Source organism: Flavobacterium sp., from assembly GCF_027531705.1.
GTDB lineage: Bacteria > Bacteroidota > Bacteroidia > Flavobacteriales > Flavobacteriaceae > Flavobacterium.
Map to the genome: position 1 here is coordinate 1 of NZ_JAPZSP010000033.1, position 52,824 is coordinate 52,824.

Consider the following 52,824-nt stretch of genomic DNA (forward strand, 5'->3'; position numbering starts at 1 on the left):
TACCAGTAGAAAATATTATTGATTTGGTATTATTGGCATTTGCTAGATATAAATCTTGACCGCTTCCAACAAAGGAAACATCATTTCCTCCTCCAATATTATATGCCGTTGGATAGTTAAATGCTGAGTTATTAATTCCCATCCAAGCAAAACCTGTTGTAGCACTACCATTATTAGCCGTTGCGCTATAGCCACTTTGAGCTTGTGTTCCTGTAGATGTATTTTGAACGTTAAATTGTAAAAAGTCGTTAATATTTCCCGTTGCATTCACTACAGTATTGGTTGTAGTTGTGCCTGCAGCAACATCTAATTTGGTTGCTGGAGTTAAAGTACCTATTCCAACATTTCCAGCATTAGTAATTCGCATCCTTTCAAGATTATTTGTTCCGAATGCCATTGCATAATTTCCTGTTTTCATTAATGTTAAATCAGAGTCTGCAGTAGTAGATGCAACATTATATTGAAATTTATTAAATGATAAAAAATTAGGAATTGTTCTCCATTGATTAGCATTAATACTTGCAACTGTATTTCCTCTAAAAAAGGCTTCTTGATCGGTTAGTAAAAATTGTGAATAATAACCATTTGATATTGATTGAATTCCAGTATTAAACCAAGCTCCTAAACCATCAGGTTTGTTTGTTGAATTAGCTAAAACATCTGTTGTGATAATGGATGTTCCTTTAGTAACAACCCAATCATTTAAATCTCTTGTTGCAGTTGTTGCTGAATTAACACCATTTGCTGTATATGGTAGGAAGGATTTTGTCCAAGTCGCCGTTCCTGTTGCATCAGAAGCCAAAACATAGCCATTTATTGCGCCAGATGACATTTGGAAATTAGTTGTTTTAATTTTACCTGCCACATCTAATTTCTCAGATGGTGTTAAAGTACCAATTCCAACATTACCATTATTAAAATTTGTATTTCCTGTACCTGAAAATGTCAAATTATTTGTGCCTTGGTTAACTGTTCTATTTCCTGAAAGAGATCCATCTGTATTAAACAAATTATGCCCTCCAGCGATAGTTCCTCCAAAAGTTGATTTCCAAGAACTATCGGTATAAATAAATTCAACCGATTGCGAGTTAGGAATGGTTGTTCCATAAAATGTAGCATCAAAACCTCCATCAGTATTATTATATATGATTAATCTATAACCATTAATTAAAGGCGTCAATGCTGTTATTGAAACAATTCCCGTAGCTGTTCCTGTAATATTTGCAAAAGAAGTTTCTGCATTGATGTCTACAGCATTTCCAGAAATTGCAAAACTTGTTTCTCTATTTGTTATTGCTCCATTTACATCCAATGTTGTTTTTGGATCTGTTGTATTTATCCCCACTTGAGAATGAGCGTAAAATCCAACAGTTAAAATTAATAATAAAATGTAATTTTTTTTCATAGTTTATCATATTTTAGTTTGGGTATATCAAAAATAGATGTTTTTTTTGAAAAATAGTTTAAATGCATTAAATAACCGATGAAATGCATTTTTAAATTTAAAATTTAAGTTTTATCTTATATTTAAAATTTAAACTGACTATAAAAAAAATGCCTCACAAAACTGCGAGGCATTTTCATATAATTTTTTAAAAAAATTACTTCAAAGCATCAACTTTAGCTTTCACTTCTGCTTCAGTTCCTTCAATAACTTCAGAAGTTGAAACACCATTAACTGATTTAGTAACAGTAGCTTTAACTTTTCCGTCTTTATTTTCCATCACTACTTTTGTAGAAACTTCTTGTTTAACTTCTTCTTGCTTAACTTCACCAATGAATTTTCCATCAGCATCATACATTGCCATACATTTTGCTTTTTGTTCAGCAGAACAACCATTTTTGTCGCACATTGCTGCACATTCATCTTTGGTCATTGTAGCACATTTGCTCATATCACATTTACCCATTTCAGAACCACAAGACATTTCAGTTTTATCGCCAGCACAACAAGAAGCTTTTGCATCATCTGAATGTCCACTTCCTAAAATTGGAGCGATTACTAAACCAATTAAACAAGTTAATTTGATTAAGATATTCATAGATGGACCTGAAGTGTCTTTAAATGGATCTCCAACAGTATCTCCAGTTACAGCAGCTTTGTGAGCATCAGAACCTTTGAAAGTCATTTCTCCGTTGATTTCAACACCAGCTTCGAATGATTTTTTAGCATTATCCCAAGCACCACCAGCATTGTTTTGGAACACAGCCCAAAGTACACCAGAAACAGTAACACCAGCCATATATCCACCTAACATTTCAGCGATTAATTGGTTGTTATCTCCGTAAACTAATTTACCTAATAATACAATTGCAATTGGGAAACCAATAGTCATAACACCTGGCAACATCATTTCACGTAATGCAGCTTTAGTAGAAATTTCAACACATTTACCATATTCTGGTTTACCAGTTCCTTCCATAATTCCTGGAATTTCTTTGAACTGACGACGTACTTCATATACCATATCCATTGCAGCTTTTCCAACAGAGTTCATTGCCAAGGCAGAGAACACTACAGGAATCATACCCCCAACAAATAACATTGCTAATACTGGCGCTTTGAAGATGTTGATACCATCAATTCCTGTAAAAGTTACATAAGCAGCAAATAAAGCTAACGATGTCAATGCAGCAGAAGCGATTGCGAAACCTTTTCCAGTTGCAGCAGTTGTGTTACCAACTGAATCTAAAATATCTGTTCTTGTACGAACTTCTTTTGGTAATTCACTCATTTCAGCTATACCACCAGCGTTATCAGAAATTGGTCCGAAAGCATCAATTGCTAATTGCATTGCAGTAGTAGCCATCATTGCAGAAGCAGCAAGAGCAACACCGTAGAAACCAGCTAAAGCATAAGTTGACCAGATTGCTCCAGCAAACAATAATACAGTTGGGAATGTAGAAATCATACCCGTAGCTAAACCAGCGATTACATTAGTTCCTGCACCAGTTGAAGATTTTTGTACAATTGCCAAAACTGGTTTTGTACCTAAACCTGTATAATATTCAGTTACTGATGAAATAGCACCACCAACAAATAATCCGATTAATGAAGCATAGAAAACTCTCATTGAAGAAATATCTTGTAATCCTTCACCAAAGAATGTCATTTTCATAGTATCTGGCAACATCATGTCAATTAAGAAATAACAAGCTACAGCTGTTAATGCAATAGAAACCCAGTTTCCGATGTTTAATGCTTTTTGAACTTGAGCTTCTTTAGCATCGTCGCTAGAGATTTTTACTAACATAGTACCGATGATAGAGAATAAAATTCCGAAACCAGCGATAGCCATTGGTAATAAAATTGGACCGATTCCACCAAAAGCGTCTTCGATTTTACCACCCATATCTTTAATTACATAATTACCTAAAACCATTGCAGCAAGAACTGTAGCTACATAAGAACCAAATAAATCGGCACCCATACCAGCAACGTCACCAACATTATCCCCAACGTTATCTGCAATTGTAGCAGGATTTCTTGGATCATCTTCTGGAATACCAGCTTCAACTTTACCTACTAAGTCAGCACCTACGTCAGCAGCTTTTGTATAAATACCACCACCAACACGAGCAAACAATGCGATAGATTCAGCTCCAAGAGAAAAACCAGCAAGCGTTTCAAGAACTACTGTCATGTCTTCGGTATTTGTCCAAACACCACCAGGCATGAAATATCTAAACAATATAATAAAGAATCCTGTTAAACCTAAAACTGCTAAACCAGCAACTCCAAGTCCCATTACAGTACCACCACCAAAAGAAACTTTTAATGCTTGTGGTAAACTTGTACGAGCAGCTTGCGTTGTTCTTACGTTAGTTTTAGTTGCGATTTTCATACCCATGTTTCCAGCTAAAGCCGAAAAGAAAGCACCGAAAATAAACGCGATAACAATTAATAAATGTGTTTTAACTCCAGGTAAGAATGTAATACCTGCTAAAACTACACTCGCAATAATAACGAATACAGCTAATAAACGGTATTCTGCTTTTAGGAAAGCTAATGCACCCTCATAGATGTAATCTGAAATTTCTTTCATTTTTCCATCTCCAGCGTCTTGTTTTAATACCCAAGATCTTTTGATTGCCATAAAAGCTAATCCTATTAATGCCATAACTATTGGCACATAAATCATAAATTCATTCATAATAAACTAATTAGATAGGTTGTTAATGTTTGTTACTATTTATTAATGTTAACAAACATATAAAAAAAAAGACAATTTAAATTTATCTAAATTGTCTTTTATTAATAATGTTATTAACTTTTTATGCTGAATAATCCTTTTGGTCTATCAGGAATTGCTTCAAAACGATCTACACATTCTCTAATGATTCTGTAGGCTTCAGTAACATCACCCCAACCTTCAACGTCTACTTGTTTGTTTTCTAAATCTTTATATACTTGAAAGAAATGTTCAATTTCCTTTAATAAGTGTGGATTGATATCAGACAAATTTTCTAATGTATTCCATATTGGATCGGAAACAGGAACACAAATTATTTTCTCATCTGGACCTTTATCATCAGCCATATGGAAAACTCCGATTGGTTTTACCTCGATTACACAACCTGGAAAAGTTGGCTCATTGATTAAAACTAATACATCTAACGGGTCGCCGTCTAATGCTAATGTTTGAGGAATAAAGCCATAATCTGCCGGATACATCATTGATGAAAATAACATTCTATCAAAACGCATTCTTTTTATAGCAAAATCATACTCATATTTATTTCTACTTCCTCTTGGAATTTCGATTAAAACATCGAATGTTTTCAATTTATCTGCAGTCATTTTTTCTTTCATTTTTTAAAGGGTCGCAAAGGTAAGTATTTAAAGAAAAAAGTGAAAGAAATGTATAGTAAATTTACAATTTAATTTTATTTCTTTTAACTAGATAATAATGCCAAATAACAAATGATGCAAAGGTTCGATAAGGTTTCCAATGATTAGAAACTTGTTCCATTTCTTCTTGGGTTTGGCAATCGTATAATTCTTTTAAGGTGTTTTTGATGGCAATGTCGCCAAGTGGAACAATATCTGGTGATTGCAGACAGAACATTAGGTAAACTTCTATTGACCAATTGCCTACTCCTTTTATAGTGATTAATTCGGAGCGGATTTGTTGTTCGGTTTTGGATGAAAAGGTTTCAAATTGAATTTCCTTAGCTATTACTTTGGCTGCTAAATCTTTTAGGTAAATAGTTTTTTGACGTGAAACACCGCAATTTCTTAATTCTTCGTCTTTGCTATTGTAAAGTATTGTTGGTGTTATTTCACCAAAATAATCATTTATTTTTTTGTAACAGGCAAAAGCTGATGCAATAGAAACTTGTTGTTCTAAAATAATATGACACATGGAAGCGAATCCTTCTTCGCGTTTTTGGATGATTGGATGTCCGAAATTATCGAGGATATATTGGATAGTTGTATCTTTTTGTGATAGAAAATCGATTGCTTGTTGCATAGTACAGTCGTGTTATAGCCCTGATGGAAATGAAAAGCCCGGAGCTAGAAAAAGTAGTTTTTCTTGGCTTAAAAAAGCGACCAACGGAAGCTCTTTTTAAGGTGTAGAAAAACACTTTTTGTAGTGAGGACTTGTAACGTACAGCAGGAAATAGCTTCTAGAAATAAAACCCAAAAGAACCCTTTACTGTAAAATTATTAGCTTCGGGAACGTCTTTGTAATTGCCTCGCCATGAACAATCGATGCGGAAAACTTTGAAAATATTTCCAATCCCAGCGCTGTATTCCCAATAAGGAGTTGTTGGTGCTAGATAAACTTGATCAGATGCATTGACATCTCTATTTGCTTGTGATATGGTCCCGTATGCACCGCGAACGCCAACAATTTCTCTCCAATTAAGTTTTTTCATGAACGGAATTCGAGAGAATAATCGTCCTTGAAAATTGTGTTCCCATTGTAAGGTTGTATACTCGTCGGAAATGAATTCGTAAAAATTTAGATTGGCAAAAGTGTTTTCGATTTGAAAATATGATTGGTTACCTGGAATAATACTCATTAATCCAAGTGGAATTGTACCAAATGTTTTCCCTGCTTCTAGCGTAAGATTTGTTCTTCCTAATGGCCCAATAACAATAGGTTGTTTGTAATAAAGTTGCAATTTGGAATAGTCAAAATCGCTATTGAAAGCTCCTTTTATACCTTGACTAAAATTGATAAATATTCTGCTATATGGACTATCAACTGCAAGTCTTTCGACACCATATCCAACATTTTTTTTCTTAGGTGTATATTCTAATTGCAGATTGACTTCTGATTGTTTTACTTCTGATTTTGTTGCCGTTTTAGTGGCATCGGTAAAGTAATTTAGACTAAAAACATTGGAAGCAGATTCGAGCGTTCTGTATGAAAAACCAGTTCCGATAACAAAGTTTTTAGAGGGTTCCATTTCGATAGCAAGATTGGTCAAATTGATATTGGTAAGTTTGCCATTATTACCCGATGCAAAAAGACTTGACGAAGCAAAACTTCTTCCTAAAACATCATTTGTAGTAGTTAAACTTGCGCCTATTTGTTCTACATCTCTTCGGTTTCCACCAGAAATTATGATACGCTTTTTCTTGTCTATCATCCACTTACCCGACATACCGTACTTGAACTTATTATCGCCAAAACCATAGGCTGTATAACCTTGTAAACGCCATTTATCATTTGGTCCGAAATAAGTTCTTCCGCCAACTCTTACTCTAATTCGCTCTACATCATTATAACCAAATGTTGAAAAAATAGGGCCATAATCAAAATTTCCTTTCTGAATATATCCACTTCCTAAAATAGTAACGAGATTATACATCTGCTTAAACTTTTTGACGGTTTTAAGCGTATCAAGCATTTTGTAAATTCCAATTTCGTCTTTGTTTAATTTTTCAAAACGATTTTCTTCCCAAAATTCATCAGATTTAGTATAAACTTCATTGTCTATAAAATTGACTTCTTCTTTGTAGAACTTTTCAGGTTTTTCGATATTAAATTTATGATTATCAAATAAGGTTGTTCGTTTGCCATAAACGCCTTTTGATTTTTCTTTTTTATTTAAAGCAAAATCAGACATCATATAATCACGAGTAAGCAAGAAAACAGAATCGTTTAGCACATCAAATTCTTGTTCGATATAAATTTCTTTAACCCAGTTTATATTGGCACTTTTAGAAACTTCCATATTGATAGTCTTGATAGCAAAAGTGGTGTCGTTTACCCAGAAATCACCTTTGAATGTCAATTCGTTTTTTCTTCTTGGATAGAAAACGATGTTGTAACACCATTTTTTATTTACAAAAGCACTGTCTCTCAAAACATAATTGTACACATCTATTCCGGTTTTAGACAATGGACTTGTGAAACTTTTATCGAAAAAATTTAGGTGATTATTATAAATGTCATATTGAGAATATAAATCACTTATAAATGTGTTCACACCATCGCCATTGCTCAATCCAGAGTTTTTATTTGCTTTTATGACTTCTTTGGTTTTGCCTAATAAATTATCCCCATTTACCTCATATAAAGATTCATTAATAAAAATTGGTAAATACGTTTTACCAGTAACTCTTGAAGTATCAACTTTATCAAAAATAAATTCAACACCTTTAAAAAGTTTGTTTTTCATAAAAGCACTATCAATGCTATTCATGTCAAATTCAATTTTTTCGTATTTATCATACTGATATTGATTGAACATTTTAAGACCGTTTTTCCTTTTTCGTTCCCAAATTTTGCGAAGAATATCTAAAGCAGGATTGTTTTTTTTGGAAGTTTTTCCGGCATAAACCACCACTTCTTTTAAGGCTTCACCATCGCTTAGAGTCACTTTAAAATTATAATTTACTGCTTTTGGTAATGGAACTTCTTTGGTTTCGTAACCCATAAACGAAACTATAACCGCAGTAAACGTTTGGTCGGATTCTATATAAAATTTCCCGTTTTCATCTGTTACCACTCCAATTTTAGAATCTTTAAAAATAACATTCGCATACGGAACGGGTTGGTTTGTATTATCGATAACATAACCACTAACTTTGGTTTGTGCCAAAGCAGTATTTACAAACGAAATAATAAACACAAGGCTAAGAAGAAATCTTTTTGTCATACTATTTTATAAAAAAAAGGCTTCATCAAATTTTCTCTGATGAAGCCCCAAATATACTAGTTTATATTATTTGTACATTACTTTTTTGACAGCTTTAACAACATCAGTTGCATTTGGCAACCATTCTTTCAACAAAGTTGGTGAATACGGTGCTGGTGTATCGGCCGTTGTGATTCTTTGAACTGGCGCATCTAGGAAATCGAATGCTTTATCTTGAACCATATAAGTGATTTCAGAAGCTACACTTGCAAACGGCCAAGCTTCTTCTAGAACTACCAAACGATTTGTTTTCTTTACAGAATTGATAATCGCATCATAATCCAATGGGCGAACGGTTCTTAAGTCGATAATTTCACATGAAATTCCTTCTTTAGCTAATTCGTCAGCTGCAATAAAAGCTTCTTTTATAATTTTTCCAAAAGAAACGATTGTTACATCTGTTCCTTCTCTTTTTATATCGGCAACACCAAGAGGAATAACGTATTCTCCTTCTGGCACTTCGCCTTTATCGCCATACATTTGTTCTGATTCCATGAAAATAACTGGATCATTATCACGGATTGCAGCTTTTAGCAAACCTTTTGCATCATAAACTGTTGATGGAACTACTACTTTTAAACCTGGTGTATTAGCAAACCAGTTTTCGAATGCTTGTGAGTGTGTTGCTCCTAATTGCCCAGCTGAAGCTGTTGGCCCACGAAAAACCATCGGCATTGGGAATTGTCCAGCCGACATTTGACGCATTTTGGCAGCGTTATTTATAATCTGGTCAATACCCACTAATGAAAAGTTGAATGTCATGTATTCTACAATAGGACGGCAACCGTTCATGGCAGAACCAACTGCTATTCCTGCAAAACCTAATTCAGCAATAGGAGTATCAATAACTCTTTTTGGTCCGAATTCTTCTAACATTCCTTTAGATGCTTTGTAGGCACCGTTATATTCGGCAACTTCTTCACCCATTAAATATACCGATTCGTCGCGACGCATTTCTTCACTCATTGCTTCGGCAATCGCTTCTCTAAATTGTATAGTTCTCATATATAAATTACTTTGTATCTATTTTGGATAGCAAAAGTAAAAATTAAAAATGATAAATGTATTTTATTCCTCAGATTTTATGTTTTGTTTTTAACGAAATCGTTGTAACTACTATGAAAAAATGATTAATCTATTTAGTATTTCAATATAATATTTATTTGCATAAAGAGGTTTTTCTAATCTCAAGTTACCTTGTTCTTATTTATTCACCACATATTTATTTATAATATAATCTGTTATGTGTTTTAAAGGTTTTTGGTTTATGGGATGAAAACCATGGATATTGTAAAACTCGATACTATCATTATTTATTTTATAATACCAGATTATTGGTTTTCCGTTTTTGAAAAACTCTGTGTTTTTATCTACTTTAATTTTTCTCAATGTAACTTCTTTGGAATCAATTGGTTTTATTTCATTCTGCGTTATAAACCCTTCTATTTCGCATTTACAATCTACTAATTCGTAATGATCGTTTTGCCATTGCATGCATTCTTTTGCTGGAAACAAAACATCTTTGACAACATATCCTGTACAGAACAACCCTACTAGGGTAAGAATAAAAATTAGTATTCCTTTTTTATTTCTGTTTTGTTTTTCGTCTTGTTTATTCTCACCGATTTCTTGTAAAGTTTCTTCGGTTGGTTTTACTAAATGCAATGGTTGTGATACTTCTTTATTGTCTTCTGTCGGAGTATAATTACTTAAGAAATTAGCATACGGTCTTGGATGGTAATTTACCAAAATGGCTGCTAATTCTATTCTTGTTGGATTGTCTGAATCTTTTTCACCTTTTAAAAATGAAATGACGGGTTTAAATTTATCTGTGTTGCAATTGTCTATCGACCTTTTTAAAGTTTCATTTGGTTTTGTTTCAAAAAAGAACTTGAAAACACCTTCGTCAGCCTTGCTTATTTGGTTGTCGCAAATAATGGAACATAAATTCCTCATTTGAGCAGGAGTTGGACTGTTGAGTATTCCAGAAACATCTTCCTTTTTAGCAATTTCATATTGCTTTTTTATTTCGTCTTTGTATTCCTTAAAAGTAATTTTCTTCATAAAAAACTGTCTGTTTTTCGGAATTAGTTGGAATTCATCGGAATTATCGGAACTATCGGAATTCCTTATAAACCGATGGTTCAAAACACTATTCCTTTGCTTCAGAATTAGTTCTTGTTCTATTTCGCGATAAGAACAAATGTACAAAACTAGTTCTAGAAAAGTGATGCTATACAGAACAGAATTTTTATTCGGGAAGCATAATTAGATGGTTCTGTTGTAGCTCACTGCCTTCCCAAAAATTAAAATCAATAGTAAAACGCTAACAAAAATAGCTGTTAGCAAATGCTTTCGAGAAAGTCTCGAACAGCCCAACCTATATCAATTTTTAAATTTTAATTATCATGAAAAAATTACTTTTATTTTCGTTTTTTATAGTGGCTATTGCCTCAATGACATCTTGCACCGCCGATGATGTAACAGATTCTAAAGAAACTAACCTTGCTGATATTGGTGGTGGAAATAATGGGCAACTGCCTCCGCCTCCGCCTCCAAAACCATAATTTATTGGAAATAGTTTCAAAGTTAAATTAAAATCAATAATTTCGGGAAATGAATTCTATACTAGAACGTTTCCCGATTTTTTTATGCATAACCAGCTGGTTATTTCTATTTTCATGCAATAGGCAAAATGAAACAACGGATGATTATTCAAAGATGGTTGAAAAAGCGGTAGCTTTCAATGGCAAACAAGAATATGATAGTGCTTTTTTCTATTTCAATAAAGCCAAGTTAGTATGTAAGCCAAACGAAACAGAAAGAAAAATATACACTTTGTTTTTAATGGCAGAAATTCAACAGATCCAAAATGATTTTTCTGGCAGCGAAGAAACCGTTACCGAAGCCATTAAATTGGATGCTAAAACAATGTATTTGCCTAATTTATACAATCAACTAGGAATTGCTTATATTGAACTACATGACCCTACTAATGCTATCAGTTATTATAAAAAGGCTTCTAGTTTGACATCAGATGAATTATATCAATTAATTCTTAAAAATAATATTGCTGTTGTATATGCCGAGAATAATCAATTTCAAAAAGCTATTGCTATTCTTGAACCATTGTTACCAAATCCTCTTTTAAAAGATAATCCTCTAGAAAAAGCACGAGTACTAAATAATTTGGGATATGCTTATTTTAGAAAAAATAGCGCAAACGGAATTTCTGAATTAGACCAAGCCTTTCAAATTAGACAGCAAAAAGAAGCGCATTACGACATTATTTCGAGCTGTTTTTACCTGTATGAATTTCATAGAAATAAAGATAAAAACCTTGCTCAAAAATATGCTTATATGTCCTATCAAAAAGCCACAATGAATAATAGCGTTAATGATAGATTAAAGGCTTTAAAATATTTGATAGATGTTAGCGATAGTAATCAATCAAAAATATATGCCCTAAAGCACATTCAACTAAGTGATAGTATCGGAATGGTTCGTCAAAAATTTAAAAACCAATTTTCCAAAATCAAATACGATTCCAGACTAGCTATTGAAGAAAGTGAAAAACAAAAAAAAGAAAAGATAGTGGCATTGATAATTGCCGGATTTATACTTGCGATTGGTCTTGTAGTTCTTTTTTATATTAGAAGAAAGAACCAACAAAAAATAAAAGCGGTAACTTATGAAACCGAAACTAGAATTTCTAAAAGACTGCATGATGAATTAGCCAATGATGTGTATAACGCTATCACTTATGCTGAAACGCAAGACTTGAATGACGAGTATAAGAAAGAAAATTTGTTAGAAAGTTTAGATCAAATTTATTCTAGAACTCGTAATATTTCTAAAGAAAATAGCACCGTTGCAACTGGCGTAGCATTTGAAGACCAATTGAAAGAGATGCTTTCGAGTTACAATTCTACTAAAACCAATGTGATTATTAACAATCTTCCAACTGTAGATTGGAGCAAAATTAAGAAAGAACCCAAAATTGCTATTTACCGTGTGTTGCAAGAGTTGCTGGTTAACATGAAAAAACACAGTGAAAGCAGTCATGTTTTGATTCGATTTGAAAATCAAAAAAAAACACTACACATTAAGTATTCTGACAACGGAAAAGGATGTTCGGATTTGTTAAAAAATAAAAAAGGTTTGCAAAATGCGGAAAACCGTATTCTAGCTATAAATGGAACGCTTACTTTTGAAACTGAAACTGGAAAAGGATTCAAAGTAGAAATGATTGTTCCTAACTAATAGCCTACATTATGTTTAGAAAAGTTTTAATAGCCGAAGACATTGACAGCATCAATATTGCTGTTATACAAGCCATGAAAGACTTGGGAATTACCCAAATAGAGCACGCTAAATATTGTGATGATGCCTTATTGAAAATAAAAAAAGCCCTTTTGGACAATGAGCCTTTTGAAGTTTTGATAAGTGATTTGTCTTTTAAAACCGACCATAGAGCCGTAACTTTACAAAGTGGCGACGAATTAATTGCAGCCGTAAAAACACTTCAACCTGATATAAAAATAATAGCTTATTCGATAGAAGATAAAAGTTTTCGCATAAAATCACTTTTTGAGAGTCAAGGCATTAATGCCTATATTCACAAAGGGAGACAAAGTATTGCGCAGCTCAAAACAGCAATTGGTTGTTTGCTACAAAACGAAAACTATATATCGCCCGAAATGGCTTACCTGTTACAAGACCAAACTGTACAGGAAATTGACGATTATGATATTTTGCTGATTAAGCAACTGTCTATTGGTGTACCACAAGAAAAAATGGTTGAAACACTCAAAGCTATGGGCGTTTCACCCAACAGCAAAAGCACTATCGAAAAAAGAATTGGCAAACTAAAAGACTACTTTAAAGCCAACAATCCTACTCATTTGATTGCTATAGCTAAGGACTTGGGCATTATCTAAAAACTAATTTACCTCTTTTTTTGCCTCTTTACGGTTTTCCGTAAGGAATGGAAATTTATTGGTTTTAAGTTTGACCAACCAAAAACACAAACAAGTTTAGAGGTTTGCAATCACTTAAAAATTTGTTATACAAAATGAAGACTATTTATTTACTATGTGCCATACTTGCTCTCATTGCTTGTTTCAATTTACCGATTGGCTATTATACTTTTTTGAGAATAGCACTAACTCTAGGAGCATTAACGGTTTTGTATAACGAAGTACAAAAAGATGTCAATCTACTAGGCATTAGCTTTATAGCAATAGCCATCCTTTTTAATCCAATACTTCCTGTTTACCTGTATCAAAAATCGCTTTGGATAGCCATTGATATTATCACAGCTATCTTATTTCTGGTGTATTGGTTGTCACAACAGTTAAAAAAATAAATACTTCCATGTACCGATATCCTGTAAACAGAAGTCCTAACATCATTTCTATAGGATATGATGAAATATTAGAAATATTAGAAATCGAATTTAAACTCGAAGTAATTCACCACTATTTTAATGTACCACTAGATGTGTTTGTGGCTCTTATGAAAGACGATGAACCCGAAAACTATTTTTTTAAATATATTTATTGTAGGTATCATTTTGATGCTATGTGATTTTTTTTGCCTCTTTACGGTTTTCCGTAAGGAATTGGTTTTTAATGGTTTTAAGTTTGGGGATTATTAATCTAAAAATTAAATATTATGAAGTATTATGTAAACTAAAAAAAACCAAAATCACATACTGTTTTTAATCCTTTGAAAAAAATGGGGTACGCAAGTGTTTTTACAAAGCAAAAAACTTCCTTGAAAAAAGAATGTCATGGTGAGAATTGTTTGGCATCTGAATTTGACAACATTTGGTATAAAAGTTCAAAAATTGAAATTCAGAATTCAAAAGCCTTGTTGTTTTATACTTCTTTTGACAGTTTGGATGATGCTAGAGCAATATCAGATCATATTCCGATAACAGCTACACTAAAGTTTTTAGACTAAAGGTGTTTAGGAACTATACTTTATACAAAAGACCATACCTATCTAGCCCCGACAGGAGCGGCATCTCGTCTTTTGGGACGAGATATAGCGGATGGCGGGAATAGGGTTGGCAAAAATGCGCAAGTCATTCGCTCCTAACTATAATAAATACACAACTACTCTAAATTAAATAAAAATGTTAATTCTTTCTTTTTTAGGATAAACATTAGTTAAATCTTCTCAAATCAAACCAAGCCCAGTTACGAAATCGATATAATACTGAAAAAATATTATGCGCGCATACAAATAATAGAAATATATTTTATACTTTTACACTCAGAAAAAAATTAAATTTAAAATATAATGAAAATATTAGTTTGCATCAGTCATGTACCTGATACTACTTCAAAAATTAACTTCGTTAATGGCGATTCTGAATTCGATACTAATGGAGTTCAGTATGTTATCAATCCAAATGATGAATTCGGATTAACAAGAGCCATTTGGTTTCAAGAGCAACAAGGGGCAAATGTTACTGTTGTAAATGTTGGCGGACCAGATACGGAACCAACTTTAAGAAAAGCTTTGGCAATTGGAGCGAACGAAGCCATTCGTGTAAACGCAACTCCAACTGATGGTTTCTTTGTTGCAAAACAATTAGCAGAAGTTGTAAAAAATGGCGGTTATGATTTAGTAATTTGCGGAAAAGAATCATTAGATTATAATGGTGGAATGGTTCCAGGTATGTTAGCAGGTTTATTGGGCTACAACTTTGTAAATTCAGCTGTTGAAATGACCGTTGATGGAACTTCTGCTAAAGTAGGAAGAGAAATTGATGGTGGAAAAGAAATTGTTTCGGCATCGTTACCATTGATTATAGGTGGACAAAAAGGTTTAGTTGAAGAAAAAGACCTTCGTATCCCGAACATGAGAGGAATTATGACAGCAAGAACAAAAGTTTTAACGGTGTTAGAACCTGTTAGTGCTGAAATCAATACCAAAGCAGTGAAATTTGAAAAACCAGCAGCAAAATCGGCCGTGAAGTTATTTGCAGCTGATGATTTAGACGGATTGGTAAACGCATTACACAACGAAGCTAAGGTTATCTAGTAATCAGTGTTCAGTCGCAGTTTTCAGTCACGGTACTAAACTCTTAAACTTTTAAACTTTTTTTAAACTTTTAAACTAAAAAAAATGTCAGTATTACTATATGCAGAATCACAAGATGGTAAATTCAAAAAAGTTGCTTTTGAATTGGCTTCTTATGCAAAAAAAGTTGCCGAATCTCTTGGCACAACTGTAACAGCAGTAACTGTTAACGCCGGAAATGTTTCAGAATTATCTAAGTATGGTGTAGATAAAGTATTGAAAGTTTCTAACGATAAGTTAGCTAACTTTAATGCAAAAGCTTATGCTGATGTTGTAAAACAAGCGGCTCAAAAAGAAGGTGCAAAAGTAATCGTACTTTCCTCTACAACAGACAGTTTATACCTTGCTCCTCTTGTATCTGTTGGACTAGAAGCAGGTTTTGCTTCAAATGTTGTAGGGTTACCAATTTCAACTTCACCATTTCAAGTAAAAAGAACAGCTTTTTCAAACAAAGCTTTCAATATAACAGAGATTTCAACAGATGTAAAAGTATTGTCTATCAGCAAAAACTCTTTTGGTTTAGTTGAAACGTCTTCATCATTATCTGAAGAAGATTTCTCTCCAAGTTTAAACGATGCCGATTTTGCTGTAAAAGTAGAATCTGTAGAAAAAACAACAGGAAAAGTAACTATTGCCGATGCTGACATAGTAGTTTCTGGCGGTCGCGGAATGAAAGGTCCAGAAAATTGGGGAATGCTAGAAGAATTAGCATCAGTTCTTGGAGCAGCAACAGCTTGTTCTAAACCAGTTTCTGACATTGGATGGCGTCCTCACAGTGAACACGTTGGTCAAACAGGAAAACCTGTGGCAAGTAATTTATACATTGCTGTTGGAATTTCAGGTGCAATTCAACACATTGCCGGAATCAACTCTTCTAAAGTAAAAGTAGTTATCAATACAGATGCTGAAGCACCTTTTTTCAAAGTTGCCGATTACGGAATCGTAGGTGATGCTTTAGATATAATTCCTAGATTGACAGCAAAACTTAAAGAATTTAAAGCGAACAACTAATAAGTAAAGTTCCTAAAAGCATATTCCAAAATTTGGAATAAAAATAAAACTAAACAGAATGCCCGTAAGCTATCCGAATTAATTTTTGGGTAGCTTACTTTTTTTATTTTAAGAAGCGAAAGTTTTTTGTTACTTTGCAATCGCAATTCCTGCTATCCGTTGCAATCTTTCTTTTTTAAACAAAAAAAGAAAGGATTTCCACTACTATCAGGGCTAAACGACAAACTGTATTGAATAGAAATCAGTATTTCATAAAAACTTTTCGGTTCAATTCGGTAATCTAAAATCTAATATCAGCAATCTAAAATCTAAAATGAGTTTAGTAAAACTAACAATAAAAGGAATTTCTTATAGTCAAACACAAAATGGTGCTTATGCCTTAATTTTGAACGAAGTTGACGGTGAACGAAAACTACCAATAGTAATTGGCGCGTTCGAGGCACAATCTATAGCAATAGCATTAGAAAAAGAAATCAAACCACCGCGTCCGCTAACACATGATTTATTCAAAAGCTTTGCTGACCGTTTTGATATTGTGGTAAAACAAGTCATTATTCACAAACTTGTTGACGGCGTTTTCTACTCAAGTATCATTTGCGAAAGAGATAAAATTGAAGAAATTATTGATGCCAGAACTTCTGATGCTATTGCATTAGCATTACGTTTCTCGGCTCCAATTTTTACCTACAAAAACATTTTAGATAAAGCAGGAATTTATTTGAATGCTAATCCTTCAGAGTTAGAAGGACAAAATATAGAAAACGAAGGAGTTCTATCAACACCAGAAACATTTGGACTAGATAATAATGACAAGAAAAAAGATGCTGGTTACTCAAAATTTAGCCTAACAGAATTACACGAATTATTAGAAGGTGCTGTTCAGGATGAAGATTATGAAAAAGCAGCCAAAATAAGAGACGAAATTTCTAAACGCGAATCTTAAGTTGGTTTCGAGTTCCGGGTTACGAGTTGCAAGTTTTTAGTATGTCGCTATTAACTTTTAAACTTATAAACTCTGAACCTTTTAAACTCATAAACACATAAACTTTTAAACCTTTTTTAATGAAACAATACCACGATTTAGTAAAGCACGTTTTAGAAAACGGAACTCAAAAAGGTGATCGCACAGGAACAGGAACCAAAAGTGTTTTTGGCTACCAAATGCGTTTTGATTTAGCCGAAGGTTTTCCTATGGTAACTACTAAGAAACTACATCTAAAATCAATAATTTACGAATTACTTTGGTTCTTAAAAGGCGATACCAATATTGGTTATCTAAAAGAAAATGGCGTGAATATTTGGAACGAATGGGCGGATGAAAACGGCGATTTAGGACCCGTTTACGGACATCAATGGCGCAATTGGAACAGCGAAGAAATTGACCAAATAACCGAACTAATCGACACGCTAAAAACAAACCCAAACAGCAGAAGAATGTTGGTTTCTGCTTGGAATCCTTCTGTTTTGCCAGATACTTCCAAATCATTTTCAGAAAATGTTGCTAACGGAAAAGCCGCTTTGCCACCGTGCCACGCTTTCTTTCAATTTTATGTAGCCGACGGGAAATTGTCTTGTCAATTATATCAAAGAAGTGCCGATATATTTTTGGGAGTTCCTTTCAACATTGCTTCTTATGCCCTATTTACGATGATGATTGCTCAAGTTTGTGGTTTGCAAGCAGGCGAATTCATTCATACTTTTGGCGATGCTCACATTTATAATAATCATTTTGAACAATTAGAACTACAATTATCTCGAGAACCAAAACCGCTACCAAAAATGATATTAAATCCTAACGTTAAAAACATTTTTGATTTCACTTTTGAAGATTTCACACTAGAAGGCTATGAACCTCATCCACATATAAAAGGTATAGTTGCAGTTTAGAAAAAATGCTTATATTTGAAAAAAATTGATTGCTATCATTTTCCCAAATAAATGAAAAAAAAACTACTTATACTTCTTTTCTTTTCTTCTGGCTTTATATTTAGTCAAAGTATCTCGTTTGAAGATTTAGAAAAAAATGCTGGAAAATATTATACAAATATTGAGGCTTCACTTCTTATAAGTCGTTTTGATTTATTGACTGTTGACAATAATGCAAAAAAATTAACGTATCAATATTCCCCTGCAAACAATGAAGAAAGCGGAAACAAATATTGTTATGTATGGCGAAACGAAGAAGACAAAGCAGAAACAATAACTTATTATACAACAAGTATTAAAGAATATATTAATTGGAAAAAAGCTTTAATCATAAAAAACTACAAATCAAAACCTGTAGTTCAAGAAAGTGATGGTACAAAAGAATGGTTTTATTCCAAAAATATATTGGTAAAGATTCTTCATAAACAATTAGATTCTTCTGAAAAAAACAATAAAATTGACGCTTACATAATCACTTTTATCAAAAAAAAATAAAGCCACTCATAAAAAGTAGCTTTTTCTTTATTACAAATTCAAAACAGAATTTTCTGAACCTGCAAAATCATTCCATCTATATGAATCTGCTTCTGGCTCGTTAACAAAGTTTCCATCAACTAGATATTTGAATTCATAAGAAGTATCTTTTGCTAATTCAAAAACACCTTTGAAAGTTCCGTTTTTTAGTTGACTCAATTCACCTTCTTTTGGATTCCAATTGTTAAAATCTCCTACTACCGATACCACTTTTGCTTCTTTATCTGCAACAGAAAAAGTTACTTTGCAAACTGGTTTTGTTTTTATAAATTGTTTTTTAATTGACATAACTATTTCATTTTAAAAATTATACAACAAAGTAAGCAAATAGTAACACACAAAAAACATTGCAAGTACGAATTAGCAAAACCATAAAAATTTACCTTGTTTATGATTAAATTTACATTTGTTAAAGCAGAAAAATAAGCATTCAAAATCGTGAAAACGTTTTCTTACTTTAAATCACCAAAATAGGAATTATGAGAATATTAAAATAAACCCTATCTTTATAGTCAAAATAAGCAGCTAATGGAAACTTCGCAACACGAACAGTATGAATATGCTAGAAGAAGAATACGTCAAAAAAAGAGATTGTATTTTCACTTTGTGCTACTTACTTTAGGTAGTCTTTTACTATTTATTTTCAATAAACTTTTGCATTTTGGTGAACCTAAAGAATGGTATCTTTGGGTTATAACATTATGGATTTTCTTTTTTGTGCTTCATTTTATAAAAGTATTTATAACAGATAGTTTTATGAATAAAAATTGGGAACGAACCCAAATAGACAAACTAATTGAGCAACAAAAAAGAAAAATAGAACAACTCGCTAAAAATGTTGAATCAGATTTGGCCAATAAAAACAAGTCCTAAATGATACTATTAATAGCTGCTGTAGGCGAAAACTATGAACTTGGCAAAGACAATCAGTTGTTGTGGCATTTACCAGATGATTTCAAAAGATTCAAACAACTTACGACTGGACATCATATTATATTAGGTCGAAAAACATTTGAAAGTTTTCCTAAACCACTACCTAATAGAACACATGTCATTATAACACGTCAAAAAGATTATCTGAAAAATAGTCCGTATGAGAATTGTATTGTTGTTAATTCAATTCAAGATGCTTTAAAAATTGTTCCAAAAGAGGAAGCTACTTATATAATTGGCGGTGCCGAAATTTACAAACAATCAATCGAACTAGCCGATGTTGTTGAACTTACTCGTGTTCACGGCTCATTTGAAGCTGATACTTTTTTTCCAGAAATTGATTTGAATGAATGGGAATTGACTTTTGAGGAATTTCATGCTAAAGATGAAAAACATCCATTTGATTTTACTTTTCAAACATTTGTTAGAAAAAACTAAAAACTACTGACAAAAATCGATTTATCAGAAAATCTAAATTACATTTGCATAAATTTTTTTGAAATGTCACAAACGGTAAAGCCTTATAAAAATTCTGAACTTGGAAAAAAAGAACAAGTTACTCAAATGTTTGATACTATTTCTGGAAATTATGACGGATTAAACCGCGTAATTTCATTTGGAATTGATATTAAATGGAGAAAAAAGGTTTTAAAGCTAGTTGCTGCCAAAAATCCAAAAACGATTCTTGATATTGCCACTGGAACGGGCGATCTAGCCATTTTGATGTCGAAAACCAATGCCGAAAAAATCGTTGGTTTAGACCTATCAGTTGGAATGTTAGAGGTTGGAAAAACGAAAATCATTGCTAAAAACTTATCGAACAAAATAGAAATGGTTGTTGGAGATTCAGAAAATCTTCCTTTTGATGACAATTCTTTTGATGCTATTACGGTTGCTTTTGGCATTCGAAACTTTGAAACACTTGATAAAGGTTTGGCAGAAATCTACCGTGTTTTGAAACCAAATGGCATTTTTGTAATTCTGGAAACTTCAAATCCAACAAAAACACCTTATAAACAAGGTTATACCTTTTACACCAAAAATATTTTACCTATTATTGGCAAACTTTTCTCAAAAGACAATGTCGCTTACGGTTATTTGTCAGAATCGGCATCAGTTTTTCCTTTTGGAGAAGCTTTAAACAATATTTTGAGAAAAATTGGGTTTATAGATGTTGTAGCAATGCCACAAACATTTGGTGTTGCCACAATTTATTCAGCTACAAAAAAATAAAATGAAAAATATTTTTGCACTTATATTACTAACTTCTGTATTGAATATTCAGGCGCAATTCAAAAATAGAATGTTTGCAAAAGATCCGATTATCAATCTTGAAAATTGGGATAAATCACGTTTAACTTGGGGTTATTTTCTTGGGTTTAATTCGTATGATTTCAAATTTGATTATAAAGAAGACACACCCGATATTTTGGTTGATAAAACTACTGGTTTTAATGTTGGACTAGTTGGCGATGTTCGTATTGTTGAACATTTAAATTTGCGTTTTGAACCAGGTTTGTATTATACTCAACGTATTTTGAATTATGCCAATCCTGAATTAACAAAACCGCTAGACAAAAGAAGAGAAGTTAATTCTACTTATATTCACCTTCCTTTGTTGCTAAAAGTTTCTTCAAAGCGAACTGGGAATATTAAACCTTATTTACTAGGTGGAGTCTCTACCGATTTGAATCTTGCTAGCAACTCAAAAGCAAAAGAAGACAATACCAATCAACGTTTTAGAATGCTAAAATGGACCAATAATTACGAATTGGGATTTGGTATAGATTTTTACACACCTTACTTTAAATTTTCGCCATCCGTTAGAGGCGTTTTTGGACTAAAAGACGAGTTAATAAGAGACATTGACCCAGATAGCCCATGGACAGGAAATGTAGATGCTATGCGAACAAGAGCTGTTTTTGTCAACTTTACTTTTCAATAATCAACGTTTAAATTCGCTTAGAATTATTGCCGTTGCTGTTGCCACATTTAAACTTTCCGTTTGTTGCAAATCGCCAAATCTTGGGATAGTCAATCTGTTTTGGATGCTATTTTCTATTTCTTTTGAAATACCATTGGCTTCATTTCCCATTACAATAATTCCTTCGTTTGGCAGTTTTTCTTTATAGATGTTTTTGCCATCCATAAAAGTTCCAAAAACAGGTAATTTTGTGTTTTTTATAAATTCATTCAAATCTAAATAAGTCACGTTAACTCTAGCAATTGAACCCATTGTTGCCATAACAACCTTAGGATTATACAAGTCAACCGTTTCTTTAGAGCAAACTAATTGTTGTATTCCAAACCAATCACATAATCTCAAAATAGTTCCTAAATTTCCAGGATCACGAATATCATCAAGAGCTAGTAGCAATCCTTTTTCTTGTACTTTTTTGGATTCTGGAATTTTAAAAAGTGCTAAACAGGTATTGGGAGTTGTCAAAGCACTAATTTTTTTCAATTCGGCTTCAGAAATCAACGTTTGTTTGGAAGATGGAATTTCAGTAAAAATTGATTCGGTAGTAAATAAATGTTCTAATTCAAAATTGGAAAATAAGAGTTCTTGAACTACTTTTATGCCTTCCGCAAAAAATAATTTGTGAACTTGTCGCTGTTTTTTTTGTTGTAAACTTGATATTAACTTTATTTGGTTTTTACTAACCATAGAAATAATGTACTTTTGAATTAAATTATAAATTCCTTTGAAAAATCATTTTACAAAAATATCATTATTTATTCTAATTGGAGTAGTATTTGCCGCATGTAATTCGTTAAGAAGAGTTCCAGATGGCAAAAGACTGCTTACCAACAACGAAATTTCGATAAATGGAGAAAGAGTAAACAATGAAGATATTACCAATTTACTTTATCAAAAACCAAATAGTTCAATACTAGGTTATCGTCTTCGCTTGAATTTATTCAATTTAGCAAACCCAAAACATGATTCTATGTTTAAGCTAAAATATATTGACAATTCGGAAAAATATAAAAGATTATCAAAATGGCTTTCAGAAAAACAAGTACATCGATTGGGTAAATCATTTTGGTATTCTGGATTTCATGAGTTTTTAATTTCTACTGGCGAAGCACCTGTTTTGTATGATAGTATAAGTGCTACAAGATCAATAAAAAATTTAAAAGCTTATTACATAAACAAAGGTTTTTTTAACACAAAAACAAAATTCACCATTGATTCAGCCGGAACTAAAAAAGCAAAAGTCAATTATGATGTAACAACAGGACAAGCTTTTGAAATTGATTCGATAAAAAGTACAATCCTTTCAACAGCATTAGATTCGTTGTATCAATTAAAAAAAGAAGCTTCTTTTATAAAATCAAAAAAACAATATTTAACTGAAGATTTTGATAAAGAAAGAGCTCGAATTACAAACCATTTTAGAAACAATGGCGCCTTCTTGTTTCAACAAGAATATATAGATTATGATATTGACACATTGGTAACACCCAAGAAAGCAAATGTGAATTTGAACATAAACAATTATTCTTATCGAGAAAACGATTCAACTAAAACAGCACCATTTAAACTATATAAAATTAGTAGTGTAAATATCATTACCGATTACGCAAGCACATCTAAAAACAAGTCAGTTTTTAAGGATAGTGTTACTTACAAAAACTTCAATTTATATAGTTTTAACAAGCTTAAATACCGCCCAAAAGCAATAACTGATGCCGTTTTTATAACTAAAGGAAGCTATTTTTCTGACACAAGAACAAATTTGACATCAAGATATTTGAGCAATCTTAAAGTTTTTAATTATCCAACGATTACCTATAGAATTGACCCGACTGATTCGTTGTCAAATTCACTCATTGCCTCAATATACTTAACTCCAAGAAAAAAATATAGTTTCTCAGCCAATTTAGATGTAACCCGATCAAATATTCAAGAGTTAGGAATTGCATTATCACCATCCGTTACTATTAGAAACGTTTTTAATGGTGCAGAAACATTAGATATTGCTGCAAGGGGAAATATTGGTGCTTCAAAATATTTTGCAAATCCTGACGATAAATTTTTCAATGTTTTGGAATATGGTCTCGATATGAAATTAAATTTTCCAAGAATTCTCATGTTTTTCAATACCGAGAAAATTATTCCTAAAAAAATGATTCCTTCAACAAGTCTGACTTTAGGTTTTTCTAAACAAACTAATATTGGGTTAGATAAAGAAAATTTAACCAGCTCTTTTGCATATAACTGGACTCCAAAAATAAATTCTACTGCAAAATTTGAGTTATATAACATCCAATTCGTTAGAAATATTAATATTGAAAATTATTTTAAAGTTTATTCTTCTTCCTATGCCGCTTTGAATACTTTAGCCCTGGCCTATCCAACTAATCCGTCATATTTTAGTAATGGAGAACTACTAATAGACAATGGAACTAATGCTTTTATGAATGATGTTTTAGGTCTTAATCCAACAATTTTCCCTGACGATAAAGACAAAAAAATAATTAATAGTATAAGTGAACGTAGAAAAAGGTTAACCGAAAATAACTTAATTTTTGCCACCAATTATCAATTTTCTGAAACCACCAAAAAAGATTTGGCAGATGAAAGTTTTTATGTTTTCAGAACTAAATTAGAATCAGCAGGAAATTTTTTATCGCTTTTGGCAAGTGCTTCTAAAAAGCTAAAAAACCAAAATGGCAGTAACACCTTTCTTGAAGTAGAATATTCACAATATTTCAAAACCGAATTTGAATATATAAAACATTGGGATTTAAGTTTCAAAAAAATTGTTGCGGTTCGAAGTTTTGTAGGATTTGCAATACCTTATGGTAATTCTAAAAGCATCCCTTTTTCTAGAAGTTATTTTGCTGGTGGCTCAAACGACAATAGAGGTTGGCAACCTTATAGTTTAGGACCTGGAAGCAGTTCAGGAATAAACGATTTTAACGAAGCCAATTTAAAAATTGCTCTTAATGCGGAATTTAGATTTGCTATTTTAGGTGATTTAAACGGTGCATTGTTTGCTGATGCAGGAAATATTTGGAATGCGCTTGATAATGTTGAAGATGAAAAATATACTTTCAACGGAATAAAATCATTACAAGATTTAGCTATTGGAACTGGAATTGGGTTTCGATATGATTTTAGCTTTTTCATTTTCAGATTGGATTTAGGATTTAAAACTTACAATCCAGCAAAATTAGAAAGTGAAAAATGGTTTAGAGAATTGAATTTTTCAAAATCAGTATTAAATATTGGAATAAATTACCCATTCTAATTTTAGAAATTATTATTTTTGTAGACTTAACTAAAAAAAACAATACAATGTCACATAATATCAAACCTGGAGTTGCCACTGGAGACGAAGTTCAAGCTATTTTCGCTTATGCAAAAGAAAAAGGATTTGCTTTACCAGCTGTAAATGTTACTGGTTCAAGCACTATTAATGGAGTTTTGGAAACTGCTGCCAAATTAAACGCGCCAGTTATCATTCAATTTTCTAATGGTGGTGCTCAGTTTAATGCCGGAAAAGGACTTTCTAATGCTGGTGAAAAATCGGCTATTCTTGGAGCAATTGCTGGAGCAAAACATATTCATACACTTGCAGAAGCTTATGGTGCAACTGTAATTGTTCACACTGACCATTGTGCAAAAAAATTATTACCTTGGATTGATGGATTGTTAGATGCTTCTGAAAAACATTTTGCAGAAACTGGAAAATCTTTGTTTTCTTCTCACATGATTGATTTATCTGAAGAACCAATTGCTGAAAACATCGAAATCTGTAAAAGTTATTTAGCAAGAATGAGCAAAATGGGAATGACATTAGAAATTGAACTTGGAATAACTGGTGGTGAAGAAGATGGTGTTGACAATTCAGATGTTGATAGTTCAAAATTATATACACAACCTGAAGAAGTATCTTATGCTTATGAAGAATTGATGAAAGTAAGTCCAAGATTTACAATTGCGGCTTCTTTTGGAAATGTTCACGGAGTTTACAAACCAGGAAATGTAAAATTGACTCCAAAAATCTTAAAAAATTCTCAGGAATACGTTCAAAATAAATTTAACACTGGTGCAAACCCTGTAGATTTTGTTTTCCACGGTGGTTCTGGTTCAACTCTTGAAGAAATTAGAGAAGCCATTTCTTATGGTGTTATCAAAATGAACATTGATACCGATTTACAATTTGCATTCACAGAAGGAATTCGTGATTATATGGTTTCTAAAATTGATTATTTAAGAACACAAATCGGAAGTCCAGAAGGTGCAGATTCTCCAAACAAAAAACATTATGACCCAAGAAAATGGGTTCGTGAAGGTGAAGTTACTTTCAATACAAGACTTGAGCAAGCATTTGCTGATTTAAACAATGTAAACACTTTATAAAAACTGTATATTGTAAAATTGTATAATGTAAAACTGAAAACTAAATTACATTATACAATTTTACAATTTACATTATACAATAAAATATGGCTTGGTTTAAAAGAAAAGAAAAAGGAATTACAACCGCTACAGAAGATAAAAAAGATGTTCCAAAAGGTTTGTGGTACAAATCGCCAACAGGAAAAATTATTGATACCGATGAACTAGCAAGAAACCTTTGGGTAAGCCCAGAAGATGATTTTCATGTTAGAATTGGAAGTAAAGAATATTTCGAAATCTTATTTGATGATAACGAATTTAAAGAGTTAGATGCCAAAATGACTTCTAAAGATCCTTTGAATTTTGTGGATACCAAAAAATATTCTGATCGTTTAAAAGATGTAATGGAAAAAACCAAACTAAAAGACGCTGTTCGTACCGCTGTTGGAAAATCTAAAGGAAACGACCTAGTGGTTTGCTGTATGGATTTTGCTTTTATTGGTGGCTCAATGGGTGCTGTTGTAGGTGAAAAAATTGCTCGTGGAATTGATTATTCAATCAAACATAACGTGCCTTTTCTGATGATTTCAAAATCAGGCGGTGCTCGTATGATGGAAGCTGCTTATTCATTGATGCAATTAGCAAAAACATCTGCAAAATTAGCACAACTTGCTGAAGCTAAAATTCCATACATTTCATTATGTACTGACCCAACTACAGGTGGAACTACAGCTTCTTATGCAATGTTAGGCGACATCAACATTTCTGAGCCAGGAGCATTAATAGGTTTTGCTGGACCACGTGTAGTAAGAGACACAACTGGAAAAGATTTGCCAGAAGGTTTCCAAACAGCAGAATTTGTCCTAGAACATGGTTTCCTAGATTTTATAACACCTAGAAAAGAATTAAAAGACAAAATCAACTTGTATTTAGATTTAATTTTGAATCAAGAAGTTAGATAGATTCATTTTTCAAAATAAAAAAAGCCGACTCTTAATTTAAAAATGAGCCGGCTTTTTAATGTTTTTTTAGAAACTATATTTCAAACCTCCATAAATATTTCTTCCTGGAGCATTAATTCCTGAGGCAAAAAGTCTATACTGAGTGTCTAATATATTTTCAATACCAACAAACAAAGTGGCGCCTTTAACTATGGTAAAACTTGTTTTCAAATTATAAGTTTCCCACGCAGGCATTCCACTAGTTGGCGCATAAACTAGGTTGTCTTCACCACTTGCAGAATAATCACTTATGTCTTTTTTGCCATTAAATAACATATAGGCTTCAAGTGCTAATATTTTTTTTGTGTATACTAATCCAAGTTTACCAAAATAAGGAGAAATATGGTCTAAAGGCGATTGATTTCCATCTTCTACAACTCTACCTAAAGTGTAATCGAAATTAGCATTAAATTGCAAATTAGTACATAAATAAGTATTGAAACTAGTTGAAAAACCTGCAATATATGCTTTCCCCTTGTTTTGATTCGCTTTTACATTATTTAAAAAACCATTGAAGATAACTTGACTTTGTCCATTATATGCAAATGAATCTATTACAATAGCATCAAACATTCTTGTATAAAAATAAGTAAAGTCAAAAGATGTTTTTTTAGAATCAGATTGTATAGCAAAACCCAAATCGGTAGTAATTGTTTTTTCTGGTTTTAAGTCTTTATTCGGAACTACTAATATTCCAATTTCTGAACTACTCTTACTAGGAGCAGATTCAAAAATTTTCGACAAATCGTCAATATTGGCTACTCTAAATCCGCTTGAAACATTTGCTTTCAAAGAAACATTTTTGGAAGGGTTATGCTTTATGCCCAAAGTTCCACTGTAAGTTATATTATCTTGAGAAATTGAATCGTAAGGTAAAGAGAAAAGAGTATTATCAGCAATTGTACTTTTTAAAGCTGTATAACCAAATCTTGCTCCTGCATTCCAAAATGTTTCTTCGGATAATTTTTCATTATACGAAACATAAATGTCGTTTCTTAACATATTATTATCTCCATTTGGATATCTAGTACTTATAGGTGCTATAACTCCAGAGTTTATATTGTTTGAAAAAGCAGAAGATTTTAAAGTTTCATAATACGATTCTATACCATAAAATAATTCACTTTTGGCAAACACTTTTTTCAAATCAGCAGAAAAAGAAAACATATTTACATTTTCTTCTCTATTCTCTAAATCATATTTTCCAAATCTTCTGTTATGACGACTTTCTTTAGCGTTTTGATAAGCCACATTTAATTTAAAATCAGTATCAAAAAAAGCTTTTTTCTTTTCCAAAGAGTAAACTGCTAATACTCGCTGTTGAGGTCCATAATACCATTCGGCATGTTTCAATCCAGTTGATGTTGTTTCGGTAAGTCTGTCATAGCGAGGTATATCTGAAGAAGTTGAAAACTGCAAGTTAAGACCATGTTCAAATCCGCTATTGGTTTTATAAGCAAATTTTTGAAGAATATTATATTGCTGATATCCAGAGTTTTTTTGAACGTATTTATCTTCGTTAACTGTTAACTGGTCTATACCATTAATTGTCTCAACATAGAAAGGTCTTTCTCCAAAAAAATCGCCATTATGATTTTTCTTTTTCCCCATTTTCAAATCTCCAAAATCATTGAATGAAGCCATTGTTAGTGATGCAAATTTTTCTGTGGCATAATTAAAATTGAATGCCACAGATTTCTCTTCATTTGATGAACTGTAGCGTGTGTTTATATTTCCTGAAAATTTAGTGTTTACTTGGTCTAGAAACTTTGCTTTTTTTGTATTCATTGCAACAGTACCACCAAGAGCATCACTTCCAAAAAGGGTAGAAGTTGGTCCATACAGTATTCCAACATTATCCAGAAAACTTTCGTCAACTGTGATAATGTTTTGAAGATGTCCTGCTCTGAATATCAGGTTGTTCATACGTATTCCGTCAACTAAGAGCAATACCCTACTCGCTTCAAACCCTCTAATTACTGGGCTTCCTGCGCCTTGTTGCGATTTTTGCACAAAAAGCGAACCCGAATTAGAAAGCATTTCTGCCGTGCTTTGAAAATTTTGAAAGTCAAGTTGTTTTGATGTTATGACTTTTACTTGATTAGGTAAGCCAACTGAATTAGTTGAAATTTTATTGATCGTAACTTCTCTTAATTGTTTAATTTTTGTGGTATCTATTTCGGTTTGAGAAACCATAAGCATAGACACCATCAACATATATAATGTTGTGATTTTTTTCATTTTATTTTGATAAATTAGTTTACCACTAAATTTTGCAAGACTAAGTTGCTACTAAAATTTATAGTTCTAATTTTTTGGAGGTGGCACTAAAATGAAATTGAATAAAGAATTGTAAAATGTGGTTTTAAAATGAAATTGGTTTACTTTTTTAAGAATAACAAAAGGTTTCCAATCAAATACTTCCTGAAAATAAAGTGTTTTGTAAAAAGAAAAAACCTGATTTCCCTTGTCTTTAGACTTTATATCATGACTAAAAACGGAAGTTAAAAGTTTTTGTAATTTTTGATTCAAAATGGTTTCTTCACTGTCATGCCAACACCAAAGTTGTGTTTTACCATTCACTATTTTCTTTTCAACAACATCGTACATTTGGTTGTTGTATTCAAACTCTTTTGAATGCTCCCAACGAAGTTTCGTGTTGATCTCGTGTTCAGAAAATTCAAAATAAACCAACTCTTTTTTATCAATCCCAGCAATCATTTTCCATTTCACTTCTTTTTTTATAGCGCGTTTATGATGTTGTAACCAAGTGTAAGTTGATACAGCTGGCACAAGCAGAATAAAAAGAAAAAAAAGACTAACGAATTGTTTCTTCAATGTTTGTTGGATTGTTTGACAAATATAGAAACTTATTTTACATCCCACTTCTAATAGCTTCTACAGGATCTAACCTAGAAGCTGATATAGCTGGTAAAATTCCCGAAAGCAAACCGATAAATGCGGCTAAACTTGTTCCTAAAATTATGTTTCCTGTGCTTAGAACAAATTCAAAATCAATTAATTTAGTTAGAATCATAGCGATTATCCACACGAAGAACAATCCTATCAATCCGCCAATTATACAGAGAATTATTGCTTCAAACAAAAATTGAAAAAGTATAAAACGATTTTTAGCACCTAATGATTTTTGAATTCCGATGAGATTTGTTCTTTCTTTTACTGAAACGAACATGATATTAGCAATTCCAAAACCACCAACTAATAAAGAAAATCCTGCTATCATCCAGCCACCCATTTTCATTTGACCCACAATCATATCAATCATATCGGTAAATCCTGAAAAAACATTGATAAAAAAATTGTCAATCTCGCTGGTTTTTACACCTCGAAATGTTCTTAATTTTTGAGAAATATCCGCTTTAAATGCTTCCATGTCTATGCCGCTTTTTGGTTTTATAATAATTACAGGCAACATGGTATCATTGTTTTCTCCAAAAGCCATTCGGATAAAATTTACAGGAATAAAAATAGAACTATCATTACTATCAAACATACTTGAACCCTCTTTTTTCAAAATTCCAATTACTGTAAAACGCTTTCCGTACAAACGAATTTGTTTTCCAATCGGATCGGCGTTTTCAAAAAGAACGTTGGCAATCTCGTCACCAATAACAGCAACGGTTGCGCCAGAATTAGATTCGGATTCGTTATAAAATCGTCCTTTCGCAAAATCTAATTGTTGTATCGTTGTAAACTCGTGCGAAACAGGAACAACATTTATATCGCTAACTGTTTTTGAGTCATATTTAGCCGATTCGCGTCCTACAAAAAACTGAAAAGCCATTTCTTCGGCATCGGGCAACGAATTTTTCAATGTTTGATATTCTTCATAATTTACCGAAGGAAATTGTTCGCGTTTCCATCGAGGAACATCGGTTGGGCCGAATGATTGGCTAGTTAAATAAATAGTGTTTTTATCTAAACTGCTCAAGTTTTTTTTAATTTTTCTGTCCAATGAATCAACTGCAGCAAGCACAGCAATGATAGAAAATATTCCAATTGTAACACCAAGTAGTGAAAGTAAGGTTCGCAATTTGTTAGTTCGCAACGCGTTCATTGCAAAACTGAAACTTTCTTTTAACAATCGGATATATAAAAGCATAAAGGGTGATTTATATTAGTGTAAAATTCAATAAATTTTATTCAAAAACCTAATAAAATATTTTATTCCTAATAGGTATTGATTTACACTATTTTGTTACAAAAAGATATTGAATAGTATCTACAAAAAAACTACTTTTGCACATCAAAATTCTAACTACACAATGAACACAACAAAAACAATTACATCAGCCTTAATTTCGGTTTTTTCTAAAGACGGATTAGAACCAATCGTTCAAAAATTACACGAACAAAATGTAACGCTTTATTCAACAGGCGGAACAGAAGAGTTTATTAAAAATCTAGGAATTCCAGTCGTTCCAGTCGAAGATATTACTTCATTTCCCGAAATTTTTGGTGGTAGAGTAAAAACATTACACCCGAAGATTTTCGGTGGTATTTTAAACCGTCAAGACAATCCAACTGATGTAGCACAAATGCAAGAATTCAATATTCCGCAAATAGATGTTGTAATTGTTGATTTATATCCGTTTGAAAAAACTGTAGCTTCTGGAGCAAGTGAAAGTGACATTATCGAAAAAATTGATATTGGTGGAATTTCGTTAATTCGTGCTACTGCAAAAAACTTTAAAGATACCGTAATTGTTCCATCTGTAAATGAATATGAGTTGTTTTTGCAACTAATTACAGAAGGAAACGGAACTACAACTTTGGAACAAAGAAGACAATTAGCAACCAAAGCGTTCAATGTTTCGTCGCATTATGATTCGGCAATTTTCAATTATTTTAATAAAAATCATGAGGAAGCCGTTTTGAAAATAAGTGAACAAAAGGGTCAAGTACTGCGTTATGGCGAAAATCCACATCAACGAGGTTTTTTCTTTGGCGATTTTGATGCCATGTTCACCAAATTACACGGAAAAGAATTGTCTTATAACAATTTGTTAGATGTTGATGCTGCCGTAAATTTGATTTTAGAATTCAAAAACAACGAACCAACATTTGCTATTTTAAAACACAACAATGCTTGCGGATTAGCCACTAGAAACTCTATGAAAGAAGCTTATTTGGCAGCTTTAGCAGGTGATCCAACATCGGCTTTTGGAGGTGTTCTTATTGCTAATGGTAAAATTGACGAAGCTACTGCAACCGAAATCAACTCGCTTTTTTGTGAAGTAGTAATTGCACCAAGTTATGACGAACGAGCAATAGCAATTTTATCTGAAAAGAAAAACAGAATTATTTTGGTTCAAAAAGAAGTGAGTTTGCCACAAACAAATGTTAGAACTTGCCTAAATGGAACATTAGTTCAAGATAGAAATAATATCACCGATACTAAAGATGGGTTAAAAACCGTTACTATACTAGAACCTAGTTCTCAAGAAGTTGAAGATTTACTTTTTGCTTCAAAAATTTGTAAAAACACCAAATCAAATACAATTGTTTTTGCAAAAAATAATACTTTGATAGCTTCAGGAACAGGTCAAACATCAAGAGTAGATGCATTGAAACAAGCAATTGAAAAGGCGAATACATTCGGATTTGATTTGAATGGAGCTGTTATGGCAAGCGATGCTTTCTTTCCATTTCCTGATTGTGTAGAGATTGCAAAACACGCTGGAGTAACCGCTGTTATTCAGCCAGGTGGCTCGATAAAAGATGAATTAAGTATAAATTATTGCAATGAAAATAAAGTTGCAATGGTATTTACAGGAACACGTCATTTTAAACATTAATTTGTTTAACTTTGCGCGTTAAAAACAAACTATTTTTTAAAACATATAAATATCTATGGGATTTTTTGATTTCATGACCGAGGATATCGCGATTGACCTTGGTACCGCAAACACGCTAATCATTCACAACGATAAAGTTGTTATTGATAGTCCATCTATTGTGGCTCGTGATAGAGTTACAGGTAAAATAATTGCCGTTGGTAAAGAAGCCAACATGATGCAAGGAAAAACCCATGAAAATATAAAAACAATTAGACCATTGAAAGATGGTGTAATTGCCGATTTTGATGCTTCAGAAAAAATGATCAGCATGTTCATTAAAAGCATTCCAGCATTAAAGAAAAAAATGTTCACACCTGCACTTCGTATGGTTGTATGTATTCCATCGGGAATTACCGAAGTGGAAATGCGTGCTGTAAAAGAATCTTGTGAGCGTGTAAACGGAAAAGAAGTTTACCTAATTCACGAACCAATGGCAGCTGCAATCGGTATTGGTATTGACATTATGCAACCGAAAGGAAACATGATTGTAGATATTGGTGGTGGAACAACAGAAATTGCCGTAATTGCACTTGGTGGAATTGTATGTGATAAATCTGTTAAGATTGCGGGTGATGTTTTTACAAATGATATTATTTACTATATGCGTACACAACACAATTTATTTGTGGGAGAAAGTACAGCTGAAAAAATAAAAATTACAGTTGGAGCAGCTTTAGAAGAACTAGATTCTCCACCAGAAGAAATGTCGGTTCAAGGTCGTGACTTGTTAACTGGTAAACCAAAACAAGTTGATGTGTCTTACAGAGAAATTGCAAAAGCGTTAGACAAATCTATTCAGCGTATTGAAGATGCTGTAATGGAAACTTTATCGCAAACGCCTCCAGAATTAGCAGCTGATATTTACAACACTGGTATTTATCTTGCAGGTGGTGGTTCGATGCTTAGAGGATTAGACAAACGTATTTCTCAAAAAACAGATTTACCTGTTTATATTGCAGAAGATCCATTAAGAGCGGTTGTTCGTGGAACAGGAATGGCGTTGAAAAACATTCCTAAATTCAGAAGCATATTAATTAAATAAAATTCCAATTATCAAATCCCAAATTCCATTAAATTATTTTTTTTGAAATTTGGAATTTGAGATTTTATACATTTTAAAAAGATGCAGCAAATATTTATATTTATATTTAAAAACAGCTATCGATTGCTGTTTTTGCTGCTTTTGGGTATCTCATTAACGCTTACTATTCAGTCTCATTCTTATCATCGAAGTGAAGTTATTAGTTCTGCTAATTATGTTACGGGTGGTGTTTATGAGCAAGTAAATTCTGTTGAAGAATATTTTAATTTAAAAACTGAAAACGAAAAATTAGCTGGAGAAAATGCCCGACTAAGAATGCTTTTATTCAACAAAGTTGATTCGACTCAAACTCCTATTGTTGCAGACGTTCAAGGTATTCCAAGTACAAATGTTATTTTGTCTAAAGTTATCAATAACACATACAATACTCGCGAAAATTATCTTACTATAAATTCAGGCTCACTAGATGGTATAAAACAAGATATGGGCGTTATTAATAGTCAAGGAATTGTCGGAATTATTGATAGAACTTCCAAAAATTATGCGACGGTTGCCAGTGTGTTGAATATCAAATCGCAAATAAATGCCAAAGTAAAAAAATCCAATCACTTTGGTTCACTTATCTGGGATGGAAAAAATGCAGGTTATGTTCAGTTGATAGATGTTCCTAGATTGGCTTCTGTTAGAAAAGGTGATACTATTGTAACAGGTGGTCAATCAGTTATTTTTCCAGAGAATATTAATATTGGAACTATCGACAAAGTTTTTATAAACAATGAAAATAATTATTATACAATAAATGTAAGATTGTTTAATGATATGACAAATCTTGGCCATGTTTATATAATCAAAAACAGAGATACTCAAGAAATTCTTAACCTCGAAAAGAAACAAGATGAATAGTGCTTTACTAATAAATATTGCTCGTTTCATTTTGTTGATAGCACTCCAAATTTTGCTGTTCAACAACATTAACTTCTTGGGTTACATCAATCCGTATCCGTATATTTTATTTATAATTTTATATCCTGCAAACAGTAATAAGACTGGACTTTTGTTAGCTAGTTTTTTATTAGGTTTAACGGTTGATATGTTCTGTAATTCGGGTGGTGTCCATGCTGCTGCGAGTTTAATTCTTGCTTTTTTTAGACCATCAATATTCAAATTTTCTTTTGGTTTAAGCTATGAATATCAAACAGTTAAAATAAACGATACTTTAACACCTCAACGATTTTCATTTATATTAATTGCGGTATTATTACACCATTTTGTATTATTTTTACTTGAATATTTTGCTTTAAATTACATTTTAGAGGTTTTGATTAAAACAGCCATTAGTTCTGTTTTTACAATTTTGTTAAGTATTTTAATCATTTATTTAGTGAAACCTAATAGACGATGAGAAAGTCAGTACTTCCGACCATAATCATAATAACATCTGTTATTATAGTTTTGAGGCTTTTTTATCTTCAAGTTATTGATGATACTTTACGTTTAAAGTCTGAAAATAACGCTATCAAAATCATTTACGATTATCCAGAACGCGGCTATATTTATGATAGAAATGGTAAACTTTTAGTTGCCAATCAGCCATCTTATGATATAATGGTTACTCCTAGAGAAATCAAAAAAATTGATACTTTAGAATTCTGTAAATTATTAAAAATTCCAAAAGAATTATTTGATAAACAATTAAAAAGAGCCATCAATTATAGCCCGAGATTGCCTTCTGTTTTTCTATCGCAACTAAACAAGATGGAGTATGCAGCACTTCAAGAAAAGATGCGAAAATTTTCTGGATTTGAGATTGTAAAACGTAATTTACGTGACTATCAAGTTCATGTTGGAGCCAATATTTTTGGTTCAATAGCGCAAGTAAATCAAAAAATAATCGATGCTAATGAATATTACAAAAGTGGAGATTTGATTGGGAAACAAGGTGTTGAAGAAAGTTACGAAGAAATTCTAAGAGGAAGAAAAGGTGTAAAATACCGCCAAAAAAATAAGTACAACAAAGATATTGGTCCATACAAACAAGGTGAATTTGATACTATTTCTAAAAACGGAGAAGATATAACTTTAACCATAGATGCTACATTACAACAATATGGTGAAGAATTAATGATTAACAAACGTGGCGGAATTGTAGCAATTGAACCAAAAACAGGCGAAATTTTAGCTTTAGTAACCGCGCCTTCTTATGATCCGGCAATATTGGTTGGTCGACAACGTTCAAGAAATTACACAAATTTATACAATGACTCTTTGGCAAAACCATTGTATGATAGAGGTTTACTTGCCGAATATCCACCTGGTTCACCATTTAAAATTATAACAGGTTTAGCGGCTCTTCAAGAGCAAGTTATAGACGAACAAACCACTTTTTACTGCCATCATGGTTTTAGTTATGGAAGAGGACGTTTTATGAAATGTCACGGTGGCTCTGGACCACACCAGCTTCATAACGGAATTTATCGTTCCTGTAATGCCTATTTTGGGAATGTCTATTTAAAGACAATTAAAAAATATAAGGATCCTGGAGCTTCTGTGGATATTTGGTCAAAACATGTGAAAAGTTTTGGTTTAGGAGATTTTATGGGATATGATTTACCAACTGGTAGAAAAGGTAAAGTCCCAACTTCTAAAACTTATAAAAGAATGTACCCAAACGGTGGTTGGACTGCAACAGCCATTGTTTCAAATTCTATTGGTCAGGGTGAAGTATTGACAACACCTATTCAGTTGGCAAACATGATGGCGACGGTTGCTAATCAAGGTTATTATTTTACACCTCATATTGTTAAGAAAATAAAAGGCGAAAAAATTGATAAAAAATTTACAACGAAACATCTTACTACAATAGACAGAAAATATTATAAACCTGTAATAGAAGGATTGTTCGATGTTTATAACAAAGGAACTGCATATCATCTAAAAGTTGAAGGTATTGATATTTGTGGTAAAACTGGAACTGCCGAAAATTACACCAAAGTTTATGGTAAAAGAGTAAAGCTAAAAGATCATTCTATATTTGTGGCTTTTGCACCTAAAGACAACCCTAAAATTGCTTTAGCTGTTTTTGTAGAAAATGGAGGATATGGTGCAACTATTGCTGGACCAATAGCAAGTTTGATGATTGAGAAATATCTAAAAGGAAAGATAACGCGTAAAGATTTAGAAACAAGAACTTTAGCTAGAAGCTTAATGGCAGAATACAATCGATTTGTAAAAAAACCAAACGATTCAACACTTTTAAAAGAAATAAAAATTCTTGAAGTAGAAAAAGCTAAGGAAGAAAAAATTGAAGAAACAATAAAAGAAAGTGTTGACACTACAAAATCAATCTAAACTGGATTATTAAACCATGAAAAACCAAAGTGTAAGTAGCAATATTGATTGGATGATTGTAAGCATCTATATCGTTATGGTCATTTTAGGTTGGCTAAATATTTATTCTTCGTCATTGCCAGAAGTAGAAACTTCAATTTTTGATTTATCTCAATACTATGGAAAACAATTACTTACAATTGCATTTACAATTCCATTAATAATAATTGTATTATCTGTTGATAGTAAGTTTTACGAAAAATTTTCTTTTGTTATTTATATTATAGGTCTTTTGGCAATTGCTGGTCTTTTTGTTTTTGGGAAAGAGGTTAAAGGTCAAACTAACTGGTATTCGTTTGGGTCTTTTGGGTTACAACCATCAGAGTTTGCTAAAGCTGCTACAAGTTTAGCATTAGCTAAATACCTTAGTGATGTACAAGTAAATTTAAAAAACTTAAACCATCAAATTATTGCGTTAGGATTGATATTTCTGCCTATATTATTTATCGCACCGCATGATCCCGGAAGTGCCTTGATTTATACCGTTCTTATTTTTGTTTTGCATAGAGAAGGTTTACCATCAAGTTATTTATGGATGGGTCTTTTCATCATCATTATATTTGTTTTAAGTCTTATAATGAATCCTTTATATATTGTACTAATTACGTTTCTAATTCTGGCTTTTATCTATTACCGAAGCAGGATAGCCGATAGAAATATGATTATAAGTATCATAACTTTGGTAATGGTTGCGGCATTTAGTTATTCTACAAGTTATGTTTTTGATAATGTCTTGAAACAACACCATCGTGACCGTTTTAATATTTTATTAGGCAAAAAAGTAGACGATAAAGGAATTGGGTACAATGTAAATCAGTCAAAAATCGCAATTGGTTCGGGCGGTTTATTTGGTAAAGGTTATCTTGAAGGAACTCAAACAAAAGGTGGCTTTGTGCCAGAACAACACACCGATTATATCTTTACAACAGTTGGTGAAGAATGGGGATTTGTTGGTTCGTTGTTTGTAATTGGACTTTATTTAGGACTAATCTTTAGAATAATTTACCTTTCCGAAAGACAGAAAACCAAGTTTAGTCGAATTTATGGCTATTGTGTCGCCTCCATTTTATTTGTCCATTTCTTTGTGAATATAGCGATGGTTCTTGGAATTTTTCCAACTATTGGTGTTCCGTTACCATTCTTTTCTTATGGTGGTTCTGGACTTTGGGGCTTTACAATCTTGCTTTTTATTTTCCTCAAAATGGATGCCAACAAAGTAAATGAGTGGTAGTTTTAAAAACTCCAATTTTTATAATCACTGCTTTTTTCCAATTGATTTTCGATTGAATCCTCTAGCTTTGGAAAGAAATTAATTCCTGTAAGTTTTTCTATTTCATCTACTGAAACTACAAATTCGTACAAACCTTTTTCGCTGTCTTCATTTGGTATTAGAAAAGCTATCATTTTATAATTTCCATTATTTTTATTTAATAAAACTTTATAAAAATAGTCAGGAACAGCAACATCTTCTTTTCCGATTGTTTCCAAATTATCTTTGAGAACACCACCAGTTACTACATAAATCCCGTCGTATTTGTTTGCCCAATAACGTGTTTTTTGTTCCAATCTGTTCCAAATTCCACTATTGAATTCTCTGTCTTGTGGCGAAATATTGGAAGTATAAAAAGTTTCTTCAAAAGCGGCTTTAGAAAATTTCATGTCGCCAGCAGCACACAAGTGTCCTTTATCGTAACCCGAATTTTTATAATTTCGCCAATCGGCCGAACCTGTTTTGACCTTTGGATCTTCTATAAAAAAAGGTCTTTGATAATCTTGATTACTATATCTTCCTTTTTTAAGTTCATAAGCAACCCATTCTGCTTGTTCATATTCCTCTTTATAAGACAAAGTATAATTATCATGTTGAATAATCTGATTACTAGTTGAAGTTGGATAATAATCAAATGATTTGTCAACTGAATCATCATTAGAAACCGAAACAGACGTGCTATCAATAAGTTCTTGGTTCTCCTCTTTTTCAGTAATTTTGTTTTGACAAGAAATAGATAAAAGTATTGTTAATGCTACTAAAAATTTGTAATTTTGAAAAAAGTCCTTCATGATGATTGATTTGAATAAGGCGACAATGGCACGATTTGTGTTAACTTTGTAAAGATAATTACAACTTTTGAATAATATTAAAACAACTACTATGAAAATTAAATTACTATTAGGTGCATTCGCTTTTATTGGGTTTCAAAGCGTTTTTGCTCAAGAAGTTAAAACCACAACTGTTATTGATTCTGTTAAAACAGTTCCTGCAACAATTGATTTAGAAAAGCAGAAATTATACGAAAAAGAAAAAATTGAAAGAGACTTGAATGCACAAAAAGAAGCTCTTAAACAAAAAGAAGATAGTGAAAAAGCATTAAAAGATGCTGAAAAAGCTAGAGAAAAGGCTGATAAAGAAAAAGAAAAGGCAGAAAAGAGCAGAGAAAAAGCTGAAAAAGAAAGAGAGAAAGCTGAAAAAGAAAGAGATAAGGCGGCTAAAGAAAAAGAAAAAGCTGCAAAAAAAGTTGAACAACAAGAAAAGAAAGTTGAAAATGCTGGAAAAGACATTGAAAAGTTAAACAGCAAACTTGATAAAGCCGAAGCCGATTTAGAAAAAATGCAAGTCAAACTTGATAAATCTATTGCTAGAGGAAAGCTTACTGAAGTTGAAACTCAAAAAGAAAATGTAAAAATTACCAAACAACAACTTAAAATTAAAGAGCTAGAAGAAGATATTGTAAAAGCTCAAAAAAAGTTAGAAAAACTTAAAAGATAGATCTTAATCCTCAACTTCGGTTGGGGATTTTTTATATATCCTTGTTTTTTAATCTGAATTTTGCAAAAGACAAAAACCATCTAGCCCTGACAGCAGTGGAAAGCTCCCTGTTTTTTAGGGACTTGGAACGTATGGCAGGAATAGGGATAATCGAAAAAGCCCAAGCTATTCGCTCCTAAAAAACAAATGCCTTAGAAGTTTATAGTTTCTAAGGCATTTTTACATGGTAAAATTTTCTCTTTATGATTTAATCACTTTTTCTTTAAGTACTTTTTTGCCAACAACTTTCTTTGCTCCAGCAGGTTGCAAATCATTTAATATATTTACAGCTTCTTCTACATAAATGTCTTTTGCAAGACTTTCGTGCCATCTTTCTCTTTTTTCCTTAAGCGACAAATCTTTCTTCATTGCTTCTTGCTCGTATGGCAAAGATGAAAGCAACAAGCTGTTTTTGTAATTAGAAATTGCTTTAAACTTTTTAGCGTTTTCTTCAATTTTGGTTTGTTCTTGTTTGAACTTATCCATTTTTAAAGAATAAACATTTTCTTTATCGCGTTGGTCAATCCATTTAGCATTTTCTTCAACCAATTTGAATTTGTCATTTGCTGCAATTCTCATTTTACTATTCGCAATGGCAACATCATAATTATCAAGTTTGTCCCAAGTTGAATAAGTTGCTGCTTCAATTTTGTCCCAAGGCATAGCGTTCTCGATGTCTCTTTCTCCCATTTTTAGGTAAGCATATCTGTCTGGCATTGCAACATCGCTGCTAACACCTTCTAATTGTGTTGAACCACCATTGATTCTGTAGAACTTTTGAGTAGTTGTTTTTAATGCTCCCATATCGCCCATATTACTTCCACGAACGAACTGGTTTAAGTCAATTACATTTTGAACAGTTCCTTTTCCGTAGCTTTGTTTGCTACCAATAATTACGGCTCTTTTGTAGTCTTGCATGGCAGCAGCTAAAATTTCGGAAGCCGAAGCCGAAAAACTATTTTGCATAATTACAAGTGGTCCATCCCATTGTATTCTATCATCTCTATCGTACAAAACTTCTTTTTTTCCTGCAGCCGATTTTATTTGTACAATTGGCCCTTCATCTATAAAAAGTCCTGCAATATCAACAACTGTTTGCAATGAACCTCCACCATTATCTCTAACATCCATTATGATTCCTTGTACGTTTTCTTTTTTCAAACGCTCTACTTCTATTGCGATATCTTTTCCAGCATCTCTGCTTTCTTTATTTTCAAAATCGATGTAGAATTTTGGAAGATAAATAATTCCATATTTCATTCCATCTTTTTCGATAATACTTGACTTAGCGAATGTTTCTTCGGTTTCAACGATGTCTCTTATAAGTGAAATAACTTTGATTGTTCCATCAACTTTTTTAACTGTCAATCTAACTTCGGTTCCTTTTGGTCCTTTTATTTTTTTTACTACATCATCAAGGCGCATTCCTACTACATCAACTGGTTCAAGATTTCCTTGAGCAACTTTCATAACGACATCGCCTGCTTCTAATTCTTTTCCGCGCCATGCTGGTCCGCCAGAAATTAATTCGGTGATTTCGGTATAATCGTTTTTCTTTTGCAAACGCGCACCAATTCCTTCTAATTTACCACTCATACTAACATCAAAACGCTCTTTTTCTTCGGGAGCAAAATAGTTGGTATGTGGATCAAAACGTGCTGTAATTGCATTGATATAAACTGAAAACCAGTCACTTCTTTCTAATTCTTCTATAAATCCAAAGTATTCATTAAGCGATTTTAAAGAAGTTTCTCTAGTTTCTTTTTCTAAATCTTCAAATGATTTTCCTAAAAGTTCTGCTTTTAATTTGGCTTCACTTTGCAAATCTTTCTCACTTTTTTTAGCTTTATCTTTTTCATCAGCAACACCATTCTTAAAATCTTCTTGCATTTTTAACTTATCGGTTAAAGAAGAAAGTGTTGAAAGTTTGATTTGTTTACGCCATTTGTCTTTTAGCTCAGCTATGTTTTTTGCAAAAGGCAATTTTTCGTAATCAGTATTGAATGACTCGTCAACGTTATAGTCGAATGGTTTTTCTAGAATTTCTTTGTAAAAAACTTTACTTTCTGTCATTCTTTTCATCAATCGATTGTATGTCAAATCGAAGAAAGTTAATTTCTGACTTTTGATTTCATCATCAATTGACGTTTCATATTTAGCGAACTCATCAATATCTGATTGCAAAAAGAAACGTTTTGACGGATCTAAGGCATTAATGTAATCTTTGTAAACCCCTTTAGAAAAAGCATCGTCAATTTTGGCAGGATGATAATGTCCACGCTCAATTACAAACTGTAACAGTTCTAAAAGTGTCTTGTCCTTTTCGGGATCAACTGTTTCTTTAGGCATAAAACTCCAAAGTCCTATTGACAAGGCTACGACTGCCAATAGTATTTTATAATGTCTTTTCATAAATTGAATTATTGTGTTCATTAAAATTTTTCAACTAAATTACATAAAAAAGTATGCCACAAAAGAGTTGACACGCACAAATTTTTGTTAAAGATACTAAATTTAATAAATTCCAAAAGACAAACTCCAAATTCCAACTAAAAAAACAGGCTTCAAATTCCAAAAATTGAAAATGTAGCATTTGATTATTAATATTTTTTTGTTAGTAATATTTTGTAATTATAAAACGATACGTTTAAAATAATAAATTAAATTTGTAAAATAACATCAGTACTTCAATTATAAAGTTAGTAAGCAAATTGGAAGATTTGTCAAACAATTTAAAAAAAACAAAATTAATAAGTGCAAGGAGCAATCGACATATTAGAGAACGAGATAAAACAGAAATATCCTGAAATTCTGAATATACTCCTTTGTGATCAAACTACACAAAAAAACATATTTTGGGCTACCGAAAATTATAAATACCTTGGTGAATCATACAGTTTCGATTCTCCACTACTACCTGATTTAATAACGGGTGAAAATGGAAATGTAATAATGCCTAGAGTATATAAAGATAAAGTTTTACAGCTTTCTCGTTCTAAAGAAATGGCTGAAGTTTTTACGCCTTCTTGGATATGCAATGCTCAAAATAATTTAGTTGACAATTCTTGGTTTGGAAAAGAAAATATTTTTAATACCGAAATTATACTTGAAAATGGAACCAAAACTTGGGAGACAACAAAAGATAAAATAGTTTTCCCAAAAGGTAAAACTTGGAAAGATTATATTACTGATACCCGTTTAGAAATTTCTTGTGGAGAAGCTCCATATTTAGTAAGCAGATACGATACAACAACTGGAGAGTATATCACTATTGAAAATAGAATTGGATTATTAGATAGAAAACTTAGAGTAATTAATGAAAACGTAACTTCAATTGACAATTGGATTAATGCGGTTCAAATTGCGTATAAAAATATTTATGGCTTTGAATGGCAAGGCGACAGCTTGCTTTTAGCTAGAGAATCATTACTTTTTACATTCATTGAAAATCATATTTTTAAGTTTGGAACAGAACCAAAACTTGAATTTATTCAAAATATCGCTCATATCATTTCATGGAATCTATGGCAAATGGACGGTTTAAAAGGAATAATACCAAATAGTTGCTCAGAAACAAACCAAGAGGTAACTGATTTATTTGGTGTTTTAGAGAAAATAGCAACTAAATGTGAAGGTTGTAAATCAAATTCCATTTTAAAACATAATGGTATTTATAGTTATATAATGGATTGGGGAAACAATAAACCAATTCGGTTTGTAGATTTAATTGAAAAGTAGAATTGTAATGCCAAAAACTAATACTATAAATACCGAAATCCTAAACAATATAATCATTGGAAGAGTTGAACCTCATATCTATGCTTTTTCAACAGGAGAAATTCCAAGTTACCTCAAAGTTGGTGACACCTATCGACCTGTTGAAACCCGATTGAATGAATGGCGAAAACACTATCCAAATCTTGAAAAAAAGTTTGAAAATGTTGCAAAGATTAATGAAGATACTTTTTTTAGAGATTATGCAGTTCATAATTATCTTGAAAAGGATTTAGAAAGAAATAGATTAAAAGCTGATTCAATAAGAAACATACCTTATTTTTCAAAAGAATTTTTTGAAAATGCTACTGAAAAAGATTTACAAGATGCCATTATAGACATCAAGAAAAGTCATCAAGAAAATAATTTAAAATACCAATATTATCGATTCGACGAAAGTCGAGTTACACAAACGCAAACTTATATTAGAGAAGTTCTGCTCAAGTTACGACCAAATCAAGAAAAAACAGTAACTAATTTTCGAGAAGCAATCAAAAACAAAAGAACTAATCTGCTGATGTATGCTGTGATGCGTTTTGGAAAATCATTCACTTCAATGTGTTGTGCGGTTGAAATGGATGCAAAGCTAGTTGTTATAGTTTCTGCCAAAAATGACGTACGAAATGAGTGGAAAAAAACAGTAGAAAGTCTTATAAATTTTGAAGGTTTTTGTTTTTTAGAAGCTAACGATTTACTCACAAGTGAAACCATTATTGCTGACAAACAAAAAGCAAATGAAAAAATTGTTTTATTTTTAACTTTACAAGACCTTCAAGGCGGAAAAATAAAAAAAAAGCACGCACAAGTATTTGAAAATCAAATAGATTTATTATTAATAGACGAAACTCATTTTGGTGCAAGAGCTTCCGAATATGGAAAAGTTTTGCAGGTAACAAAAAGTGAACTTAAATCTGAAATAAAAGGCAATGATAGCACTTTAGAAGATTTAGAAATTATCAATAAAGAATTAAAAGCCAAAATCAGAATTCATCTTTCGGGAACGCCGTATAGAATTTTGATGAATGACGAATTTACTAAAGAAGACATAATCGCTTTTTATCAATTTTCAGATATTGCCGACGATCAAGAAAAATGGGACGAAGAAAATCTTTCTAAAGACGAAACAAAAGAATGGGACAATCCTTATTATGGATTTCCGCAAATGATTCGGTTTGCATTCAATCTAAATGAATCTTCAATAAAAAAATTAGAAGAATTAAAAAATAACGGCATAACCTATGCTTTCTCACAACTATTTAGACCACAATCAATCATATTAGAAACTAAAAATCAATCGCACAAAAAATTTGTTCACGAAAAAGAAGTTTTAGATTTACTGAAAGTAATTGATGGTATTGAAAGTGATTCTAATATATTGTCTTTTCTAGATTATGACAAAATAAAAGAAGGCAAAATGTGCCGCCATTTAGTTTGCGTTTTGCCTTACAGAGCTTCTTGTGACGCTTTTGAAGAATTGATAAAATCCAACAAATTCATACATCTTAACAACTATGAAATTATCAATATTTCGGGAGTTGAAAAGGATTCTATTCAAGCAAAAGAAATCCAAAATAAAATTACAAAATTTGAAAGTGAAAACAAAAAAACCATCACATTAACGGTAAACAAAATGCTAACAGGAAGCACTGTTCCAGAATGGGATACCATGCTTTACCTTAAAGATACAGCTTCTCCACAAGAATACGACCAAGCAATTTTTAGATTACAAAATCAATACATCAAAGAGTTTGTTGATGATAAAGGCGATGTAATAAAATATAACATGAAACCACAAACGTTATTAGTAGATTTTGATCCTACAAGAATGTTTGTAATGCAAGAAGAAAAAGCACAAATTTACAACTTCAATACCGATAAAAACGGCAATCAAAAACTGGAAGAACGATTGGAACGTGAACTAGAAATTTCGCCCATAATCACTTTAAATAGTTCAAAATTAGTTCAGGTTAAACCATCCGATATTTTAGATGCTGTTAGACAATATTCGAGCAACAGAGGCGTTTCGGAAGAAGCCAAAGAAATTCCGATTGACTTATCGCTTTTAGATATTGAGTTAATCAAAAAAGAAATTGAAAAACAAAACGAGATAGATTCTAATCATGGATTGAAAATAAAAGGCGTTAAAGCTGATAAAGAAGGTGATGATTTAGAAGTTCCAACAAGCAAAAATGATGAAAATGATGAAAATCTTGGAGCAAAAAGCAACAAGGAGAAAACGGATGAACTAGCGAGCATAAAGAAAAAATTTGCAACTTATTATTCTAAAATTCTGTTTTTTGCTTTTTGTACAGAAGCCAAAATAATGTCATTACAAGAAATTATTGATTTGATTGAAAAAGATTCTGATAGCCAGAGAATTGCTGCCAATTTAGAAATTAATAATTCCATTTTGCAATTGATGATTGACAACATGCAACACCAAGTATTAAGCAAGTTAGATTATAAAATTCAAAACATTAACTCAATCGCAACTGATACCAATTTAGAACCAATAGAACGAGTTGGTCGCGCCATGAAAAAGTTTACGCGCTTGTCTGAATCTGAAATTGTAACACCACAAACGGTTACCAAACTAATGATTGACTCATTGCCAAAAGATGCCATAAACAAAAACACAAAATTACTGGATATTGCCTCCAAACAAGGTGAGTTTGTATATGCCGTTTATAAAAAATTTGGAAAAGAAATAGCCAACAACTTCTACTCTATTCCAACCTCAAAAATTGCCTACGAGTTTACCCGAAAAGTATATAACTTATTACAGTTAGACATGAAACTAATAGAACAAGATTACACATCGTACGATTTAATCAAAGAAGACAACTTGATTGAAAACGAAACCATAAAAATAAATAACCAAAAAATGAAATTTGATGTAATTGTTGGTAATCCTCCTTATCAACAAAGTGAAGGTGGTGCTAATAGCAATACTGCATTACCCATTTACAATCTTTTCGTGAACTTTGCAAAAAAACACAATCCCAAATTCATATCTTTAATTATACCTACAAGGTGGTATGCAGGCGGAAGAGGTTTAGACGATTTTAGAGATCAAATGTTGAATGACAAACATATTTCTGAATTACATGATTTTATAAAACCTGAATTGATTTTTCAAAATATAAATCTACGAGGTGGTATTTGTCATTTTCTATGGGAAAAGAATTTTGACAACAAAAAAAGTTTAACTAAAGTCTTCACCTATAAAGAATCCTTAACGCCTAGTGTAAAAAAAAGAAATTTAAGAACTAATAATTCGGATATCTTAATACGCCATAATATTGGAGTTTCAATAATTGAAAAAGTATGCAACAGTTCAGAATTTGAATCTTTAACCACCTATGTTTCGGCAGCAAAAGCTTTTGGTTTTAGAACATTTTTCATCAATGACAATAGATTCAGAAGTAATAAAACGGGACTTAAAAATTCAATAACTTGCTTTGGAAGAGGAAATTCAATTGGTTATGTAGAAAAGTCCGAGGTAGTTTCTCATGCTGAATGGATTGATGTTTGGAAAATTTATGTGCCAGAATCTAATAACATTGGAACTGAATTAAACGACGATAATCAAAACTCATTTATTGGGAAGCCTGGCACAATTTGCACTGAAACTTTTTTGGTTATTGGGGCAAATTTAGCATTAGATAAAATTTCAAGTGAGAATCTATGCATTTATCTTAAAACAAAATTTGCAAGATTTATGCACAGCTTAGCTAAAATAAGCCAACACGGCACATCAAAAACTTACATATTTGTTCCACTTCAAAACTTTAATATAGATTCCGACATAGAATGGTCTAAATCAGTAGAAGACATTGACAAACAACTGTATGCAAAATACAATTTATCACCAGAGGAAATTGAATTTATTGAAAGTATGATAAAACCAATGTCACTATAATGAAAGCCATAAGATACGAAAAAGATACTGTTTTAATTCAAGAAGGTAGTATCAAAGCTTGGGTAGATGTAGTGATTAATGATGGTAAACTATATATAGATTGGAATAAAATGATTTATTTTCAGAATAAAAAAGAAGATATGATTTTAAAAAAATGGCAAGATAAAGCAGAAAACTTTGATAATGCTACTGATTTAGCTGTTGAAACTTTACAAAATTTAGGAATAATTTATATAGATGATGAAGACAAATGGCATCAAACAGAAAAGTATTTTACCACAAAAGGCTCAATCGATATTGTATAAACAAAGAACAAAACGCTAATTTTATATTTTTGTAAAAATAATTCAACTCCATGAAAAAACCATTAATTCTAGTAACAAACGACGATGGAATTTCGGCTCCAGGAATACGCTCATTAATAGAAGTTATGTCTGAAATTGGCGAAGTTGTTGTGGTTGCTCCTGACAAACCACAAAGTGCCATGGGTCACGCTATTACAATAAACAGCGTTTTGTATTTGAATAAAATTTCAAAAGAAAATGCTAAAGTAACCGAATATACTTGTTCGGGAACACCTGTAGATTGTGTGAAACTTGCCGTAAATGAGTTGTTAGATAGAAAACCCGATTTGTGTGTTTCAGGAATTAATCATGGTTCGAACTCTTCGATAAATGTGATTTATTCTGGAACTATGAGTGCCGCTGTAGAAGCTGGTATAGAAGGAATTCCGGCTATTGGTTTTTCGTTATTGGATTATGAATGGAATGCAGATTTTGAACCAACCAAGACTTTTATCAAGAAAATTGCGTTAGAAGTTTTAGGAAAAAAATTACACGAAGGCGTGGTTTTGAATGTGAATTTTCCAAAATTGGCAGCAAACGATATAAAAGGAATAAAAATTTGTCGACAAGCAAAAGCCTTGTGGATGGAAAAATTTGACAAAAGAAAAACTCCTTTTGGAAGAGAATATTATTGGTTAACAGGAGAATTTGTCAATCAAGATAAAGGTGAAGATACCGATGAATGGGCTTTGCAAAACGGCTATATTTCTGTCGTTCCAGTTCAGTTTGATTTGACGGCACATCATGCAATTCAACAATTAAATACTTGGAGTTTTTAGAAGACAGAATTCAGAAGGTAGAAAACTGAAATACAAATAGTAAAAAATATTGAATTATTTGGTGATTAGTTTTTTACATTTGTAGTATAAAATGATTTTAATTCTAAATTTTCAAATCATGAATTTACAATTTATTAAAGATATTAAAGGTAATACAACTGGTGTTTTTATTCCAATTGAAGAATGGCAAAGTTTAAAAACTAAATATTCAGATTTACAAAATGAAGAAATAAACACTTGTGTTGAACTGAATTCTTGGCAAAAAGAAATCATTGATGAACGTTTAGAAAATTATTATAAAAACCCTAAAGATGTTCTAGATTTTGATACGACAATTGCAAAAATTAGAAAAGGTTTATGATATATGGTTTTGTAATTAATCCTTCTGTAACAGACGATATTTTGGATATTGTTACCTATTACAAAAACGTTAATCCTGAATTAGCAATTGATTTTTTAAATAAAATTGAAATTACAAAAAAATATATTTCAGACTTTCCGCTAGCATTTCAAATTAAATATAAAAATGTTAGAATGGTTCTTTTAGAACAATTTCCTTATCAAATACATTACGTTATAGATGATGTTCAAAGCAAATTATTGTACTTGCAATAATTCATGCCTACAGAAATCTTAGAGATTATTCAAAAAAATAAATTATGGAAAAGAAAGATTTAGCGATTGGTTTTTTAATTGGCGTTTGTTGTATAATCGCTGGTACATTTTTGTTTTTATTTATGTTCACCGAATTTAGTTCGTTGAGCGATTTGAAAATTATAAACGAGAGTGGTGTTTTAGGAAAAGTAATGGCGCTTGGTGCTGTTTTAAACATTGCCGCTTTTTACATTTTGCTACAAAAAAAGAAAGAATTAATGGCTCGTGGAGTAATACTTGCCACAATCATACTAGCAATAATCACTGTTTTTGTATAACAAAAAGTTGTAGTTTTACGATACTGCGTTAGGGATTGTAGCGGCATCCTTTTTCTTTTTTCTTTAAAAAGAAAAAGATATAGCGGAAAGCCCGACCCGATTTTTCTTCGGGTAACGCCAAAAAAATTAAAATATGAAATACTACATAATCGCTGGTGAAGCTTCGGGTGACTTACACGGTTCCAATTTGATGAAGGCTTTGTACAAAGAAGATGCAAATGCCGAAATCAGATTTTGGGGTGGCGACTTGATGCTAAATGTTGGCGGAACTTTGGTAAAACATTACCGCGAATTAGCTTTTATGGGATTTATTGAAGTTGTTTTTAACCTAAAAACGATTTTGAATAACATTAACTTTTGTAAAAAAGACATTGAAAATTTCAATCCAGATGCTATTATTTTTATTGATTATCCGGGTTTTAATATGCGCATTGCCAAATGGGCGAAGGAAAAAGGAATTCAAACGCATTATTATATTTCGCCACAAATTTGGGCTTGGAAAGAAAGTAGAATTAAGGCAATCAAAAGAGATTTTGACAAGTTATATGTGATTCTACCTTTTGAGAAAGATTTTTATGAAAAGAAGCATCATTTTCCAGTTGAATTTGTTGGTCATCCATTGATTGACGCTATTCAAACACGAAAAGTTACCGACGAAATGACTTTTAAAAAAGAGAATAATCTTGACGAAAAACCGATTATTGCAATTTTGCCAGGAAGTCGCAAACAAGAAATCACCAAAATGCTTTCAGTAATGTTAAGTGTTGTTGATGATTTTGCTGATTATCAATTTGTTATTGCTGGTGCTCCAAGTCAAGAATTTTCATTTTATGAGCAGTTTTTGAAGAATAAAAACGTTCATTTTGTTGCTAATAAAACGTATGATTTGCTTAGTCATTCGTATGCTTCATTGGTTACTTCTGGAACTGCAACATTGGAAACTGCTTTGTTTAAAGTGCCAGAAGTCGTTTGCTACAAAGGAAGTTGGGCTTCTTACCAAATTGCAAAACGCATTATTACTTTGAAATATATTTCATTAGTAAACTTAATCATGGATAAAGAAGTGGTTACTGAGTTGATACAGGAAAACTGCAATACCAAAAACATTAAAATTGAGTTGCAAAAATTGATAAATCCAGCCACTAGAAATACTATTTTAGAAAATTACGATTTACTCGAAGCTAAACTTGGCGGAATTGGCGCAAGTGAAAAAACTGCTAAATTTATTATAAAAAACCTCAGATAATTTTCGTTTTCATTCATTTTAAGTATTTTTACAAAAAACAGATTCATTTGAAAAAATTACTTTACATACTATTCATTTCGTTATTTTTTGTGAGTTGCAAACCAACTTCTGCAATTGTAACTTCCAAAGCTGAGGCTGAAAAAAAAGGATTATACAAAAAACCTGGAACCAAAATTGGCACTCAAAAATCGGTTGTAAATAAGAAAATTGATGCCAAGTTTGCTGAAAAGAAGAAAAATGAAGATGAGTTTAAAGTTGTAAAAAGAAGAGAAAATGGCAGTTACAACGGATTGACTTTTGAAGAATTATCAAGACAATTAGTAGAAACCGCAGCCGATAATATTGGAAGTCCGTATAGAACTGGCGGCACTGACAAATCGGGTTTTGATTGTTCTGGATTGATGTTTAGCACTTACAAACAATTTGATATTACTTTACCAAGAACTTCTAACGAAATGTCTCGTTTTGGTAGAACTTTGGAACGTGATGAAATACGAAAAGGCGATTTGATTTTCTTTAGAACACTTGGTAGCAAAGTCATCAACCATGTTGGAATGGTGGTTGAAATAAATGATGAAGAAATTAAATTTGTTCACGCTTCTATCCAAAAAGGTGTTATTATTTCTACTACTAAAGAAGGATATTATAAGAATGCGTTTTCACATGTAAATAGAGTTGTGGAATAAATTTTTCTATTTAACGTGAATTCGATATAAAGACCAAAAAACATTCATTTTTTACACGAATTGCACCAATTTACACGAATTGAAGATGGAAAATTACACCAATTGAATCTGATAAATCAGATTCTAATTAGTGAAATTTAATTATTAAAAAATAATTTGTGTAAATTAGTGTAATTCGTGTCTAAATTTATAAAAAACTTTTGTCGAACTTACGTTATTTATCAAATATTTGAGTATTTTAGTTGCATGAAAATACTTGAATTTCCACTTTCACGAATTACATTTTCATTTGTTTTTGGTGTTTTATTTTCTCAATTTGTAGAAATAAAACCAGTATTTTCGTGGTCATTTCTAACCTTTTCATTTCTTGTTTTTCTGGTTGTTTATTTTCTTTCTAATAAAAATAAAATTCAGAAAAAATATTTTGGCTTTGCAGTTTTTATACTTTCTTTTTTTATCGGAATTACGACTGTAACAATTCATAATCAAAAATTTAACCCAACAAATTATAGCAATCAAATTCATGATTTTAATCAAGAACACAAGATTGAAGTTGTTTTGAGAGAACGCTTAAAGAGTTCTGCTTTTAGTGAACGCTTTGTTGCTTTAGTGAAACAAGTTGACAATAAAGAAAGTTCAGGGAAGATTTTGGTAAACATATATAAAGACAGCCTAAATCATGAATATGGAATTGGACAATATTTACAATTTTCAACAAAAATAATTCTGCATAAAAATCCCAACAATCCAGATCAATTTGATTATGGAAAGTATTTGACCAACAAGTCAATTTTAGCACAAGTTTATGTTGCTCCAAATGAATTAAAAGTTGGAACTATCATTGAAAAAGACATTTGGTATTATTCAGATTTGCTTAGAAATAAGATTAAGAATAGGTTAGAGAAAAATCATTTTGGTAAAGAAGAATTGGCGGTTACGATGGCTTTATTATTGGGGCAACAACAAGAAATTTCAAGTGAAATTATTCAAGATTATCAATTATCCGGAGCTGTTCATATTCTTTCGGTTTCAG

General features: G+C 31.9%; 49 protein-coding genes. 35 read left to right on the forward strand and 14 right to left on the reverse strand.

Going from position 1 to position 52,824, the window contains the following annotated elements:
• The 7 genes from O9267_RS12130 to O9267_RS12160 form a co-directional block, all read right to left on the reverse strand.
• Positions 1–1,405: hypothetical protein (locus O9267_RS12130; protein ID WP_298179917.1), on the reverse strand; the 1,405-nt coding region annotated here is incomplete at its 3' end.
• A 196-nt stretch (positions 1,406–1,601) separates the two neighbouring features.
• Positions 1,602–4,154: a sodium-translocating pyrophosphatase gene (locus tag O9267_RS12135; RefSeq protein WP_298179919.1), complete on the reverse strand. Its 2,553-nt coding sequence runs from the start codon at positions 4,152–4,154 to the stop codon at positions 1,602–1,604.
• 113 nt (positions 4,155–4,267) lie between these two features.
• Positions 4,268–4,801, reverse strand: coding sequence for an inorganic diphosphatase (locus O9267_RS12140; protein ID WP_298180027.1), 534 nt, complete (start codon positions 4,799–4,801; stop codon positions 4,268–4,270).
• A gap of 73 nt (positions 4,802–4,874) precedes the next feature.
• Positions 4,875–5,474, reverse strand: coding sequence for a DNA-3-methyladenine glycosylase 2 family protein (locus O9267_RS12145; protein ID WP_298179920.1), 600 nt, complete (start codon positions 5,472–5,474; stop codon positions 4,875–4,877).
• Positions 5,475–5,631: 157 nt separating this feature from the next.
• Complete coding sequence (locus O9267_RS12150; protein ID WP_298179921.1) at positions 5,632–8,118, reverse strand: DUF5686 and carboxypeptidase-like regulatory domain-containing protein; 2,487 nt, start codon at positions 8,116–8,118, stop codon at positions 5,632–5,634.
• Between the two features lie 66 nt (positions 8,119–8,184).
• The gene (locus O9267_RS12155) at positions 8,185–9,162 is read right to left on the reverse strand and encodes a pyruvate dehydrogenase complex E1 component subunit beta (RefSeq protein WP_298179924.1); all 978 of its coding nucleotides are present in this window, start codon (positions 9,160–9,162) and stop codon (positions 8,185–8,187) included.
• A gap of 198 nt (positions 9,163–9,360) precedes the next feature.
• Complete coding sequence (locus O9267_RS12160; protein WP_298179927.1) at positions 9,361–10,221, reverse strand: hypothetical protein; 861 nt, start codon at positions 10,219–10,221, stop codon at positions 9,361–9,363.
• Positions 10,222–10,565: 344 nt separating this feature from the next.
• On the opposite strand from O9267_RS12160, the gene O9267_RS12165 reads away from it, so the two are divergent.
• From O9267_RS12165 to O9267_RS12215, 11 genes are all read left to right on the forward strand, one after another.
• The gene (locus O9267_RS12165) at positions 10,566–10,724 is read left to right on the forward strand and encodes a hypothetical protein (RefSeq protein ID WP_298179930.1); all 159 of its coding nucleotides are present in this window, start codon (positions 10,566–10,568) and stop codon (positions 10,722–10,724) included.
• Positions 10,725–10,773: 49 nt separating this feature from the next.
• Positions 10,774–12,420 (forward strand): ATP-binding protein, encoded by a 1,647-nt coding sequence (locus tag O9267_RS12170; protein WP_298179933.1) that lies wholly within the window; start codon positions 10,774–10,776, stop codon positions 12,418–12,420.
• A gap of 11 nt (positions 12,421–12,431) precedes the next feature.
• Complete coding sequence (locus O9267_RS12175; RefSeq protein ID WP_298179935.1) at positions 12,432–13,097, forward strand: response regulator; 666 nt, start codon at positions 12,432–12,434, stop codon at positions 13,095–13,097.
• A gap of 104 nt (positions 13,098–13,201) precedes the next feature.
• Positions 13,202–13,525: a DUF6804 family protein gene (locus O9267_RS12180; RefSeq protein WP_298179937.1), complete on the forward strand. Its 324-nt coding sequence runs from the start codon at positions 13,202–13,204 to the stop codon at positions 13,523–13,525.
• Positions 13,526–13,533: 8 nt separating this feature from the next.
• Entirely contained in the window at positions 13,534–13,746 is a 213-nt protein-coding gene (locus tag O9267_RS12185; protein ID WP_298179940.1) for a KTSC domain-containing protein, read from the forward strand.
• Positions 13,747–13,896: 150 nt separating this feature from the next.
• The gene (locus O9267_RS12190) at positions 13,897–14,124 is read left to right on the forward strand and encodes a hypothetical protein (protein WP_298179942.1); all 228 of its coding nucleotides are present in this window, start codon (positions 13,897–13,899) and stop codon (positions 14,122–14,124) included.
• 342 nt (positions 14,125–14,466) lie between these two features.
• Positions 14,467–15,213: an electron transfer flavoprotein subunit beta/FixA family protein gene (locus O9267_RS12195; RefSeq protein WP_298179945.1), complete on the forward strand. Its 747-nt coding sequence runs from the start codon at positions 14,467–14,469 to the stop codon at positions 15,211–15,213.
• A gap of 84 nt (positions 15,214–15,297) precedes the next feature.
• The gene (locus tag O9267_RS12200) at positions 15,298–16,263 is read left to right on the forward strand and encodes an electron transfer flavoprotein subunit alpha/FixB family protein (RefSeq protein WP_298179948.1); all 966 of its coding nucleotides are present in this window, start codon (positions 15,298–15,300) and stop codon (positions 16,261–16,263) included.
• Positions 16,264–16,576: 313 nt separating this feature from the next.
• Positions 16,577–17,206 (forward strand): bifunctional nuclease family protein, encoded by a 630-nt coding sequence (locus O9267_RS12205; RefSeq protein WP_298179951.1) that lies wholly within the window; start codon positions 16,577–16,579, stop codon positions 17,204–17,206.
• Between the two features lie 119 nt (positions 17,207–17,325).
• A complete protein-coding gene (locus O9267_RS12210) occupies positions 17,326–18,150 on the forward strand; it encodes a thymidylate synthase (protein ID WP_298179954.1) in 825 nt (274 codons plus the stop codon).
• A 51-nt stretch (positions 18,151–18,201) separates the two neighbouring features.
• A complete protein-coding gene (locus O9267_RS12215) occupies positions 18,202–18,684 on the forward strand; it encodes a hypothetical protein (protein WP_298179956.1) in 483 nt (160 codons plus the stop codon).
• A 30-nt stretch (positions 18,685–18,714) separates the two neighbouring features.
• Here O9267_RS12215 and O9267_RS12220 read toward each other — a convergent pair whose 3' ends face one another.
• Complete coding sequence (locus tag O9267_RS12220) at positions 18,715–19,011, reverse strand: isoamylase early set domain-containing protein (RefSeq protein ID WP_298179958.1); 297 nt, start codon at positions 19,009–19,011, stop codon at positions 18,715–18,717.
• Positions 19,012–19,251: 240 nt separating this feature from the next.
• On the opposite strand from O9267_RS12220, the gene O9267_RS12225 reads away from it, so the two are divergent.
• The 4 genes from O9267_RS12225 (at position 19,252) to O9267_RS12240 (ending at position 21,601) form a co-directional block, all read left to right on the forward strand.
• Complete coding sequence (locus O9267_RS12225; protein ID WP_298179961.1) at positions 19,252–19,596, forward strand: 2TM domain-containing protein; 345 nt, start codon at positions 19,252–19,254, stop codon at positions 19,594–19,596.
• On the forward strand, positions 19,597–20,094 hold the full coding sequence (locus O9267_RS12230) for a dihydrofolate reductase (RefSeq protein WP_298179963.1): 498 nt from the start codon (positions 19,597–19,599) through the stop codon (positions 20,092–20,094).
• Between the two features lie 63 nt (positions 20,095–20,157).
• The gene (gene ubiE, locus O9267_RS12235; RefSeq protein ID WP_298179966.1) at positions 20,158–20,889 is read left to right on the forward strand and encodes a bifunctional demethylmenaquinone methyltransferase/2-methoxy-6-polyprenyl-1,4-benzoquinol methylase UbiE; all 732 of its coding nucleotides are present in this window, start codon (positions 20,158–20,160) and stop codon (positions 20,887–20,889) included.
• Positions 20,890–20,959: 70 nt separating this feature from the next.
• Positions 20,960–21,601 (forward strand): porin family protein, encoded by a 642-nt coding sequence (locus O9267_RS12240; protein WP_366522007.1) that lies wholly within the window; start codon positions 20,960–20,962, stop codon positions 21,599–21,601.
• Here the strand turns inward: O9267_RS12240 and O9267_RS12245 are convergent, their stop codons facing one another.
• Complete coding sequence (locus O9267_RS12245) at positions 21,602–22,324, reverse strand: RNA methyltransferase (protein ID WP_298179971.1); 723 nt, start codon at positions 22,322–22,324, stop codon at positions 21,602–21,604.
• 37 nt (positions 22,325–22,361) lie between these two features.
• Here O9267_RS12245 and O9267_RS12250 point away from each other — a divergent pair, with 37 nt between their 5' ends.
• The 3 genes from O9267_RS12250 (at position 22,362) to accD (ending at position 26,973) form a co-directional block, all read left to right on the forward strand.
• Entirely contained in the window at positions 22,362–24,917 is a 2,556-nt protein-coding gene (locus O9267_RS12250) for a BamA/TamA family outer membrane protein (RefSeq protein ID WP_298179973.1), read from the forward strand.
• 47 nt (positions 24,918–24,964) lie between these two features.
• Entirely contained in the window at positions 24,965–26,032 is a 1,068-nt protein-coding gene (gene fbaA / locus O9267_RS12255) for a class II fructose-bisphosphate aldolase (protein WP_298179975.1), read from the forward strand.
• A gap of 86 nt (positions 26,033–26,118) precedes the next feature.
• Positions 26,119–26,973 (forward strand): acetyl-CoA carboxylase, carboxyltransferase subunit beta, encoded by an 855-nt coding sequence (accD, locus tag O9267_RS12260; protein WP_298179978.1) that lies wholly within the window; start codon positions 26,119–26,121, stop codon positions 26,971–26,973.
• A gap of 66 nt (positions 26,974–27,039) precedes the next feature.
• Here accD and O9267_RS12265 read toward each other — a convergent pair whose 3' ends face one another.
• The 3 genes from O9267_RS12265 to O9267_RS12275 form a co-directional block, all read right to left on the reverse strand.
• A complete protein-coding gene (locus O9267_RS12265) occupies positions 27,040–29,253 on the reverse strand; it encodes a TonB-dependent receptor (RefSeq protein ID WP_298179980.1) in 2,214 nt (737 codons plus the stop codon).
• Between the two features lie 66 nt (positions 29,254–29,319).
• A complete protein-coding gene (locus O9267_RS12270; RefSeq protein ID WP_298179982.1) occupies positions 29,320–29,850 on the reverse strand; it encodes a hypothetical protein in 531 nt (176 codons plus the stop codon).
• A 37-nt stretch (positions 29,851–29,887) separates the two neighbouring features.
• A complete protein-coding gene (locus O9267_RS12275) occupies positions 29,888–31,135 on the reverse strand; it encodes an ABC transporter permease (protein ID WP_298179983.1) in 1,248 nt (415 codons plus the stop codon).
• 163 nt (positions 31,136–31,298) lie between these two features.
• Between O9267_RS12275 and purH the strand changes: the two genes are divergently transcribed.
• From purH to rodA, 6 genes are all read left to right on the forward strand, one after another.
• On the forward strand, positions 31,299–32,831 hold the full coding sequence (gene purH, locus O9267_RS12280; protein ID WP_298179985.1) for a bifunctional phosphoribosylaminoimidazolecarboxamide formyltransferase/IMP cyclohydrolase: 1,533 nt from the start codon (positions 31,299–31,301) through the stop codon (positions 32,829–32,831).
• Between the two features lie 55 nt (positions 32,832–32,886).
• Entirely contained in the window at positions 32,887–33,915 is a 1,029-nt protein-coding gene (locus O9267_RS12285) for a rod shape-determining protein (protein ID WP_298179987.1), read from the forward strand.
• 81 nt (positions 33,916–33,996) lie between these two features.
• Positions 33,997–34,818: a rod shape-determining protein MreC gene (gene mreC / locus O9267_RS12290; protein WP_298179990.1), complete on the forward strand. Its 822-nt coding sequence runs from the start codon at positions 33,997–33,999 to the stop codon at positions 34,816–34,818.
• Entirely contained in the window at positions 34,811–35,317 is a 507-nt protein-coding gene (locus O9267_RS12295) for a rod shape-determining protein MreD (RefSeq protein ID WP_298179993.1), read from the forward strand. Before mreC ends, O9267_RS12295 begins: the two co-directional genes overlap by 8 nt.
• A complete protein-coding gene (mrdA, locus tag O9267_RS12300; RefSeq protein ID WP_298179995.1) occupies positions 35,314–37,263 on the forward strand; it encodes a penicillin-binding protein 2 in 1,950 nt (649 codons plus the stop codon). The genes O9267_RS12295 and mrdA overlap by 4 nt, the downstream gene beginning before the upstream one ends.
• Before the next feature lie 16 nt (positions 37,264–37,279).
• Positions 37,280–38,533, forward strand: a complete 1,254-nt coding sequence (gene rodA, locus O9267_RS12305) for a rod shape-determining protein RodA (protein ID WP_298179997.1) — start codon at positions 37,280–37,282, stop codon at positions 38,531–38,533.
• A gap of 2 nt (positions 38,534–38,535) precedes the next feature.
• Here rodA and O9267_RS12310 read toward each other — a convergent pair whose 3' ends face one another.
• Positions 38,536–39,363, reverse strand: a complete 828-nt coding sequence (locus O9267_RS12310; RefSeq protein WP_298180000.1) for a DNA/RNA non-specific endonuclease — start codon at positions 39,361–39,363, stop codon at positions 38,536–38,538.
• 91 nt (positions 39,364–39,454) lie between these two features.
• Between O9267_RS12310 and O9267_RS12315 the strand changes: the two genes are divergently transcribed.
• Positions 39,455–40,069 carry a hypothetical protein gene (locus O9267_RS12315; RefSeq protein WP_298180002.1) on the forward strand — a complete coding sequence of 205 codons (615 nt, stop codon included), beginning with the start codon at positions 39,455–39,457 and terminating at the stop codon, positions 40,067–40,069.
• A 240-nt stretch (positions 40,070–40,309) separates the two neighbouring features.
• On the opposite strand, the gene O9267_RS12320 is transcribed toward O9267_RS12315, so the two are convergent.
• Positions 40,310–42,541 (reverse strand): carboxy terminal-processing peptidase, encoded by a 2,232-nt coding sequence (locus O9267_RS12320; RefSeq protein WP_298180004.1) that lies wholly within the window; start codon positions 42,539–42,541, stop codon positions 40,310–40,312.
• A gap of 321 nt (positions 42,542–42,862) precedes the next feature.
• Here O9267_RS12320 and O9267_RS12325 point away from each other — a divergent pair, with 321 nt between their 5' ends.
• From O9267_RS12325 to O9267_RS12370, 10 genes are all read left to right on the forward strand, one after another.
• Complete coding sequence (locus O9267_RS12325) at positions 42,863–43,846, forward strand: restriction endonuclease subunit M (RefSeq protein WP_298180006.1); 984 nt, start codon at positions 42,863–42,865, stop codon at positions 43,844–43,846.
• A gap of 7 nt (positions 43,847–43,853) precedes the next feature.
• Positions 43,854–47,804: an Eco57I restriction-modification methylase domain-containing protein gene (locus O9267_RS12330; RefSeq protein WP_298180008.1), complete on the forward strand. Its 3,951-nt coding sequence runs from the start codon at positions 43,854–43,856 to the stop codon at positions 47,802–47,804.
• Positions 47,804–48,109: a hypothetical protein gene (locus O9267_RS12335; protein WP_298180010.1), complete on the forward strand. Its 306-nt coding sequence runs from the start codon at positions 47,804–47,806 to the stop codon at positions 48,107–48,109. The genes O9267_RS12330 and O9267_RS12335 overlap by 1 nt, the downstream gene beginning before the upstream one ends.
• A 50-nt stretch (positions 48,110–48,159) precedes the next feature.
• A complete protein-coding gene (gene surE, locus O9267_RS12340) occupies positions 48,160–48,927 on the forward strand; it encodes a 5'/3'-nucleotidase SurE (RefSeq protein WP_298180012.1) in 768 nt (255 codons plus the stop codon).
• Positions 48,928–49,045: 118 nt separating this feature from the next.
• Positions 49,046–49,288, forward strand: coding sequence for a hypothetical protein (locus O9267_RS12345; protein WP_298180015.1), 243 nt, complete (start codon positions 49,046–49,048; stop codon positions 49,286–49,288).
• Positions 49,285–49,542 (forward strand): hypothetical protein, encoded by a 258-nt coding sequence (locus O9267_RS12350; protein WP_298180017.1) that lies wholly within the window; start codon positions 49,285–49,287, stop codon positions 49,540–49,542. The genes O9267_RS12345 and O9267_RS12350 overlap by 4 nt, the downstream gene beginning before the upstream one ends.
• 44 nt (positions 49,543–49,586) lie before the next feature.
• The gene (locus tag O9267_RS12355; RefSeq protein WP_298180019.1) at positions 49,587–49,859 is read left to right on the forward strand and encodes a hypothetical protein; all 273 of its coding nucleotides are present in this window, start codon (positions 49,587–49,589) and stop codon (positions 49,857–49,859) included.
• A gap of 133 nt (positions 49,860–49,992) precedes the next feature.
• Positions 49,993–51,105, forward strand: a complete 1,113-nt coding sequence (gene lpxB / locus O9267_RS12360; protein ID WP_298180021.1) for a lipid-A-disaccharide synthase — start codon at positions 49,993–49,995, stop codon at positions 51,103–51,105.
• A gap of 47 nt (positions 51,106–51,152) precedes the next feature.
• Positions 51,153–51,791, forward strand: coding sequence for a C40 family peptidase (locus tag O9267_RS12365; protein ID WP_298180023.1), 639 nt, complete (start codon positions 51,153–51,155; stop codon positions 51,789–51,791).
• Between the two features lie 246 nt (positions 51,792–52,037).
• On the forward strand, positions 52,038–52,824 hold a 787-nt coding region (locus tag O9267_RS12370; RefSeq protein ID WP_298180025.1), incomplete at its 3' end, for a ComEC family competence protein.

Excerpts from the sequence above, each read along its gene's own strand:
- O9267_RS12135 (WP_298179919.1), bottom strand. The coding sequence starts at position 4,154 with ATGAATGAATTTATGATTTATGTGCCAATAGTTATGGCATTAATAGGA.
- O9267_RS12140 (WP_298180027.1), bottom strand. The coding sequence starts at position 4,801 with ATGACTGCAGATAAATTGAAAACATTCGATGTTTTAATCGAAATTCCA.
- O9267_RS12145 (WP_298179920.1), bottom strand. The coding sequence starts at position 5,474 with ATGCAACAAGCAATCGATTTTCTATCACAAAAAGATACAACTATCCAA.
- O9267_RS12150 (WP_298179921.1), bottom strand. The coding sequence starts at position 8,118 with ATGACAAAAAGATTTCTTCTTAGCCTTGTGTTTATTATTTCGTTTGTA.
- O9267_RS12155 (WP_298179924.1), bottom strand. The coding sequence starts at position 9,162 with ATGAGAACTATACAATTTAGAGAAGCGATTGCCGAAGCAATGAGTGAA.
- O9267_RS12160 (WP_298179927.1), bottom strand. The coding sequence starts at position 10,221 with ATGAAGAAAATTACTTTTAAGGAATACAAAGACGAAATAAAAAAGCAA.
- O9267_RS12165 (WP_298179930.1), top strand. The coding sequence starts at position 10,566 with ATGAAAAAATTACTTTTATTTTCGTTTTTTATAGTGGCTATTGCCTCA.
- O9267_RS12170 (WP_298179933.1), top strand. The coding sequence starts at position 10,774 with ATGAATTCTATACTAGAACGTTTCCCGATTTTTTTATGCATAACCAGC.
- O9267_RS12175 (WP_298179935.1), top strand. The coding sequence starts at position 12,432 with ATGTTTAGAAAAGTTTTAATAGCCGAAGACATTGACAGCATCAATATT.
- O9267_RS12185 (WP_298179940.1), top strand. The coding sequence starts at position 13,534 with ATGTACCGATATCCTGTAAACAGAAGTCCTAACATCATTTCTATAGGA.
- O9267_RS12190 (WP_298179942.1), top strand. The coding sequence starts at position 13,897 with ATGGGGTACGCAAGTGTTTTTACAAAGCAAAAAACTTCCTTGAAAAAA.
- O9267_RS12195 (WP_298179945.1), top strand. The coding sequence starts at position 14,467 with ATGAAAATATTAGTTTGCATCAGTCATGTACCTGATACTACTTCAAAA.
- O9267_RS12200 (WP_298179948.1), top strand. The coding sequence starts at position 15,298 with ATGTCAGTATTACTATATGCAGAATCACAAGATGGTAAATTCAAAAAA.
- O9267_RS12205 (WP_298179951.1), top strand. The coding sequence starts at position 16,577 with ATGAGTTTAGTAAAACTAACAATAAAAGGAATTTCTTATAGTCAAACA.
- O9267_RS12210 (WP_298179954.1), top strand. The coding sequence starts at position 17,326 with ATGAAACAATACCACGATTTAGTAAAGCACGTTTTAGAAAACGGAACT.
- O9267_RS12215 (WP_298179956.1), top strand. The coding sequence starts at position 18,202 with ATGAAAAAAAAACTACTTATACTTCTTTTCTTTTCTTCTGGCTTTATA.
- O9267_RS12220 (WP_298179958.1), bottom strand. The coding sequence starts at position 19,011 with ATGTCAATTAAAAAACAATTTATAAAAACAAAACCAGTTTGCAAAGTA.
- O9267_RS12225 (WP_298179961.1), top strand. The coding sequence starts at position 19,252 with ATGGAAACTTCGCAACACGAACAGTATGAATATGCTAGAAGAAGAATA.
- O9267_RS12230 (WP_298179963.1), top strand. The coding sequence starts at position 19,597 with ATGATACTATTAATAGCTGCTGTAGGCGAAAACTATGAACTTGGCAAA.
- ubiE (WP_298179966.1), top strand. The coding sequence starts at position 20,158 with ATGTCACAAACGGTAAAGCCTTATAAAAATTCTGAACTTGGAAAAAAA.
- O9267_RS12240 (WP_366522007.1), top strand. The coding sequence starts at position 20,960 with ATGTTTGCAAAAGATCCGATTATCAATCTTGAAAATTGGGATAAATCA.
- O9267_RS12245 (WP_298179971.1), bottom strand. The coding sequence starts at position 22,324 with ATGGTTAGTAAAAACCAAATAAAGTTAATATCAAGTTTACAACAAAAA.
- fbaA (WP_298179975.1), top strand. The coding sequence starts at position 24,965 with ATGTCACATAATATCAAACCTGGAGTTGCCACTGGAGACGAAGTTCAA.
- accD (WP_298179978.1), top strand. The coding sequence starts at position 26,119 with ATGGCTTGGTTTAAAAGAAAAGAAAAAGGAATTACAACCGCTACAGAA.
- O9267_RS12265 (WP_298179980.1), bottom strand. The coding sequence starts at position 29,253 with ATGAAAAAAATCACAACATTATATATGTTGATGGTGTCTATGCTTATG.
- O9267_RS12275 (WP_298179983.1), bottom strand. The coding sequence starts at position 31,135 with ATGCTTTTATATATCCGATTGTTAAAAGAAAGTTTCAGTTTTGCAATG.
- purH (WP_298179985.1), top strand. The coding sequence starts at position 31,299 with ATGAACACAACAAAAACAATTACATCAGCCTTAATTTCGGTTTTTTCT.
- O9267_RS12285 (WP_298179987.1), top strand. The coding sequence starts at position 32,887 with ATGGGATTTTTTGATTTCATGACCGAGGATATCGCGATTGACCTTGGT.
- mreC (WP_298179990.1), top strand. The coding sequence starts at position 33,997 with ATGCAGCAAATATTTATATTTATATTTAAAAACAGCTATCGATTGCTG.
- O9267_RS12295 (WP_298179993.1), top strand. The coding sequence starts at position 34,811 with ATGAATAGTGCTTTACTAATAAATATTGCTCGTTTCATTTTGTTGATA.
- mrdA (WP_298179995.1), top strand. The coding sequence starts at position 35,314 with ATGAGAAAGTCAGTACTTCCGACCATAATCATAATAACATCTGTTATT.
- rodA (WP_298179997.1), top strand. The coding sequence starts at position 37,280 with ATGAAAAACCAAAGTGTAAGTAGCAATATTGATTGGATGATTGTAAGC.
- O9267_RS12310 (WP_298180000.1), bottom strand. The coding sequence starts at position 39,363 with ATGAAGGACTTTTTTCAAAATTACAAATTTTTAGTAGCATTAACAATA.
- O9267_RS12315 (WP_298180002.1), top strand. The coding sequence starts at position 39,455 with ATGAAAATTAAATTACTATTAGGTGCATTCGCTTTTATTGGGTTTCAA.
- O9267_RS12320 (WP_298180004.1), bottom strand. The coding sequence starts at position 42,541 with ATGAACACAATAATTCAATTTATGAAAAGACATTATAAAATACTATTG.
- O9267_RS12330 (WP_298180008.1), top strand. The coding sequence starts at position 43,854 with ATGCCAAAAACTAATACTATAAATACCGAAATCCTAAACAATATAATC.
- O9267_RS12335 (WP_298180010.1), top strand. The coding sequence starts at position 47,804 with ATGAAAGCCATAAGATACGAAAAAGATACTGTTTTAATTCAAGAAGGT.
- surE (WP_298180012.1), top strand. The coding sequence starts at position 48,160 with ATGAAAAAACCATTAATTCTAGTAACAAACGACGATGGAATTTCGGCT.
- O9267_RS12345 (WP_298180015.1), top strand. The coding sequence starts at position 49,046 with ATGAATTTACAATTTATTAAAGATATTAAAGGTAATACAACTGGTGTT.
- O9267_RS12350 (WP_298180017.1), top strand. The coding sequence starts at position 49,285 with ATGATATATGGTTTTGTAATTAATCCTTCTGTAACAGACGATATTTTG.
- O9267_RS12355 (WP_298180019.1), top strand. The coding sequence starts at position 49,587 with ATGGAAAAGAAAGATTTAGCGATTGGTTTTTTAATTGGCGTTTGTTGT.
- lpxB (WP_298180021.1), top strand. The coding sequence starts at position 49,993 with ATGAAATACTACATAATCGCTGGTGAAGCTTCGGGTGACTTACACGGT.